Annotated in this window: 65 protein-coding genes, 5 tRNA genes and 1 pseudogene (1 of these 71 only partly in view); 51 read left to right on the forward strand and 20 right to left on the reverse strand. The window is 57.6% G+C overall.

Annotated features, from left to right (window positions below; genetic code table 11):
- From tig to LG294_RS09945, 3 genes are all read right to left on the reverse strand, one after another.
- Window positions 1-710 carry the 5' portion of a trigger factor gene (tig, locus tag LG294_RS09935; protein WP_404285385.1) on the reverse strand. 625 nt of this gene lie to the left of the window's left edge, so only the first 710 of its 1,335 coding nucleotides appear in the window; it begins with the start codon at window positions 708-710; its stop codon lies beyond the left edge, outside the window.
- A gap of 87 nt (window positions 711-797) precedes the next feature.
- Window positions 798-872 (reverse strand) — tRNA-Pro (locus tag LG294_RS09940).
- Between the two features lie 156 nt (window positions 873-1,028).
- Window positions 1,029-1,103 (reverse strand) — tRNA-Pro (locus tag LG294_RS09945).
- Window positions 1,104-1,476: 373 nt separating this feature from the next.
- On the opposite strand from LG294_RS09945, the gene LG294_RS09950 reads away from it, so the two are divergent.
- The gene (locus LG294_RS09950; protein ID WP_404285386.1) at window positions 1,477-1,914 is read left to right on the forward strand and encodes a VOC family protein; all 438 of its coding nucleotides are present in this window, start codon (window positions 1,477-1,479) and stop codon (window positions 1,912-1,914) included.
- Window positions 1,915-1,970: 56 nt separating this feature from the next.
- On the opposite strand, the gene LG294_RS09955 is transcribed toward LG294_RS09950, so the two are convergent.
- The 3 genes from LG294_RS09955 to LG294_RS09965 all read right to left on the reverse strand — a co-directional run bounded on the left by LG294_RS09955 (window position 1,971) and on the right by LG294_RS09965 (window position 3,674).
- Window positions 1,971-2,044: transfer RNA gene (locus LG294_RS09955), tRNA-Gly, on the reverse strand.
- Window positions 2,045-2,229: 185 nt separating this feature from the next.
- Entirely contained in the window at window positions 2,230-3,198 is a 969-nt protein-coding gene (locus LG294_RS09960; RefSeq protein ID WP_404285387.1) for an Fpg/Nei family DNA glycosylase, read from the reverse strand.
- Between the two features lie 2 nt (window positions 3,199-3,200).
- On the reverse strand, window positions 3,201-3,674 hold the full coding sequence (locus LG294_RS09965; RefSeq protein WP_404285388.1) for a ribose-5-phosphate isomerase: 474 nt from the start codon (window positions 3,672-3,674) through the stop codon (window positions 3,201-3,203).
- A gap of 264 nt (window positions 3,675-3,938) precedes the next feature.
- On the opposite strand from LG294_RS09965, the gene pepN reads away from it, so the two are divergent.
- The 3 genes from pepN (at window position 3,939) to LG294_RS09980 (ending at window position 7,593) form a co-directional block, all read left to right on the forward strand.
- Window positions 3,939-6,482, forward strand: coding sequence for an aminopeptidase N (pepN, locus tag LG294_RS09970; protein WP_404285389.1), 2,544 nt, complete (start codon window positions 3,939-3,941; stop codon window positions 6,480-6,482).
- Window positions 6,483-6,608: 126 nt separating this feature from the next.
- Window positions 6,609-7,076: an OsmC family protein gene (locus tag LG294_RS09975; RefSeq protein ID WP_404285390.1), complete on the forward strand. Its 468-nt coding sequence runs from the start codon at window positions 6,609-6,611 to the stop codon at window positions 7,074-7,076.
- Between the two features lie 16 nt (window positions 7,077-7,092).
- Window positions 7,093-7,593 (forward strand): globin, encoded by a 501-nt coding sequence (locus LG294_RS09980; RefSeq protein WP_404285391.1) that lies wholly within the window; start codon window positions 7,093-7,095, stop codon window positions 7,591-7,593.
- A 49-nt stretch (window positions 7,594-7,642) separates the two neighbouring features.
- Here the strand turns inward: LG294_RS09980 and LG294_RS09985 are convergent, their stop codons facing one another.
- Entirely contained in the window at window positions 7,643-8,263 is a 621-nt protein-coding gene (locus tag LG294_RS09985) for a hypothetical protein (RefSeq protein WP_404285392.1), read from the reverse strand.
- A gap of 194 nt (window positions 8,264-8,457) precedes the next feature.
- Here LG294_RS09985 and LG294_RS09990 point away from each other — a divergent pair, with 194 nt between their 5' ends.
- Window positions 8,458-9,354, forward strand: a complete 897-nt coding sequence (locus tag LG294_RS09990) for an acyl-CoA thioesterase (RefSeq protein ID WP_404285393.1) — start codon at window positions 8,458-8,460, stop codon at window positions 9,352-9,354.
- Between the two features lie 177 nt (window positions 9,355-9,531).
- On the opposite strand, the gene soxR is transcribed toward LG294_RS09990, so the two are convergent.
- Entirely contained in the window at window positions 9,532-10,014 is a 483-nt protein-coding gene (soxR, locus tag LG294_RS09995; protein WP_404285394.1) for a redox-sensitive transcriptional activator SoxR, read from the reverse strand.
- A 148-nt stretch (window positions 10,015-10,162) separates the two neighbouring features.
- Here soxR and LG294_RS10000 point away from each other — a divergent pair, with 148 nt between their 5' ends.
- Window positions 10,163-10,669: a flavin reductase family protein gene (locus LG294_RS10000; RefSeq protein ID WP_404285395.1), complete on the forward strand. Its 507-nt coding sequence runs from the start codon at window positions 10,163-10,165 to the stop codon at window positions 10,667-10,669.
- A gap of 86 nt (window positions 10,670-10,755) precedes the next feature.
- Here the strand turns inward: LG294_RS10000 and ettA are convergent, their stop codons facing one another.
- From ettA to LG294_RS10015, 3 genes are all read right to left on the reverse strand, one after another.
- On the reverse strand, window positions 10,756-12,438 hold the full coding sequence (gene ettA, locus LG294_RS10005) for an energy-dependent translational throttle protein EttA (RefSeq protein WP_404285396.1): 1,683 nt from the start codon (window positions 12,436-12,438) through the stop codon (window positions 10,756-10,758).
- A gap of 113 nt (window positions 12,439-12,551) precedes the next feature.
- Complete coding sequence (locus LG294_RS10010) at window positions 12,552-13,025, reverse strand: single-stranded DNA-binding protein (RefSeq protein WP_404285397.1); 474 nt, start codon at window positions 13,023-13,025, stop codon at window positions 12,552-12,554.
- A gap of 44 nt (window positions 13,026-13,069) precedes the next feature.
- Window positions 13,070-13,870, reverse strand: a complete 801-nt coding sequence (locus tag LG294_RS10015; RefSeq protein WP_404285398.1) for a CPBP family intramembrane glutamic endopeptidase — start codon at window positions 13,868-13,870, stop codon at window positions 13,070-13,072.
- Between the two features lie 245 nt (window positions 13,871-14,115).
- Between LG294_RS10015 and LG294_RS10020 the strand changes: the two genes are divergently transcribed.
- Window positions 14,116-14,192: transfer RNA gene (locus tag LG294_RS10020), tRNA-Arg, on the forward strand.
- A 153-nt stretch (window positions 14,193-14,345) separates the two neighbouring features.
- Here LG294_RS10020 and LG294_RS10025 read toward each other — a convergent pair.
- From LG294_RS10025 to LG294_RS10035, 3 genes are all read right to left on the reverse strand, one after another.
- Window positions 14,346-15,707: a tyrosine-type recombinase/integrase gene (locus LG294_RS10025; RefSeq protein WP_404285399.1), complete on the reverse strand. Its 1,362-nt coding sequence runs from the start codon at window positions 15,705-15,707 to the stop codon at window positions 14,346-14,348.
- 154 nt (window positions 15,708-15,861) lie between these two features.
- Window positions 15,862-16,284 carry an ImmA/IrrE family metallo-endopeptidase gene (locus LG294_RS10030; protein WP_404285400.1) on the reverse strand — a complete coding sequence of 141 codons (423 nt, stop codon included), beginning with the start codon at window positions 16,282-16,284 and terminating at the stop codon, window positions 15,862-15,864.
- On the reverse strand, window positions 16,253-16,699 hold the full coding sequence (locus tag LG294_RS10035) for a hypothetical protein (RefSeq protein ID WP_404291832.1): 447 nt from the start codon (window positions 16,697-16,699) through the stop codon (window positions 16,253-16,255). Before LG294_RS10035 ends, LG294_RS10030 begins: the two co-directional genes overlap by 32 nt.
- A gap of 188 nt (window positions 16,700-16,887) precedes the next feature.
- On the opposite strand from LG294_RS10035, the gene LG294_RS10040 reads away from it, so the two are divergent.
- From LG294_RS10040 to LG294_RS10100, 13 genes are all read left to right on the forward strand, one after another.
- On the forward strand, window positions 16,888-17,154 hold the full coding sequence (locus LG294_RS10040; protein WP_404285401.1) for a helix-turn-helix domain-containing protein: 267 nt from the start codon (window positions 16,888-16,890) through the stop codon (window positions 17,152-17,154).
- A gap of 70 nt (window positions 17,155-17,224) precedes the next feature.
- The gene (locus tag LG294_RS10045) at window positions 17,225-17,458 is read left to right on the forward strand and encodes a helix-turn-helix domain-containing protein (protein WP_404285402.1); all 234 of its coding nucleotides are present in this window, start codon (window positions 17,225-17,227) and stop codon (window positions 17,456-17,458) included.
- Window positions 17,459-17,845 carry a hypothetical protein gene (locus LG294_RS10050; RefSeq protein WP_404285403.1) on the forward strand — a complete coding sequence of 129 codons (387 nt, stop codon included), beginning with the start codon at window positions 17,459-17,461 and terminating at the stop codon, window positions 17,843-17,845.
- A 2-nt stretch (window positions 17,846-17,847) separates the two neighbouring features.
- The gene (locus tag LG294_RS10055; protein WP_404285404.1) at window positions 17,848-17,985 is read left to right on the forward strand and encodes a hypothetical protein; all 138 of its coding nucleotides are present in this window, start codon (window positions 17,848-17,850) and stop codon (window positions 17,983-17,985) included.
- Between the two features lie 94 nt (window positions 17,986-18,079).
- Window positions 18,080-18,514: a hypothetical protein gene (locus LG294_RS10060; protein ID WP_404285405.1), complete on the forward strand. Its 435-nt coding sequence runs from the start codon at window positions 18,080-18,082 to the stop codon at window positions 18,512-18,514.
- A gap of 9 nt (window positions 18,515-18,523) precedes the next feature.
- Entirely contained in the window at window positions 18,524-19,273 is a 750-nt protein-coding gene (locus LG294_RS10065; protein WP_404285406.1) for a hypothetical protein, read from the forward strand.
- 23 nt (window positions 19,274-19,296) lie between these two features.
- Window positions 19,297-20,214, forward strand: coding sequence for a hypothetical protein (locus LG294_RS10070; RefSeq protein WP_404285407.1), 918 nt, complete (start codon window positions 19,297-19,299; stop codon window positions 20,212-20,214).
- Window positions 20,215-20,303: 89 nt separating this feature from the next.
- Window positions 20,304-20,669: a hypothetical protein gene (locus LG294_RS10075; RefSeq protein ID WP_404285408.1), complete on the forward strand. Its 366-nt coding sequence runs from the start codon at window positions 20,304-20,306 to the stop codon at window positions 20,667-20,669.
- A 3-nt stretch (window positions 20,670-20,672) separates the two neighbouring features.
- Window positions 20,673-21,479, forward strand: coding sequence for a DUF2303 family protein (locus LG294_RS10080; RefSeq protein WP_404285409.1), 807 nt, complete (start codon window positions 20,673-20,675; stop codon window positions 21,477-21,479).
- A 79-nt stretch (window positions 21,480-21,558) separates the two neighbouring features.
- The gene (locus tag LG294_RS10085) at window positions 21,559-22,368 is read left to right on the forward strand and encodes a hypothetical protein (protein ID WP_404285410.1); all 810 of its coding nucleotides are present in this window, start codon (window positions 21,559-21,561) and stop codon (window positions 22,366-22,368) included.
- A gap of 47 nt (window positions 22,369-22,415) precedes the next feature.
- Window positions 22,416-22,490: transfer RNA gene (locus LG294_RS10090), tRNA-Val, on the forward strand.
- Between the two features lie 42 nt (window positions 22,491-22,532).
- The gene (locus LG294_RS10095; RefSeq protein WP_404285411.1) at window positions 22,533-25,061 is read left to right on the forward strand and encodes a phage/plasmid primase, P4 family; all 2,529 of its coding nucleotides are present in this window, start codon (window positions 22,533-22,535) and stop codon (window positions 25,059-25,061) included.
- Between the two features lie 29 nt (window positions 25,062-25,090).
- Window positions 25,091-25,603, forward strand: a complete 513-nt coding sequence (locus LG294_RS10100; protein ID WP_404285412.1) for a hypothetical protein — start codon at window positions 25,091-25,093, stop codon at window positions 25,601-25,603.
- A gap of 264 nt (window positions 25,604-25,867) precedes the next feature.
- On the opposite strand, the gene LG294_RS10105 is transcribed toward LG294_RS10100, so the two are convergent.
- The 3 genes from LG294_RS10105 to LG294_RS10115 form a co-directional block, all read right to left on the reverse strand.
- Window positions 25,868-26,194 carry a helix-turn-helix domain-containing protein gene (locus LG294_RS10105; protein ID WP_404285413.1) on the reverse strand — a complete coding sequence of 109 codons (327 nt, stop codon included), beginning with the start codon at window positions 26,192-26,194 and terminating at the stop codon, window positions 25,868-25,870.
- Window positions 26,195-26,249: 55 nt separating this feature from the next.
- Window positions 26,250-26,579 (reverse strand): hypothetical protein, encoded by a 330-nt coding sequence (locus LG294_RS10110; protein ID WP_404285414.1) that lies wholly within the window; start codon window positions 26,577-26,579, stop codon window positions 26,250-26,252.
- Window positions 26,580-27,172: 593 nt separating this feature from the next.
- A complete protein-coding gene (locus LG294_RS10115) occupies window positions 27,173-27,478 on the reverse strand; it encodes a hypothetical protein (RefSeq protein WP_404285415.1) in 306 nt (101 codons plus the stop codon).
- A gap of 206 nt (window positions 27,479-27,684) precedes the next feature.
- Here LG294_RS10115 and LG294_RS10120 point away from each other — a divergent pair, with 206 nt between their 5' ends.
- From LG294_RS10120 to LG294_RS10225, 22 genes are all read left to right on the forward strand, one after another.
- Complete coding sequence (locus LG294_RS10120) at window positions 27,685-28,143, forward strand: hypothetical protein (RefSeq protein WP_404285416.1); 459 nt, start codon at window positions 27,685-27,687, stop codon at window positions 28,141-28,143.
- 10 nt (window positions 28,144-28,153) lie between these two features.
- Window positions 28,154-28,708 (forward strand): hypothetical protein, encoded by a 555-nt coding sequence (locus tag LG294_RS10125; protein WP_404285417.1) that lies wholly within the window; start codon window positions 28,154-28,156, stop codon window positions 28,706-28,708.
- Window positions 28,705-29,307, forward strand: coding sequence for a hypothetical protein (locus LG294_RS10130; RefSeq protein WP_404285418.1), 603 nt, complete (start codon window positions 28,705-28,707; stop codon window positions 29,305-29,307). The genes LG294_RS10125 and LG294_RS10130 overlap by 4 nt, the downstream gene beginning before the upstream one ends.
- A 342-nt stretch (window positions 29,308-29,649) precedes the next feature.
- Window positions 29,650-30,195, forward strand: coding sequence for a hypothetical protein (locus tag LG294_RS10135; RefSeq protein WP_404285419.1), 546 nt, complete (start codon window positions 29,650-29,652; stop codon window positions 30,193-30,195).
- Entirely contained in the window at window positions 30,158-31,405 is a 1,248-nt protein-coding gene (locus tag LG294_RS10140) for a PBSX family phage terminase large subunit (RefSeq protein ID WP_404285420.1), read from the forward strand. The genes LG294_RS10135 and LG294_RS10140 overlap by 38 nt, the downstream gene beginning before the upstream one ends.
- Window positions 31,406-31,414: 9 nt before the next feature.
- Window positions 31,415-31,675: a hypothetical protein gene (locus tag LG294_RS10145; protein ID WP_404285421.1), complete on the forward strand. Its 261-nt coding sequence runs from the start codon at window positions 31,415-31,417 to the stop codon at window positions 31,673-31,675.
- A gap of 24 nt (window positions 31,676-31,699) precedes the next feature.
- Entirely contained in the window at window positions 31,700-33,307 is a 1,608-nt protein-coding gene (locus tag LG294_RS10150; protein WP_404285422.1) for a hypothetical protein, read from the forward strand.
- A 3-nt stretch (window positions 33,308-33,310) separates the two neighbouring features.
- Window positions 33,311-34,393, forward strand: a complete 1,083-nt coding sequence (locus tag LG294_RS10155) for a phage minor capsid protein (RefSeq protein WP_404285423.1) — start codon at window positions 33,311-33,313, stop codon at window positions 34,391-34,393.
- Between the two features lie 436 nt (window positions 34,394-34,829).
- Complete coding sequence (locus LG294_RS10160) at window positions 34,830-35,570, forward strand: hypothetical protein (protein ID WP_404285424.1); 741 nt, start codon at window positions 34,830-34,832, stop codon at window positions 35,568-35,570.
- A 13-nt stretch (window positions 35,571-35,583) separates the two neighbouring features.
- On the forward strand, window positions 35,584-36,531 hold the full coding sequence (locus LG294_RS10165; protein WP_404285425.1) for a major capsid protein: 948 nt from the start codon (window positions 35,584-35,586) through the stop codon (window positions 36,529-36,531).
- Between the two features lie 2 nt (window positions 36,532-36,533).
- Complete coding sequence (locus LG294_RS10170; protein ID WP_404285426.1) at window positions 36,534-36,833, forward strand: hypothetical protein; 300 nt, start codon at window positions 36,534-36,536, stop codon at window positions 36,831-36,833.
- A gap of 2 nt (window positions 36,834-36,835) precedes the next feature.
- Entirely contained in the window at window positions 36,836-37,180 is a 345-nt protein-coding gene (locus LG294_RS10175) for a hypothetical protein (protein ID WP_404285427.1), read from the forward strand.
- Window positions 37,181-37,197: 17 nt separating this feature from the next.
- Entirely contained in the window at window positions 37,198-37,623 is a 426-nt protein-coding gene (locus tag LG294_RS10180; protein ID WP_404285428.1) for a hypothetical protein, read from the forward strand.
- Complete coding sequence (locus LG294_RS10185; protein ID WP_404285429.1) at window positions 37,620-37,946, forward strand: hypothetical protein; 327 nt, start codon at window positions 37,620-37,622, stop codon at window positions 37,944-37,946. The genes LG294_RS10180 and LG294_RS10185 overlap by 4 nt, the downstream gene beginning before the upstream one ends.
- A 23-nt stretch (window positions 37,947-37,969) precedes the next feature.
- Window positions 37,970-38,296 (forward strand): hypothetical protein, encoded by a 327-nt coding sequence (locus LG294_RS10190; RefSeq protein ID WP_404285430.1) that lies wholly within the window; start codon window positions 37,970-37,972, stop codon window positions 38,294-38,296.
- Window positions 38,296-38,751: a minor capsid protein gene (locus LG294_RS10195; RefSeq protein WP_404285431.1), complete on the forward strand. Its 456-nt coding sequence runs from the start codon at window positions 38,296-38,298 to the stop codon at window positions 38,749-38,751. The genes LG294_RS10190 and LG294_RS10195 overlap by 1 nt, the downstream gene beginning before the upstream one ends.
- Window positions 38,752-38,768: 17 nt before the next feature.
- Window positions 38,769-39,227, forward strand: coding sequence for a phage tail tube protein (locus tag LG294_RS10200; protein WP_404285432.1), 459 nt, complete (start codon window positions 38,769-38,771; stop codon window positions 39,225-39,227).
- An 87-nt stretch (window positions 39,228-39,314) separates the two neighbouring features.
- Complete coding sequence (locus tag LG294_RS10205; RefSeq protein ID WP_404285433.1) at window positions 39,315-39,872, forward strand: hypothetical protein; 558 nt, start codon at window positions 39,315-39,317, stop codon at window positions 39,870-39,872.
- Window positions 39,873-40,054: 182 nt separating this feature from the next.
- A complete protein-coding gene (locus LG294_RS10210; RefSeq protein ID WP_404285434.1) occupies window positions 40,055-42,532 on the forward strand; it encodes a phage tail tape measure protein in 2,478 nt (825 codons plus the stop codon).
- A 9-nt stretch (window positions 42,533-42,541) separates the two neighbouring features.
- On the forward strand, window positions 42,542-43,288 hold the full coding sequence (locus LG294_RS10215; RefSeq protein WP_404285435.1) for a hypothetical protein: 747 nt from the start codon (window positions 42,542-42,544) through the stop codon (window positions 43,286-43,288).
- 11 nt (window positions 43,289-43,299) lie between these two features.
- The gene (locus LG294_RS10220; RefSeq protein ID WP_404285436.1) at window positions 43,300-44,364 is read left to right on the forward strand and encodes a hypothetical protein; all 1,065 of its coding nucleotides are present in this window, start codon (window positions 43,300-43,302) and stop codon (window positions 44,362-44,364) included.
- Window positions 44,365-44,376: 12 nt separating this feature from the next.
- Window positions 44,377-45,288: a hypothetical protein gene (locus LG294_RS10225; RefSeq protein ID WP_404285437.1), complete on the forward strand. Its 912-nt coding sequence runs from the start codon at window positions 44,377-44,379 to the stop codon at window positions 45,286-45,288.
- On the opposite strand, the gene LG294_RS10230 is transcribed toward LG294_RS10225, so the two are convergent.
- Window positions 45,285-45,716 (reverse strand): hypothetical protein, encoded by a 432-nt coding sequence (locus LG294_RS10230; protein WP_404285438.1) that lies wholly within the window; start codon window positions 45,714-45,716, stop codon window positions 45,285-45,287. The two genes, LG294_RS10225 and LG294_RS10230, sit on opposite strands and share 4 nt — an antisense overlap.
- Window positions 45,717-45,746: 30 nt before the next feature.
- Between LG294_RS10230 and LG294_RS10235 the strand changes: the two genes are divergently transcribed.
- The 7 genes from LG294_RS10235 to LG294_RS10265 all read left to right on the forward strand — a co-directional run bounded on the left by LG294_RS10235 (window position 45,747) and on the right by LG294_RS10265 (window position 52,126).
- Window positions 45,747-45,947, forward strand: a complete 201-nt coding sequence (locus LG294_RS10235) for a hypothetical protein (protein WP_404285439.1) — start codon at window positions 45,747-45,749, stop codon at window positions 45,945-45,947.
- 292 nt (window positions 45,948-46,239) lie between these two features.
- Complete coding sequence (locus LG294_RS10240) at window positions 46,240-46,746, forward strand: hypothetical protein (RefSeq protein WP_404285440.1); 507 nt, start codon at window positions 46,240-46,242, stop codon at window positions 46,744-46,746.
- Window positions 46,747-48,099, forward strand: coding sequence for a pyocin knob domain-containing protein (locus LG294_RS10245; RefSeq protein WP_404285441.1), 1,353 nt, complete (start codon window positions 46,747-46,749; stop codon window positions 48,097-48,099). It begins immediately after the preceding gene.
- Between the two features lie 96 nt (window positions 48,100-48,195).
- A complete protein-coding gene (locus LG294_RS10250; protein ID WP_404285442.1) occupies window positions 48,196-48,624 on the forward strand; it encodes a hypothetical protein in 429 nt (142 codons plus the stop codon).
- A gap of 307 nt (window positions 48,625-48,931) precedes the next feature.
- Entirely contained in the window at window positions 48,932-50,695 is a 1,764-nt protein-coding gene (locus LG294_RS10255; protein WP_404285443.1) for an SGNH/GDSL hydrolase family protein, read from the forward strand.
- A 125-nt stretch (window positions 50,696-50,820) separates the two neighbouring features.
- On the forward strand, window positions 50,821-51,864 hold the full coding sequence (locus LG294_RS10260; protein ID WP_404285444.1) for an N-acetylmuramoyl-L-alanine amidase: 1,044 nt from the start codon (window positions 50,821-50,823) through the stop codon (window positions 51,862-51,864).
- 19 nt (window positions 51,865-51,883) lie between these two features.
- Entirely contained in the window at window positions 51,884-52,126 is a 243-nt protein-coding gene (locus LG294_RS10265; RefSeq protein ID WP_404285445.1) for a hypothetical protein, read from the forward strand.
- Between the two features lie 77 nt (window positions 52,127-52,203).
- Here LG294_RS10265 and LG294_RS10270 read toward each other — a convergent pair whose 3' ends face one another.
- On the reverse strand, window positions 52,204-52,737 hold the full coding sequence (locus LG294_RS10270) for a hypothetical protein (protein WP_404285446.1): 534 nt from the start codon (window positions 52,735-52,737) through the stop codon (window positions 52,204-52,206).
- A gap of 226 nt (window positions 52,738-52,963) precedes the next feature.
- On the opposite strand from LG294_RS10270, the pseudogene LG294_RS10275 reads away from it, so the two are divergent.
- Window positions 52,964-53,078, forward strand: a pseudogene (locus LG294_RS10275).
- A 690-nt stretch (window positions 53,079-53,768) separates the two neighbouring features.
- Window positions 53,769-54,983: an MFS transporter gene (locus LG294_RS10280; RefSeq protein ID WP_404285447.1), complete on the forward strand. Its 1,215-nt coding sequence runs from the start codon at window positions 53,769-53,771 to the stop codon at window positions 54,981-54,983.
- Here LG294_RS10280 and LG294_RS10285 read toward each other — a convergent pair.
- Window positions 54,980-55,426 (reverse strand): Lrp/AsnC family transcriptional regulator, encoded by a 447-nt coding sequence (locus tag LG294_RS10285; protein ID WP_404285448.1) that lies wholly within the window; start codon window positions 55,424-55,426, stop codon window positions 54,980-54,982. The genes LG294_RS10280 and LG294_RS10285 overlap by 4 nt on opposite strands.
- Window positions 55,427-55,515: the final 89 nt, after the last annotated feature.

Genomic DNA, 55,515 nt, shown 5'->3' on the forward strand with positions numbered 1-55,515 from the left:
ACGACAACCTTGACGGTTGCGGTCTTGCCAGCGTGCTCGCCACCGGCAAGGGTGGTCTCGAAAGTTGCGTCTTCGCCAGCAGACAGGCCGGTAACAGCCTCGTCCATGCCCTCAAGCATGTTGCCCGAGCCAACCTGGTAGGACAGTCCCTGAGCTGCGTCAACCTCTTCGTCCCCAACCGATGCGGTCAGGTCGAGGGTGACGAAGGAGTCTGCAGCTGCTGGAGCTTCAACGTCCTTCAGGGTGCCGAAGCGACCGCGCAGGTCATCTAGGGCCTTTTCGATGTCTTCGTCGGCAACTTCCTTAGCCTCGACGGAGACCTCAATGCCCTTGTAGTCAGGCAATTCAACCTTCGGACGAATATCAACTTCGAAGGTGAAGACCAGCTGGCCTTCGCCTTCCTTCTCGATCGAAGGAAGCTCAGTGATGTCAACTTCTGGGCGCGATAGCGGGGTTAGCTCGCTCTCGACCATTGCCTTCTGGTAGAAGTCGTTTAGACCCTCGTTCACAGCGGTTTCAATGACGTAACCGCGACCAACGCGCTGATCGATCATGCGAGTTGGAACCTTGCCCTTACGGAAGCCTGGAACCTGAATCTGCTGAGCGATGGTCTTGTACGCCTCATCGACGCGGGGCTTCAGTTCCTCGTAAGGAACCTCAACGGTTAGCTTCACCCGAGTCGGGTTGACGTTTTCGACGGCGCTCTTCACAGCGTTGTACTCCTGAGTGTCTAAGAATTAGGTCTGATCTGCAAAAAACCCCGCAACATGGTGGCGTTGCGGGGTTATTCGACAGAGTCGGGGTGACAGGATTCGAACCTGCGACCTCACGCTCCCAAAGCGCGCGCTCTAGCCAAGCTGAGCTACACCCCGATTAGCAGTGATTAGTCTAACCTGAGTTATCCTTTATCCACTAATCGTTTGTGATGCATACCGGTAACTTTTTACAGTTTCCGGTGATCACCAGAGCTAAATTATATTTAGTTCTCGATTTCATGAGATATTAACCGAAGTTTTCATCGTCATGAGTCGGGGTAACAGGATTCGAACCTGCGACCTCACGCTCCCAAAGCGCGCGCTCTAGCCAAGCTGAGCTATACCCCGTTGAACACTAAGCGAAAATCCCTTTTCACCTGAGCCAACATCTTGTGAATCGTTGCTGGGTTTTTGTTATCCCTGCGTGATCACAAGAAATAAATTTACACGGGTTCGCGCTAAATGCAAAATCGGCATCCTGCTGGCCATTTTCGACAACTTCAGCGAATTTACGCGGAATTTCCGGCCTTGACGTCCCTTTTTGGAGTAAATAACTGAAAAAGGTGAGGTGAGTAACAGGAAATTTGAACGTTTTTCATCCTTTCTACATTCAGACCATCCAGCAAGTTCCACGTCGACTGCTAGCCGCCTAACTAAATGGGGCCAGGCAGGGTCTATGCAGAACCCGCCGCCGGCTAGGCATCAGGACTACGATCACCCTATGGCGATAACTTGGGCATTGACCTTTGACTGCAACGCACCGGTGGAGCAAGCAAACTTCTGGAAGGTGGCACTTGACTATGTGGACGCTCCCCCGCCTCCAGGGTTCTCCTCCTGGGGCGATTGGCTGATCAAATGCGACGTACCCGAGGACGAATGGAATGACGGAGCGGTGATTTGCGATCCGACAGGAGACGGCCCGCAAATTTCAATGCTGAGGGTCCCAGAGGGGAAAACAGCTAAGAATCGGATTCATCTCGATCTGAAAGTTGGCCTGGGTCGGGATCAGCCGACGCACTTGCGCCAACAGAGGATCGAAGAGAAGGCCGGACAGCTTATGAACCTGGGCGCAAGTGAACTCGAGCGGCACTTCATCAACGGCGAACTGGATCACGTCGTGCTTGCGGATCCTGAAGGAAACGAATTCTGTGTGGTGTAAGTAGCATTCGAACACCTACGCAAAAAAGGTCCCGCCTAAGCGGGACCTTTTTTATATGGAGGGGATGACGAGAATCGAACTCGCATCATTAGTTTGGAAGACTAAGGCTTTACCACTAAGCTACATCCCCACATTTCCCGACTTCATTGCCGCGAACAGAATTTAGTCTAGACCATAAATATAGGTCCATGCAAATCGGGTGATTTGCCGTCCGACTTGGACACATCCCCTATAGCACCACGTGGACCTCGGTAATGCGCTAAACACGCCGTGGGTCTAGATCTCCTAAGTTGATCTGCCCCACGCATCCAGTGGCTAGCGTGAATCGCCTTTTCTTCGCGGCAGCTTCTGGCACCGCGGACACCAGTACAATTTCCGACCAGATACTTCTTCGAGTCGAATACTCCCGGTACATTTACGACACCCCATCCCCTGACGCTGATAAACGTAGTAAGCGTTGTCCGGCCAGAGCACGCCTTCAGGATCGCGGTCCTCTTCACGCGTAGTAATGATCTTTCCATCGCGGACCCCATCCTCCATGATCGCGACAATATCCCACCATAATTTGTTGGCGGTTCGCCCGGACAGTTGGTTTGCCGGAAGGGCTGGGCAAACACGATTCCGAAACAGTGCCTCGGCGCGATATATATTCCCAACGCCACTGATCAGGTTTTGATTCATCAAGGCTACGCCGATAGGCGTGCTGGTGCGCGCGAGATTAGCCCGGAATTCCTTGAGCCCCTCATCCAGGTACATCTGATCAAGACCCGGTTCGATCTGCCCTTTGGCAGATTGAAAGCGTGCCGATGCCCCCGCTAAAGGATCAGGCCCAAGCTTTGCTAGTTGCCACTGCACCTGGTCCGCTTCTAAGACTTCACAAGCCGTTGGGCCGCGCAGATCCGCCCAGCCATGTTTGGACACAATGCGAGCACGAACCGCACCGACCGGATCAGGCGGTCCGGAATACAACTCGGTCCCCTGCATGCTGGCTTCGCGCTCTCCAATGCGTCGTGGCGCACCGATCGACGAAGCTCCCGCGAAGAGGCTGTCACCACCAAAATCAAACGCCCCATAAAGGCCTAGATGCACTCGAAGGTACAGGTCGTTGGAGAAGCGGCAAAACAGCTGTTTCCCTTTGGCGAAGGCGCGTTCAAGTTCGTGACCGTCGATACGTGAGGCATCCGAGGCAAAGCGACCTTGGGGCGAAGATACTTGAACCGTCTGTCCCCCAAAGACATCGTCAAATTGGCGGGACAGACGATGCAGGGAATGTCCTTCGGGCACGGTTAGTCGATGACCTCGCCGGTAGTTTCGAAGGTGGCGATTTTACCGATGCGGCGTATATGACGCTCGGCATCGCTAAAAGGCTCCGCTAGGAATGCCTCAATGAGCTCAGCTGCTTCTTCTACCGAGTGCTGTCGTCCGCCGACTGCGATGACATTTGCGTTGTTGTGCTCGCGAGCAAGTTTCGCGGTATCAAGGTTCCATGCAAGCGCTGCGCGTACGCCCTCAACCTTGTTCGCCGCGATCTGCTCGCCATTGCCCGATCCGCCGAGGACAATACCCAAGGCGTCTACGCCAGCACGCTGATCACTAATCACCGCTTGAGCCGCGTTAATGCAGAAGGCCGGGTAATCATCTTCCGGGTCATAGGACTTCGGACCATGGTTGATCATTTCGTACCCCTTGGCCGTGAGGTGCTTGACCAAGAAGTCGCTCAGTTCCAGACCTGCGTGGTCAGTGGCGATATGCACGCGCATGTTTTAATGCCTCATTCGTTGGGAAAAGTCGAATTATTGCTCCCTCCAGCTTAGCGACCCAGCTGGCCCAGAATCGAACTCTGCGGTGTTTCGAGGTTTCTGTGACAACTCATGCGAGCACGTAGCATTTGCCTGTTATAGAAGTTTTTACAGTCAAAGACTTGCGTGCGCCCCCGTTGCCAGTGACACAATGGAGGAAGTTATTCAATATTCGTTTCAGAAACTGAGGCGATATCCTTTCATCGCTTCAAGACGGAGAGCCCAATGCCCGGAATGAACCTCACGCGCGCCGAAGCTAGTGAACGCGCGAAACTGATCAATGTCGACAGCTACGAGGTGAGCCTAGATCTGACTAAGGGCGACCGCGTATTCACTTCCCGCACCACGGTACGCTTCACCGCGACCCCAGGAGCCAGCACTTTTATCGACGCGATCACCGACACTGTCCGTTCGGTGATTCTAAACGGCACCGAACTGGATCCGGCGGTCGTCGCCGACGGGGTGCGGATCCAACTCCCTGAACTCGCGGCTCAGAACACTCTGGTCATCGACGCCGATGCCCGCTACATGAACACCGGCGAAGGCCTGCACCGATTCGTCGACCCTGTTGATCAGGAGGTCTACCTCTACTCACAGTTTGAAGTCGCCGACTGCCGCCGCATGTTCGCAGTATTTGAGCAGCCGGATCTCAAAGCAACCTTCCAGTTCTCGGTGAAGGCCCCCTCGAAGTGGAATGTCGTTTCCAACGCCCCAACTCCCCAGCCAGTGGTTGACGGCGAAGCCTCACGGTGGGACTTCCCAGCCACCCAGCGCATTTCCTGCTACATCACAGCGCTAATCACCGGACCCTACGAGGTCGCACGGGATTCATTGGTCTCGGCCGATGGCCGAACCATCGAGCTTGGAGTTTTTGCCCGCGCCTCGATGATGCAATACCTGGACACCGAAGATATTGTCACCATCACTCGTCAGGGATTCGAATTCTACGAAAAGAACTTCGGAGTTGCGTACCCGTTTGAAAAGTACGACCAGCTTTTCGTACCGGAATTTAATGCCGGAGCCATGGAGAACGCTGGAGCCGTTACCTTCCTCGAAGAATACATCTTCCGTTCCCGCCCGACCCACGCCATGGTGGAGCGCCGGGCGATCACCATCCTGCACGAACTGGCACATATGTGGTTCGGCGACTTGGTCACCATGAAGTGGTGGAATGACCTGTGGCTCAACGAATCCTTCGCGGAATTCATGTCGACCCTTGCCGCAGCACAGAATACCGAGTTCACCAGTTCGTGGACGACCTTTAATATTATGGAAAAGAACTGGGCCTACCGCCAGGATCAGCTTCCGAGCACCCACCCGATTGTTGCCGAGATAAACGATTTGGAAGATGTAGAAGTCAACTTTGACGGCATCACCTACGCTAAGGGCGCCTCGGTGCTACGCCAACTGGTGGCCTTCGTAGGCCAAGAGGAGTTCATGGCGGGCGTGCGCGAGTATTTCAAAAAGCATGCATGGTCCAACACCGAGCTACCTGATCTGCTTACCGAACTTGAGTCAGCTAGCGGGCGCGACCTGAGCGATTGGGGCGCTTCCTGGCTGGAAACCTCCGGCGTGAATACGTTGAAGGCAGATATTTCGGCCGACGAGTCCGGACGCATCTCGGGATTCACCATAAACCAGTCCGCCATCGACCAGTTCCCAACACTGCGCAAGCACCGGCTGGCAGTAGGTTTCTACACCCTCAATGAAGGCAAGCTCGTGCGAGTCCACCGTGAGGAACTTGATGTTGCTGGTCCATCCACCGAAGTGCCGGCACTTGTGGGAATGCAACGCCCCGATTTGGTCCTGCTCAACGACGACGACCTGACTTACACCAAGATTCGTCTCGATGAGCTCTCACTGGCAACCGCCACCGAACATTTGAAGGACTTCACCGAGTCGCTGCCGCGCACGCTGGTGTGGAGCGCCGCGTGGGATGCGGTCCGCGATGCCGAGACTCCGGCTAGCGCCTACGTGCAGCTGCTGCTCAACAACATCGGACACGAAGTTGATTCCTCGGTCATCATGGTGCTGTTGCGCCAGTTGAATACGGCGTTAGATTTCTACGTGGCTAGCGAGAATGCCAAGGAGCTTTCTGTGCAGGCTGCCGACCGCCTGTGGGAATTGGCCCAGCAAGCTGAGGCAAGCTCTGATAGCCAGCTTCAGTTCGCCAAGGCCTTTGCGCATCGTTCCCGCACCGCCGCGCAGCTGGACCAAGTAGCCGGCTTGCTCGATGGCACAGTTCTGTTGCCTGGTCTAACCCTGGACACCGATCTGCGCTGGTCCCTAGCGATCGCATTGTCCGCCGGGTCTCGCATGGATGAGAAAGCCCTCGACAAGATGCTGGCAAACGATGACACCGCCAAGGGCAAGGCAAGCTGGTTCACCGCTCGGGCAGCTCGTCCAACAGCTGATGCGAAGGCCGAAGCCTTTGCCGCGGCTACCTCCGCGACGCTGTCCAATGTTCAGCAAGGTGCGGTAATACTCGGTTTCAATATTGCGCACGATAGCTCGTTGCTCGAAAGCTACACCGAGGATTACTTCAACCTGTTGGTCAGTGCTTGGGAGAGCTATTCGCATGAAATGGCGAAGCAGATCGTACTCGGCTTCTACCCCACTTCGGCAGTCTCACAGCAGACCATCGAGCGTACCGATGCCTTTTTGTCGCGGTTAGGTGAAAAGCACCCGGCAATGCGCAGACTGTTGGTTGAAAGCAGGGCAGATGTGGTTCGGGCGTTGGCCGCACAGGCCGCCGACGCCAATGCCTAACTTTTAGTTTGCACCAGTGGTGTGCGGTGTGGCGCGATGGGGTTATCGTTCTTAGATAAGTACGGAAACTACTCCTTGTGCCGCAACGCACACCACAAGCGTTTTAAAGGGTGGGAGAATAGCAGTATGGACCTCTCGCAGCACAGCTACCAAGTCGCCATCGAATGGACGGGTAATCGCGGAGCTGGCACCAACAGCTATCGTGGCTATGGCCGTGAACACATCATCCGCGCGGACGGGTTACCGGACATCGCAGGCACGGCTGATCCTACTTTTCATGGCAGCCCAGATCGCTGGAACCCCGAACAGCTCTTATTAGCCGCCTTGAGCCAATGCCACATGCTTTCGTACCTCCATGTCGCGGTAACCCACGGGGTCGTTGTCACCAGCTATCAGGACCAGGCCTCCGGTACGTTGCGGTTAAACCGAGATAACAGTGGTGAGTTCACCGAAGTAACTCTCCGTCCGCAGATTCAGTTGGCCGATGAATCCCAGCGAGAACTCGCAGATTCTCTTCACCAGCAAGCCAATAAGGTATGTTTCATCGCTAGATCCGTGAATTTTCCGGTTCTCCATGAACCAGTTGCCGAATAATTTCAGGAAAGTACACATGAGCGATTTGAACCCACTGCCCCACACCGTGAAGCGCGATCCGATGAACAACCCGGTGGTTACCGGCCCATCAAGCGAAGAATTCCTGCAATTAGCGCAGGCTCCCGCGGATGTATCCGACTACGCCGGAACATTCTACGAGCAAGTGGGCGGTCGTGCAGTCTTCGCGCAGTTGAGCAAGAACTTCTACGCATCCGTTGCAGATGATGCGGAATTCCGGGAAATGTATCCGGAAAAGGATCTATTTCCTGCGCAAATTCGTTTACAGCTATTTCTGGAACAGTACTGGGGTGGCCCGACATCCTACTCGGAGCACCGCGGACATCCACGACTGCGCATGCGCCACATGCCTTACCTCGTCAACCCGCACAATCGAGATGTTTGGCTCGGGCATATGAACAAAGCTATCGATCAGCTAGAGCTACCAATGCTCCATGCCGAGACGCTGCGTGATTATTTTGATCGAGCCGCGCATTCCTTGCTCAACGCGTCAAGCTAAATTTGAGTGTGATATTCCGCGCCAGTATCGATGGCGCGGAATTCATTTTTTAACCAAGCATTGCGGAGCGGCGCAGCAACACATGTCCTAAACCGTTGCTGACTCTGATCCAGTTCCCTTGGCGCAGTACACGGCTTTCGCCCTCGGGAGTCAAGAATCCCAAAGCATGCATCGCAAAGGCGGCGCCAAGCGGCAAACGAGGATTAGAATTTTCTAGCTCAGAAGACCAAATCCGTTGACGGATTTGCGCTACGACCGGTTTTCCCGGATTAGCCGGTAAAGCTTGGGCGACCGCGTCGATGCCTGTCTGCGTGGCCGCGGAGAGTACGTCATCAGGAACGCTCCCAGCATCTTCCCACCCGGACATTGGAACGGTAATTCCAGCCCAGCTAGGATTTTCTTCCACTGGCGGCAACGTGAATTCAGTGGACGTTTCGCCCATTCGTGCCAAGCGATCCTGAATTGCGGAGAAGGAATAGCAGGCGTTCACCTCTCCGGGCACGGCTAGCCGATGCACGCGCATGCCAAGTATGGTGTAGTCTCCCTGGCCTAGCTGAGCTGGGACCAAAACCGGAACATAAACCGCAAGGGCCGTGCCTCGGGCGGTCAGCAAGACTCCATCGTCTTCAATAGCTTTAGCTCTGCTCAGCAGATTGGCTAAATCGCTCACTGAATTGGAGTCTTCAAAAACAAGTGCATCACTGGCCATAGGGTAATCGTCTCATGACTTGAACAGATTCATTGGGCACCCTTAAGCGTTTTCGTCATATGCCTGCACTGTCATGCGGTGCTTTCGCAAGATTCTTGACACTTGTCACGATAGAGTTCTCAAAGTCATCGAAAGCACGTCAAGGAGTCATTATCGTGACAGAGGAACTAGGCACTACTCAAATCCTGTTAGATCTATTGGATCTAGACGGAGACGACCGGGCGCGTACTGATGAGGATATCTTCATAGGAAAAACGCCTAAACAGTCTCGGACGCGAGTATTTGGCGGCCAAGTCCTGGCCCAATCGGTCGTTGCTGGATCGCGCACCGTTCCCGAAGAACGGGCAATTCATTCAATGCATGGTTACTTCCTGCGTCCAGGTGATGCTTCGCAGAACATCACCTTCGGTGTTCAGCGGCTGCGCGACGGCCGATCATTCTCTGCCCGACGCGTGCATGCCTACCAAAACGGCGTTCCCATCCTTTCCATGATTGCGTCTTTCCAGGAACCAGCTTCCGGCCTGGATCATCACGATCCGGTGCCATTTGAAGTACCTCCCCCGGAAACCTTGCGTACGACGGCGGAGATCATCGGCCAGTTCGACCACCCGGTCGCTCGCGAGTGGGCTTATGAACGGCCGTTCGATATGCGCCACATTACCGAGCCGGTTTACCTTCCCGGCTACGACCAGCATGAGGCGATGGCTGCGGTATGGATGCGCACTACTGCCCCGATGCCAGATGACCCAATGCTGCACCGCGCCGCTTTGGCCTACGCCAGTGACTACATGCTGCTTGAACCAGTGATCCGACGCCATGGTGTCAGTTGGATTCATCGTGGCTTGAGTATCGCCAGCTTAGACCATGCCATGTGGTGGCATCGTGAGTTCCGTGCCGACGAATGGCTTCTCTACGTGCTGCGCTCACCGAGTGCTTCCTCGGCTCGCGGGCTCGGCACAGGGCAGGTCTTCAACGCAGCCGGTGAACTAGTTGCAACCGTAGCCCAAGAGGGTATGGTGCGACTACCAGAATTTTTAGCAGAAGACGATTAATTGCAAGCTCGCAATTCGATTACTGCCTGCACTTCATCGAGAAATATGCATCCCTGGACAGGGGTTTAGACGCTTGTTCTTTGGCAATAAGAACCAGACGCGCGGCAATATTGGCCTTCAGATTGGCAAATATCGTCGCGCGTCTGTTTGTTTCGGTAGAACCCTGAAACTCGCAGTCTAAATTTGGCTTTCAGCTTCGCCGGTTTCTAACCTTCGAGCACCAGCGCCTTCCTGGGCAAGCTCATCTTCCGGATTCAGTAGCGAGCACGCTTGCATCGAGAGGCACCCGCAACCGATGCACCCCATCAGCCGATCCTCTAATTCTTCGATTGCGCGCCGACGGCGCTCGAGCACACGTTTCCATTCATTAGAAGCGTGTTGCCAGTCCTTTTCTGAGGGTATTTTGTTCATTGGCACGGGTTCAAGAGCCCGACGGATGTCCGCTAAAGGAATGCCGAGTTTGCTTCCTACCGTAATCAGCGAAATGCGTCGAAGCATATGGCGTGGATATCGCCGTTGATTACCGGAAGTTCTTGTCGAACAGATCAATCCAATTTCTTCATAATAATGCAGCGCTGATTTCGCCACTCCGGTGCGGTCACTCACATGGCCAATCCCGAGAAGCTCGTGTCCGGGTTCTACATTTTCGATCGCGTCCACTCCCCTGTGCCAATCATCACTGACTATAAAGTTGACCTCAAGTTTACTTGAGGTTCTATTCTAGGGGTAGTTGGTGTCTGTCCACACAGAAACTATTCGACTAGAAATCATGGATCGCAATGATTCATAAGCGAAGGACGATTCACATATGCAGAACTTGTCGGCTGATTTCCGCGATGCATTTCGGGCACACCCTGCAGGCGTAGCCTTGATCACCGCGTCGGTTGCTGGCATTCCCTATGGACTGACAATCTCCAGCCTGGCGTCGTTGTCCATCGAGCCCGTGGCCGTTTCTTTTTCGCTCACTAAAGAATCCGGCGCCGCAGGTGCGGTACTTTCCGCAAGTTCGTTCATGATTCACATGCTGGGCGAAGACCATTCGGAACTTGCCAACAATTTCGCACGCCCCGGTGCACCTCGCTTCACGCCCGAACAGGGTTGGTCCTATCTGCCTAGCGGCGAACCGCATTTCGACAAGGCTCCAGTGTCCATGCGTGCACGGATCCACTCGTCGATTAGCGTCGGTGGTTCGCGACTCATTGCGGCAGAGATCCTTCAAGTCATTCAGGGGCAGTCAACTCAGCACCTGATGTACCAGAATCGCGAGTATCTGAAGCTGCCCTCGCTGCTCGATGCGTCGGCGCAGTGTAAATAGCCAAGGCAATCGGCGTCAGCCTTACCTGGGTAGCCCAAAGGCCACCACGAAATTAATTCGTGGTGGCCTTTGGCTTCGACTCAGACTTAGTCGCGAGTCAGGCGACGGTGGGTCACACGGTGCGGCTTAGCTGCATCGGCTCCCAAACGTTCAACCTTATTGTCTTCGTAAGACTGGAAGTTTCCTTCGAACCAGTACCAGCTCGATGGGTTCTCTTCCGTGCCCTCGTAAGACAGGATGTGGGTGGCGACTCGGTCCAGGAACCAACGGTCGTGCGAGACGACCACTGCGCAACCCGGGAACTCGAGTAGAGCATTTTCCAACGACGAAAGAGTCTCTACGTCAAGGTCGTTAGTAGGCTCATCGAGCAGCAACAGGTTGCCACCCTGCTTCAGGGTCAACGCAAGGTTCAGACGGTTACGCTCACCACCGGAGAGGACACCGGCCTTCTTCTGCTGGTCTGGGCCCTTGAAGCCGAACGCCGAAACATAAGCACGCGATGGCATTTCGACCTGACCGACCTGGATGTAGTCAAGGCCCTCCGAAACAACTTCCCATAGGGACTTTGTCGGATCAATATTTTCGCGGTTCTGGTCAACGTAGGAAATCTTGACGGTTTCGCCGATCTTCAGCGATCCCCCGTCAAGTTCTTCCATGCCGACAATGGTCTTGAACAGAGTCGATTTACCGACACCGTTTGGACCGATCACGCCGACGATGCCATTTCGAGGAAGCGAGAAGGACAGTCCGTCGATTAGCACACGTTCGCCGAAGCCCTTTTTCAAATCCTGGGCTTCGATGACGATCTGGCCCAGGCGTGGACCAGGTGGAATCTGGATCTCTTCGAAATCAAGCTTGCGGGTGCGTTCAGCTTCCGCAGCCATCTCTTCGTAGCGGGCCAGACGAGCCTTCGACTTTGTCTGGCGACCCTTGGCGTTGGAGCGAACCCAGTCGAGTTCTTCTGCCAGACGCTTAGCGAGCTTCTGGTCTTTTTTGCCCTGTACTTCCATACGCTCGCGCTTCTTCTCCAGGTAAGTGGAGTAGTTGCCCTCGTATGGGTGCAGACGACCGCGGTCAACTTCACAAATCCACTCTGCAACGTGATCCAGGAAGTAACGGTCGTGAGTTACGGCCAAGACTGCGCCTGGGTATGCAGCCAAGTGCTGTTCGAGCCATAGTACGGACTCGGCATCCAAGTGGTTAGTAGGCTCATCGAGGAGCAACAGGTCTGGCTTCTGCAGCAACAACTTACACAGGGCGACGCGTCGACGCTCACCACCGGAGAGGTGAGTGACCATTTCATCGCCCGGTGGGCAGCGCAGGGCATCCATAGCCTGCTCAAGCTGATTGTCGATGTCCCAAGCGTCGGCGGCGTCAATGGCCTCCTGGAGCTTGCCCATCTCTTCCAGCAAGGTGTCGAAGTCGGCACCTTCCTGAGCCATCTCTTCAGAGATTTCGTTGAATCGGGTGATCTTTTCATAGATCTCGCCGACACCTTCCTGGACGTTGCCCAGGACGGTCTTTTCTTCGTTGAGGGGTGGTTCCTGTAGCAAGATGCCCACAGAGTAACCCGGTGAAAGACGTGCCTCACCGTTGGACGGGGTATCGATTCCCGCCATAATCTTCAGGATCGTTGACTTACCAGCACCGTTAGGGCCCACGACACCAATTTTGGCACCCGGGTAGAACGACATGCTTACATCGTCAAGGATGACTTTGTCACCAACGGCTTTGCGAGCCTTGGTCATCGTGTAAATGAATTCCGCCATGGTCTTAAGGCTAGTGCCTTAGTGGGTGCAAATCCGAATCCATGCACCACTAATTTGCTCCAGTGGTGCCCGGTTTCACACGTTTTCTCGTGGCACCACTGAAAGTGGAAGATTTATGCTGCGTCGGTATCTCTTTCAGGCCACGTAGCATCGGTGTTTTCGTTCATGGATCGGTTGGAAGATTCTGAATGAGAGGGATGTGAGGAACGTTCAATGTCTCCTGAGGCATTTCGCACTTTTGTGAATTGCGATGTCCCAAACTTCAAGTCATGGCCGAATGAGAAAGCCTCTATATCAGCGCTTGTTCCGCGCGAGCCATCCGAGCGTTCGAACTGTCGTATTTGAAGCTTGCCGACCACAACAATGTGGTCCCCCTGCTCCAACGATTCCAACCCGTTCTCGGCAAGCCCCCGAAAAGCACTGACAGAGAACCAATTGGTTCCTGCATCAACCCACTGTCCGGTTTCTGGGTCCTTTTTGCGTTCATGTGTCACCGCACGAAACTTGAGCACGGCAAGCCCCTGCGGGGTAATACTCAATTGCGGTTCTGTTCCAATAACTGCACGGATGGTCAAAAGATCACTCATGACGATCTTCTCCTCTAGTCCTGCCCCGGACTGGTCCCGGGGTTTCAGTCCATGCTGAGGCCGTGCCCGTCAGCTTCAGTACTCTTCAATTCATTCTGTGGATAACTTGGACCCATTTTTGTCCGAAAGGCTCCAGCTAGAACCATCAAAACGATCACGACCGCCGGCAAGATCCAACCCGACCAGCCCAAGATTGAGGCCTTGGTTGAGTCAAGCATTGATCCCATCACCATGAACAGTGATACCAAGCCCACACTGGCATTGAAGACGCCATGAGCCAACGCGGCTGGCCAGACGGATCCACTGAACGTGCGCAGCCACGCAAAAATTGCTCCTACAACGATGCACATTCCGCACATCGCGGCAAGGCCCCACGCACCTTTTGCGAAGGGATAGTTGTACCCCAACAAGATCAATGGAGCGTGCCAGATTCCCCAGATGACACCTGAACTCAAAATTGCGGGCAGCTGACCCAGTGGCTGCAGCTTGGGCCATAACCACCCACGCCAACCGATCTCTTCACCCAGTGCAGGGATAAGGTTCATGAGTCCGGCAACGAGAATAATCCCTGCTTGGCCAAGCAAATACTTGGCTGGACCGTCGGTCCCCGCCACCAAGTTCAAGATCATGAACTGGTCCAAGTCTCCGGGGAAGACCCCGAGCCACGTTCCGATAATTGGCGCCTGGATTATTAGGGCAATAGGCAGTAGGTAGGCAAGCAGCACTGCGGTCAGAAATCGTGCGGGCTTGCCGATTGGAACCAGTCCGACTTCCTTGAGGAACTGTTTTCCGCGACGTTGAAGCAAGCTCATGCTCAAGGCAGCGATGGTGGGCGTCATCATCATGCCCATGGCGATCCACATAAATTGGGGGTGGTGGAGACCCGCACCTTGCCATAGAGGCAAAGCTACGAGCCAAGCGAGCCCCAAACTTATGGCTGTATAACAGGCGATACTTTTCAGTCCGCCAATTCTCCATCGCTGCATACAAAGGTTCCCTACTCAACGGCTAACAAAGCGGTCCTCCTACAACACTATCTGTTCCAGTTAGAGATCTTGCTGGCCTATGGGCTAAACTAATTTTCGGTTATGCCTCCGTAGCTCAGCTGGATAGAGCAAGAGCCTTCTAATCTCTAGGTCGCCGGTTCGAGTCCGGCTGGGGGCACCACCTGAAAAGCGGTTCTGATTTGGCTAAAGCCGAGTCGGGGCCGCTTTTCTTTTTGCCTAAAACCGGATCCAGTGTGGCAGTTTTGTGGCAGTTTTGTGGCAGTTTCTAAAAAGACAAGCACAGACAGTCACAGATCTAAGCCGAAAAAAGAACTCACTTATTTGCGCGACGACGACGCAAATCATCCAGAGACACCACATTGGACTGAACCGGATCATCCGCCCACATATTAGAAATCTTGTCCGCTGCATCCTGCTTCATCTCATCAAGCACATGCTGATACCTGGTCAGCATGGCCGTCTGCGACCAGCCCAAAATATCCATCACCACACGAGGCTCAATCCCCAGAAGGAGCAACGTCGTCGCCGCCGTATGCCGGCCATCGTGCAGACGAACTTCAGGAACACCTGCAGATCGACAGAACTCCTTCCACGCACCCCAGTCCGCTCGATAGTCCGTCGGCCGGCCATCTGGGCGCGCGAACACCAGATCATACGAATTCCCATCCTGATCCACGTAAGGCGACCACGAGTCTGACCGGTTGGCCAGCTGTACCTTTCGATGATGCCGCAAGGAATCCTTGAGCTGCTTGGGCATGATCGGCGCCCTCGTCCCAGCGTCCGACTTCGGGTCTCCCATGAAGAACCCTCCCCCTTGACGCTCCGGGCACCCGTCGCCACGCTTTCGACCACAGCTAGGATCATCTTCGCCTCCCGCGCACCCGTGCTTCCAGGACAGCGTGTAGAGCTCACGCTCGATGCTGAGCTTTCCGGTCTCAAAATCAATATCAGTCCACGCGAGCCCCAACGCCTCGCCCTGCCTCGGCCCAAGGGTGAGCGAGAAAACCCACCGGGCACCGTCATCGAGCTTCAGCGCAGCAGTAATCAGAGCCTTCACCTCGGCGGTCTTGAGAACTGTCGGGTTGAACTTGGCCGGCTGTGGCGCGTCCAGCAAGTTGGCAGGATTGACGCCCAGGTGTTTGCGCTGCACGGCAACGTTCAGCCCCCTGGTGAGAACGCGATGCACACCTGCAATCGTCGATTCCGACAGCGCGCCACTACGCGCTTTGACCTTGGACCCCTTCGGCGGATCCCACGGCTCACGCATTGCCTGGTAGATCTGCTCAAGGTCCTCCGGCTGCAGCTTATCCAGGCGCTTCATGCCAGCGCGGTGAGGGCGGACATAGCGGTTTATTTTCCCGCGGTAGTCCACCATGGTTCGCGGTTTGATGCGCGTCGTTGGCACATTATCGAGCCAGTGGTCCAGCCAGTCTATGAATCGCATGGAGCTGGTGCTGACGAGGATCCCGTTGTCCAGGTTCTTTTTGGCGGCGCGGAGGTTGCGTGTGCATTCGGCGCTGGTGGCGCCGTAGATGGCTTTGCGGATCATGGACCCGTCTGGCCGTTGCCCGATGGTGAGTTCGGTCCGCCAGACGCCGTCTTTTCGTTGGTACGGCTTGGTGCCTTCGCCGTTGCCGCGGCGCGTTCTTTTGGGCTTTTCGGTCTCAAGCGTCATTTCATCCTTCCTTTCTTGTTTTGGGTATGGCAATTAATGACACAAGTGACACGTTGTTGTGTTGACTTCCTTGTGCGCGTGTGTAACGCGCGCGCACGCAAGGACGTATAACCGGAAGTGGTGTCGTTGTGTCATTAACTGACGTTTGGGGTTGCTAGGCTGCTTGCCTTTGCAGGTAGCAGAGCCTTCGCTCGGCGGACTTGATGTCCAGCGTTTCAACGAAGGTTTGGAGGACCGTGGGCAGTACTCCGAGCAGTGCGGCGAGCTCTTGCGCATGAAGCTCGGTCTTGGCGTGCTCCATGACGTCATCCAGGCTGAGCAGCTGGTGAGCCGCCCAGCGGTTAGCTTGAGCTTCTTGCTTCCCGGTGACACCTTGGTGCCCATAGTGCGCGTGGCCAAGTTCGTGCATGAGTGTGCATCGGTATTGCACCGGGGATAGATCCGGGTGAAGAGTGATTAGTTTTTTCGTGTGGTCGTAGACGCCCCACCAACCTAGTGGCGGAGATGCCGAACGAACTTTGATTCCTAGCTTGGTGGCTAGATGATCAGGGCTCGTGCGGTAGATCGTCGAATGCAATATTGCTGTCCCCCTTATGCGCAGCCAAACCGTAGTCCTCGGCTTCCTTTTCCGTCATGGATGAATAGTCCGGGTCCGCCCCCAGGGCACCGTCAATGTCGTCCGAGGTGATCGGCCGGCGCAGTTCAGTAGCTGGCCCGTTATTCACGCGGCGCAGCATTTCGTGGAGTAGCTCTTTTTCGGTGACGTCACTAAGGCTGACGGTAGCCGCCACTTGTGCCGCTTCCGACTGCGTGATGATCCCTGCTGCAATAAGCCCCTCTACGGGGTTGATCTTGTATGCACGGCAGACCGCGACGATAACTTCCGCGCTTTCGATATTTCTATTGAAAGTACTCGGGGATTGGCCAACTTGTAGCGCCATCTGCCGACGGGTTGCTCCTGTGCGCGCTTCTAACCATGTCTCAATGCTCATTGCCATAAGTTCAGTATGTTTCATTTATGACACAAAAGCAAACACTTTGACCCATAACTACGGATCACTTCGTTTCAACATTGAAACAATAGTGTTTCATTAGTGAATCACAGTGTTGTGATTACGGAACATATGTGCCACGATTGAAACACAACGAACCACAAACGAAACAAAGGGAGGTTGACGAGATGGCTAAGCGACTCCAAGTTCGAGAAGGTCTAATCACTCGACTCCGTGAGCTGTACCGGACTCCCAGTGAGGACGCCCAGGCACGCCTCATGGGTGTTAGCCGGTCAAGCATTCGTCGCATCGAAGCTGGCGAGCAACCATCAGCTGATTTCATCGTCGCACTTTGCGAGACATACGGGATGGGCCCTGGCGAAGCATTCGTCATCGCAGACCCCGAAGCGAACACCGCTCAGCAGAACGTCCACGGACTAAAGCTCAGCGCTTAAAGCAAAACGGCCCTCAGCTGCTGTAACAGCTGAGGGCAACCAATCAACGAATTGAAAGGCGTTATTTGTCATGCCCAATTTACCACCAAACCTGCTCCCGGTGCAGCAGGAGATCCCAGCTCGGCTGGTCTACAACGTCCGCGAAGCCGCCAACCTTTTGGACGTCGGCAAGGACTACCTCTACGAGCGGATCAACGCTGGCGAGATTCCAACTATCCAGCTCGGCTCCCCGCTCCGGTCCATGCGCCGCATCGCGGCATCCGACCTGCAAGCTTTCATCGATTCCCGTAAGGAAGTGGCCTAAGTGAGCGTAGTCAGCATCGCAGAGGGCATGACCTGCCACATCGGCAAAGGCAAGACCGTCTGGGAAATCATCAAGATCAACGGCGCCACGCACACGGTCGAACTGTCCGCGCTGGGCAAAGGCGGCTATTCGAACCGCTCAGCCTCGGTAGACGACCTGACGCACTTGGAGAAGCAGACGATCACCACTCCTCTCGGCCGAGTCATCACTGCACGCATCTCGGCACGGAACTCAGCTCATAACCTCCACGACCGGCTCAGGTTCTCCAACCCGACGTCACTGCGACTCGCAGCCGTGAAGGCATTCGAATCCGCCAACGCCTACATCCAGCTGGTCGAAGCCCACAACGCAGACCTTGCCGACCTGGGCATCAAGGCCGAGGACTAACCATGGACACGTTCCTGGAGGGGCTATTCAGCCCCACGTTCAACGGGGCAGACCTCTGGGCCCTGGCGATCTCCGTCGGGCTGATCCTACGCATGGCTATCCCGCTCGACCAAGCCGACGAGCGGTCGACCGATGAGTAACGGCCGGATTCCCGCACGGATCAACCTCAACGATTTCCCCGCCCACCTACAGGGCATCTACCACCGCACTAATGAAGAGAAGGAAACCAGCACCATGACTCAGCAGAACATCAACCCAGCAAGCAATCTCCTCAACGAGATTGACCAGGAACTAGCCGCCAACGCCTCCAACGTTATGGCCGCCGCCGCAGTGGCATCGCACCAGTCCAAGGACGAGCAGATCCACCTCCTCGCCGTCCTCGTAGTCGACCACGACGAACAGGCCAAGCAGCACGCCAAGGCAGCGAAGGAAGCCAAGGAAAAGCTCGCCCAGCTCGTCGGCCACGGTAAGCACGAATCCGGGAACCTCACCATCAGCGTCGCCAACGCAGCTTCCCGCTTCAACAAGACCGCCTTCGAGGAGCAGTACCCCTCCGAGGTAAACCCCGGCCTGTACGCCATCACCTTGGACACCAGCGCAATCCCGCCAAAGCTCAAGAACCAGTTCATGGTCCCCGGTGAGGGCTTCGGCACCATCACGGTCAAATAGGCGACCACCATGCTCGGAAAAGTACATCAGCCCAAAGGTGGTGAACACCTACAGGACTGGGCCAACGCATTGGCCGCGGAGTACATGGACGTCGTCACCAAGGGCATGGCATCCCACGAACGATCACACCAGAAACTCATCGGGCCGTCAGAAATCGGCGTCCCATGCGACCGCGCGCTACTGAACAAGCTCGCCCAAACCGAGGAGCCAGACCGAGGGCCAGCATGGCGGCCACAGGTCGGCACCGCACTCCACACCCAGATGGAGGAATGGTTCGGGAAGCTCGCCGAAACATGGTTCGTCGAAGACCGCGTCGAAGTCGGACGTATCGGCTCAGCCGTCATCACCGGCAGCACGGACTTGTTCTACCGTTCCGGCGCGGTGCTCGACCACAAGTTCGTCGGACCTACCCGGCTCCGCGGATACAAGGGCAAGGGTCCCGGCCAGCAGTACCGCGCCCAAGCTCACCTGTACGGGCGGGGCTGGGCACTGGACGGGTTCCCCGTAAAGATCGTCATGATCTGCTTCCTTCCCCGCGACGGGGAGCTAGACGACTCCTTCTTCTGGTGGGAACCATACGACGAGCAGGTAGCGCTCGATGCCCTCGACAGGGCGAACAAGTACTGGAACCTCATCGAACTATTCGGCCTCGAGGAAGCCATCAAAATGTTCGCCCCATGCGAGGACCAATGGTGCCCATGGTGCGCACCAGCCAACAAAGTCACCGCGGCTAAAGCCCGGAACCCATTTGCAGTCTAAAACCGTCCAGAAAGGACAAGACCATGAGCGTTTTCTCAACCACCAGTTCTAGCAGTGCCAAGTTCGAAACTCCCGGGCAGGTCGTCGCCGGGCAGATCACCGAAATTGGTGAACCATTCCACGCAACCAAATTCGGAAGCTCCGAAAAGGATTCGTGGCCATCGGGCGATCCGAAGATGAAAGTCTCGGTCACTCTCAAGACTCAGGAGCGCGATCAGGCAGACCCGAACGATGAAGGCCTGCGCAGCATCTACATGACTGTGTCCGGCACCGAGGGCGGTCAGCTATGGGCGATCAAGCAGGCGCTCCGGGCCGCGAACGTGAAGGACCTCGCTGTTGGTGGTCACTTGGCTGTGCGGTTCGCAGGGTTCGATCCAGAGTCCAAGAACCCGCAGAACCCGAAGAAGATGTACCAAGCTCAGTACACTCCGCCGGCCGGTGGTGGCGCGTTCTCCACGGAGCCAGCACAGCAGGCACCTGCCCCGCAGCAGCAGTACCAGCAGGCTTCCCCGGTGCCGGTGGCTGGTGTCCCCGGTCAGGCTCCGGCTTGGGCTACCGGCGGTCAGGCACCTCAGCAGCAGTACCAGCAGCCAATGCAACAGCAGCAGGCACCGCAGGGTGACGGCAACCCGTGGGCGAACCAGCCACCAGCGCAGCAGGCTCCCGCCCCGCAGCAGCAGTACCAGGCACCGGTTCAGGTGAACACCCAGACCGGAGAGATCCTCACTCCACAGCCAGCACAGCAGGCACCACAGCAGGGTTACCAGCCGACCCCGGCACCACAGTTCCCATCCCCTACCCCGCAGCAGCAGGCTCACCAAGCCAGCGTTGACGTAGCCCAGATTCAGGCGATGATCGGCGCCGGTGCAAGCGAACAGCAGATCAACGCTGCAACCGGTGCCAGCTTCGAACAGATCGCCGCGATCCGCAACCTCGGCTAACAGCCCCACCAATCCCCTGGGCGGGGTAACCCACCAGTTGCCCCGCCCAGGTACCACCCCGCACGACCATCCCGACAAGGAGAAGCACCATGAGCACCACCGAACACAACGAGAAGTTCGCCAAGCCGTTCGCCGCGTTCCTCACCGAACAGGGACGCACCCACGACGAACTCACCGAAACACTGCACGAACTCATCGAGCAGGTCACCGAAACCGGTAAGGCCGGCAGCGTCACCCTGACCATCAAAGTGGAGCCGGACAAGAAAGCCGAGGGAGTCTACCGGATCAGTGACAACGTCACCACGAAGATCCCACAGCACGACCGCCCATCGCGCATCTACTACAAGGACAAGGCCGGCAACCTGTCCCGCAACGACCCTAACCAGGAAGCGCTCGCCGGACTCCAAGTCCTCGAATCCCCTGCAGCCCCAACCGTACTCAAGAAAGCGAACTAACTCATGAGCACTCTCACCGAAGCCGAAGTAATCGGCGATTTCGCCCAGATCGCAGCAGAACCAACTCCCCTCGAAAAGGGAACGATCTACAGCGTCAAGAACGGCGACACTGTCAAAGTCATCGACACCGACAGCTACCTCGACCGTCCACGTCGCAAGACCGGCCTCGGCACCGTCCGTGACTCCGATTCATTCATCGCCTACCTCGACAAGCACGGACTCTCCGGTGAAACCGAAATCTACGCCTACCAGCGCGACAACAAGATCACCGCGAGCATCGACGCAGGAACCGACGAGGAAGCAGGTTGGGCCGGACACAAGCTCACCCTCCTGCTAGAGAAGTCCCCCGAGTTCACCAAGTGGATCAGCTACTCCGGAAAGCTCCTCACCCAGACCGAGTTCTCAGAATTCGTCGAAGAGAACGCCGCGGACATCATGCACCCGGCAGCAGCCGAAATGCTCGAAATCGTGTCCAGCCTTCAGGTCGCACGATCAGCTGACTTCGAGTCCGCGGTCCGACTCTCTGACGGCAACGTGCAGTTCGGATACCGGGAAACCACGAACGCCAAGGCTGGCACCACTGGCCAGCTGACCATCCCCACCGAATTCAGCCTCGGCATCCGCCCATACCTCGGCGGGAAGCCGTACCAGGTGCAGGCAAAGTTCCGGTACCGTCTCCGCGGCTCAGAGCTGCTCCTCGGCTACAAGCTCGAACGGGTCGATGACATCCTCGTCAACGCGTTCGACGGCGTCGCAGAGAGCATCCGTGAGCACGCTCTGGGTAACGACTTCCTGTACCTGAACTCCTAGCAGTACTTCTCCACCCTTGGGTGCCCCTGCCCCGGTAGGGGCACCCAAACCAAACACTCACTGAAAGTAGACCCACATCATGACTATCATCCAGGATCGCCTAGACCAGCTCACCCGCGGCGAAATCACCCTCGACAAGGGAGCGCACATCGACTTCGAAACCGGGCACTGCGCCATGGAAGTCGTCGCCTACCTAGCAGGCCTCGGACACACCGACGCACCAGAGTGCTCCTCGCCCGTCCTACGCACCTACACGATCAACATCAACGACGCATGGGACGAAGTGCAGCGTCAGAAGCTGATCCCATTCCTGCCCCGCATGGTTGGCACCAACGGCGACGGCAAGGATGAACAGCGCTCATATTTGGCATTGGACTGGCTGATCCGCACCTACACCCCGGCATGGCTAGAGCTTGCAGGGTTGAAGGAGACCGCTCAGGAGCTCCGAGACTTGCGCCGCATCGTGGACATGGTTGCTGCAGAGAACGCGGGAGTCGTGGTCCTCAAGGCAGAAAAGGAAGCTTCCGCCGCCTGGTCCGCCGCTCGGTCCGCCGCCTGGTCCGCCGCTCGGTCCGCCGCTCGGTCCGCCGCCTGGTCCGCCGCCTGGTCCGCCGCTCGGTCCGCCGCTGAGTCCGCCGCTGAGTCCGCCGCCTGGTCCGCCGCTGAGTCCGCCGCTGAGTCCGCCGCTCGGTCCGCCGCTGAGTCCGCCGCTCGGTCCGCCGCTGAGTCCGCCGCCTGGTCCGCCGCTCGGTCCGCCGCTGAGTCCGCCGCTCGGTCCGCCGCTGAGTCCGCCGCCTGGTCCGCCGCTGAGATGGTACTAGCGCCAACAGTCGAAACTCTCCAAGCATCAGCCTTGGAACTCCTCGAATCCATGATCAACCCCGCATAAATCGAGTTTGTCCCAGCCTGACTACTCCCGGGCTGGGACAACACCAAGGGGCCGCGCAATGGCGTGCACCCGGGCACCGCACACCCCGGGACCTACCCGTTCGAATCGGGTCGGCTCCACCAAACAAAAACACGCACCACAACAAGCAAGGACCACGAACACACATGACAAGCATCCTCGAAGCAGCAACCGAGCTCCACCACGCAGGATGCTCCGTAGTACCCGTCATGGCAGACGGATCCAAACGCCCCGCCGGCCAATGGAAACGCTTCACCCAAGGCCACGCCACCACCACCGAACTCACCGAATGGTTCAACCCACAATCACCACTAGGCCTCGGAATCGTCACCGGCCCCATCAGCGGCAACCTCGAAATGACCGAAGTCGAAGCAGCAGCAGCCCCACGACTCCAAGAACTCGCCGATCTCGCCCACAACTCCGGCCTCGGCGACCTCTGGACCCAACTCTGCACCGGCTGGTTGGAGCAATCCCCCTCCGGCGGATACCACTGGTTCTACACCATCAAAGACGACACCGTCCCCGGCAACACCAAAATCGCCAAAGACCACACCAACCAAGTCCTCGCCGAAACCCGCGGCGCCGGCGGCTTCGTCATCACCGCACCATCAACAGGCGGCGTCCACCCCACAGGGCTCCCCTACGTCCGACTCTCCGGCGGCCCCCGCACTATTCCCTCCATCACCATGGACGAACGCGAAGCCTTCCACGGCATCCTCTCCACCCTCGGCGCCACACCTCCAGAACCACACGACACCCTAGACCCCAGCGTCTTCTCACCCCACCACCACACCAACAACCACAACGCCCACGGCGGACTCACCCCGGGCGACGACTACGAAAACAAAACCGACTGGGCCCAAATCCTCGAACCACACGGCTGGACTCTCGTCTTCGCACGAGGACGCACCCGCTACTGGTGCCGACCAGGAAAGAAAAACCAAATCTCAGCCACCACCGGCCACGCGGATGACCGCGACAGGCTCTACGTCTTCTCATCCAACGGCGCACCCTTCGAAACCGACACCCCTTACACCAAATTCGGTGCCCACTCCCTCCTCAAACACGGAGGTGACTACTCCAAAACTGCCTCCGAACTCAACAAAGCCGGTTACGGGCAAGAGCGCCGTGTCCAAGTCACCCCACCCCCAGCGCCAGCACTCGTGGTCGCAGCAGTGTCCGACACCCAAACCGCCACCGACTGGGCACCCGCACCAGCCACGGCGAGCGCCGCACCCATCACCAGCAACGCGCCCGCGCCCGTCGTGAAACTCGACGACCACCGCACCAACGGCGGCACCTCCCTCGCGCACTCAGACGACGGCAACGCCCTCAACCTCGTCAAAGACTTCGGACACCTCATCCGCTACGCACCAGAACGAGGACGCTGGATCGTCTGGGACGGCATCAAATGGGTCTGGCAAGAACGAGGCGGCAACCTCGTCCGCGAATACGCCAAACAAGTGGCCCGACGCATGCCCGAAGACGACAAAGGCACCCGCAGCCACAAAAAAAGCGCCCTCTCAGCCGTCGGCATCACCAACATGCTCACCCAAGCAAGCACCGACCCAGCCATCACCGTCCGCATCGACGACCTCGACGCCCGCCCCTGGGAACTCAACACCCCCGGTGGCATCATCAACCTCCGCACCGGCCAACTCGAACCCAACAACCCCGAACACCTCCACACCAAAGTCACCGCCTGCGCACCCAACCCCAACGCCGACACCACCATCTGGGACACATTCCTCGCCACCACCTTCCCCAACAACAACGAACTCACCGGCTACATGCAACGCCTCGCCGGATACTCAGTCGTCGGAGAAGTCCGCGAACACGTCCTCCCCTTCGCCCACGGCAACGGCGGCAACGGCAAAGGCGTCTTCATGGAAACCATCGCCAGCATCCTCGGCGACTACGCCACCAGCACCCCCAGCGGATTCCTCATGGCCGGCCCCTACCAAAACCACTCCACCGAAATCGCCCGACTCACAGGCATGCGCTGGGTCATCTGCTCCGAAGTCAACGAAGGCGACCGTTGGGACGAAGCCAAGGTCAAGCAGCTCACCGGCGGCGACAGGCTCACAGCCCGGTTCATGCGCCAAGACGACTTCACCTTCAAACCCACCCACCACCTCTGGATCATGGGCAACCACCAACCAGCCGTCGAATCCGGCGGCGACAGCTTCTGGCGCCGACTCCGACTCATCCCCTTCACCCACACCGTCGCAGAAGAAGCCCGGGTCGAAGATCTGCAAAGCATCCTCGCCAACGAACACGGCCCCGCAGTACTCGCCTGGATAGCCCGAGGCGCAGCACAATACGCCGCCGGCGGACTCAGCGAACCAGACCAGGTGAAAGCAGCCACCCGCGAATACGCGCAATCCGTGGACACCGTCGCCCGATTCCTCGATGAAGAATGCATCACCGGCGACGCAGCCACTCACATGTCCACCCCCACCACCGTCCTACTGCGCGCATACCAAGAATGGTGCAAAAACAACGGCGAGCACCCCATGGAAGGGCGCGCGTTCACCACCAAACTCACCCACCAAGGCATCCTCACCGGACGCAAAGCACCCCGCGCCGGAAACATGCGCATGTACGGCCGCGTCGGCATCATCGCCACCCAAGAACAATCCGACCCACACGAAGGCGACCGAGGCGGCTACTAACCACCCCGCCACAACCAAAGGAGATAACGATGAGCACCACCACTTTCAAGACAGCAACTGGTTCCAATCGGGAGCTAACGGTCAAGCGCTCTGATGGGGGTTCAGTCCAAATCCGTCATTACGACGCTGAACACGAATCGAGCAAGTCAAAGACGTTCTTCCTCAACCCCACGGACGCACCAGCGCTTGCCCTCGCAACCCTCGAAACGGCGGGAGTCACGGAGCATGACGAGCACGAAACGTTACTCACGAATACCCACTTCGCCAAGGCCATGTATCACCTACGCTGTGGCATCGAAGAGGAAGAGCGCGCCACCGCCGAAGCCAATGAGCAGGCCAAGTTAGAAGCCGAAGCGCTGGAACTCTACAACGCTTGCAAGTTCCCCGGCGAGATCACTCGCATCGCAAAGAACTGGGACGAAATCGAAACCGGCGAGGACGTCAGAACAATGTGGGCCAACGTTGCCCGTCGCGCACGAGAAATGAGCGGCAACGTCGCAACATCCACGGTAGACCCGCGTGAAATGAGCGCAGAGAAGTGACTTCCCTGAGCATCTACCCAATGCGGTCCAGCATGCGCTCCGGCAAAACCCGGTACGCAGTCCGCGACCCCAAATGCCCCGACGGCCCACACCCCACCCGCTGGTGCAAATGCCAAACCTTCACAAACCGCACCGAAGCCGAAACCTACATCCAAGAACAAGAGACCAAACCATGACCACCGACCAGCTCATCAACAAAGCCAAGCACGCGCTACGCACCGGAAGCAGAGAAGTGAGCGGGGGTCCTGCTCTCCCTGGGGCGAGTTATTCGGCCCAGTCGAATCGCGCCTCTGGGTTCGATGACAGCACCCTGGAAGCGGCAGCGAGCCACCAGCCACGCGGACGTTCGTTGTCACCTGTTGGAATCTTCACAAACTCACCCTGGGGCGCGTCTTGGAGGCGTTGGGTGGCGAGGTCATGTTCGGCCTTCAACGCTCGCATTTCTGATTCAACGCCCTCATTGATTGGACGCTCGCCTCGCTCCCAACGCTGGGCAGACCTCAGCTGGACGCCAATGTGTTCTGCTACATCTTGGGCTGACAATCCGATCAAGCGACGGATCACAGTGAATTCAGCGGCGGTCATGCTCATTGCGTTGCTCCTGCATAAAGAGTGGCGGGGCCGAAGCCCCGCCGGTGTATGGGTTCTACTTTACGAGAATTCGAGCCGTGCGGCCTTCCCCGAATGGGTAGGCGATGATGGTCTGCCCGGAATTCCCGATTACCTCGATGGCATCTTCGGTGCGAATGAAGGTGCTACGGCCGAAGCATTCGGTGCCCTTTACGTAGCCGAAGGATTCGAAGATAACGACTGCGCCACCGACTGGGATGATTTCTGCGATCTGCTCAGCGGTCCAGGTTGCTGCGTAGAATCCAGCAGCCTTGGCCTTTGGACCCAGGGTGCGGGTGGTTTTGATTCCAGCTGGGTTGTGCATTGCGTAGGTGGCGATCCGGCGTTCCATGGCTGCTGCGTTCATTGTCTTTGTCCTATTCGGGATCGGCGTTCGACCTGTTGTCGTTTGCCTTATATCCATAGTCTAGGTCATAAATTATGACCACGCAAGTTATGAACAAAACTATTTCGAAAGAAGCAATCATGAGCCACCCAACCAACTGCCGATGGAGCTCCGCGCGCAAACCAGGCTTCACCATCAGCCACCCAATCCTCGCCACCGCACCAGGATGCACCGACGAACGCCACCCCTTCAGATGGTGCAAATGCAAAATGTTCCGCACCCTCGCAGACGCAAACAAATACATCACCGAACAAGCAAAGGAACCGCAAATGTTGGGCGACCCGAGAGACACAGAACACGTCGAATGCGACTGCGTCCCAACCCTCGGACCGCCACACTGCCACCTCTGCTCGGATGAGACACGAGTAGCAATCTGGCCCTGTTCGGATCATCAAAAAGTTGTGTCACAACGATGACACCACCCCGGCGGACAAACCCCGACAACCGGCGACAATCACAGTCATTCAAGACAGGGCGCGATGCATCAAATGACACACCCCCGTTCGACAGACCCCGACCGTAGCCGAAACCAAGGAGGCGAAAGCATGAAAAATCTAGAAAGTGGCAGCGTCCTCAGCCTCAAAAACCGAGGTGTTCAAACCAGACACCGAGTACACGTTGGAGTCACTGGAGCGCTTACGCTGACCGCCCAGCTCAACCAGGGCACGACCGATACTCCGATCAGAGATTGTCGCATAGCGATACTTCGCCTCAGCGCCACGCTTCCACTCACGGTACCTCTCGAAAACTTGAGGAGATGGCAGACCTCCTTCCCAGCGTCCACCATCAGCAAACCAAGCCCTGACAAGCATGCGAGCGCTTACGGCGAGTGGAGAAGTGGAAATCTTACTGGTGTCCACGGGTGTGATGTTCTGTTCGGAATTGAACGAGGTTTTGCAGCTGGGGCAGGTGACTCTTTCCATAAACAAAGTTTATCACTGATGCATGATTGTGTATCAGTGACACGGTTCGACACGTTTCCAGTTATACGTCCTAGCGTGCGCGCGCGTTACACACGCGCACAAAGGCTGTCAATACGGAGCTGTGTCAAAGGTGTCGCAGATACATGAAAATGTATCAAGGCGAAAATCAACCCACACTCTTCGGACCCCCGGCGAAAGCCGTCAACAAAAAACCCGAACAATGGCTCATCGAAGCACTCAAAACCAAAACCGGCGGATTCCGAAACACCCGATGGCAACGCTGCCCAACCTGCAAACAAATCACCCTCACCGGAATCAACAGCGACAACTGCGCCTGGACAATCACCGTCGACCCCACACCACTCACCCCACACGACGAACTCCTCTGCACCCTCACCGGACGAGACACAGCCTCCGCCATCCCCAAAGGCACCAACTACGAACTACACCACCGAGCAAAAGACATGATCCAAGGCCACCCACCAGGCAAAGGCCTCTACGGACTCGTCTTCCCAAACCACCAATGCGGCGCCAGATTCCCCGGATTCCACAAACCACACAGCACCGCCAAATGGGACCCCACCAAAAAACCCGAATTCTAAGGACCACACCTTGAACCAAACCATCATCGGACTCGACCTCTCACTCACCAGTACCGGACTCGCCATCCACCAATCCGGAACCATCACAACCCACCGAATCCAAACCAAAGGCAAACGCGACGACACCTGGCAACAGCGCCACGACCGAATGAACCACATCGTCACCACCATCACCAGCCACGTACCCGAAAACACCCACGCCTTCATCGAAGCGCCGGCCTACTCCCGGTCCGACTCCGGAACATGGGACCGCGCAGGCCTCTGGTGGATGACCTACACCGCCCTCCAACAAAAAAACTGCGCCATCACCCCCATAGCACCCAACCTCCGCACAAAATACGCACTCGGCAAAGGAGGCGGCAAAGACACCGGAAAAGACAACGTCCTCGCCGCAGCCATCAAGCGATACACCGACATCGACATCACCGGCAACGACATCGCAGACGCAACCATCATCCTCGCCATGGGCCTACGACTCCTCGGCCAACCCATAGACCAAGACCTACCCCAAACACACCTCGCCGCCCTGGCAACAATCCAACTACCCGAAGGGCACGCCAAATGAGCCACTGCACCGGCACAGACTGCGAAAACGAAACCAGCACCTACCTCTGCACCCCATGCACCACCGAGCTACATGGCTTCATCAGCCTGATCCCCGACCTCGTCCCCATACTCAAACTCATCACCACACGAGAAGAGCAACCCTTCACCAACCGCACACCACCGACCAGCATCATCACCGGCGGACCCTCAACCCCGCTCAACCTCTCCGCCGACGCACTCGCTCAAACGCTCACCGAAGCACTCACGCTCACCGCCAACGAGTACGCGCAGCAAAGCGACGCAGGCAACCACAAGACCTACATCGAACACCAAGTCACCCAAGCCGACATCATGGTCAACGGTGAACCCGAAATCCAGCACACCCCCGCCTACCTCGCATACAGGATGAAACAAGTACTCCCTATGCCCTCCAAGCACCTCATCCCCTGGTTCGCCGAAACATTCAAAATCAGACTCACCGACACCAAAATTCGAAAATGGGCCGAACGGGGAATCATCATTCGAGCCAACGCGCCAGGACAACACCCCACCTACCATCCAGCAGAGATTCTCAAGGCTCACAGCCTCAAGAACAGGCCTGAAAGTGTTCAAAACTGATAGAATCGTGACAAGAGCGGTGTTTCGCGTACCCAAAACACGAACACCACACCAAAGAACCCGGTAATGACCCAAGTCAGCCGGGTTTTTTCATGCCCAAAAGTGGAGAGCAACCACTCAGAAGAACCACCAAGGCATGCACAACTGAACAAACTCGGCGCCAACCCCAAAGCCGCCGAGCACCCCAAAGATTTGCGTCAACACCGTCCCGCCATCACGGATAACTTGCGGTGAAGGTCGAACAGGCTGGACTCATGGCGGGTTTTCTACCGGCTGCCAATGCACGACCTGCGCAAAACCACTTACCGGCACGACCCTGCCGCACGACGGGAGGAGACAAATGTGGCCCGGAACAACTACACCGCGAAGCAGAAAGCCGAAGCGCTCGTCCTCTATCGAGAGCACGGACCTACAGCGGTGCAAAAGCAACTGGGCATACCGAAAAACACGGTAGCTTCCTGGGCGAAGGCCTCCGGCGTACGTACGGTACGAACCTCGCGTACGCGCGCGGCAACCGAGGCTCGTTCGGTAGACCTCAAGGCGCGCCGGCAAGAACTCACCGGGCTGCTCCTCGAGGACGCTCACCGGTTGCGCGCTCAGCTCTGGCTACCAGCGAAGGTCATCAACTTCGGCGGCAAAGACAACACCCTCGCCGAGACCACACTTGACGAGCCCTTGTTCGTGGACAAGAAAAACATCATGTCCAGCGTCAACATGGCCCTCGGCTCAGTCATCAAACTTGAGGCCGTCGACAACGACAACGGATCCGCCAACGCGAAGTCCATGCTGGAACGCCTCGCCGAACAACTCCAAGGGGTGACACTTGCCGACGACGGTTTCAGCGGAAGCAGTGAGCCCGAAGCAACTCCACTTCCTCGCGAAGAGTAGCTACCGAGTCAACATCCTCGAAGGGGCCATCCGCTCAGGGAAGACGATCATCGCGATCCTCCGCTGGTTCCTGTTCGTCGCAACAGCACCCCGCGGTGGCGAGCTCCTCATGATTGGCCGCACCCGCGACAGCGTGTGGCGCAACATGGTCGCACCCATGCAGAACCCAGACCTGTTCGGCCGGCAGGCAGCCCAGGTGATCGGTAACTATGGTGCGCCAACGGTGAAGATCCTCGGTCGGACCGTGCACATCATGGGCGCCAGTGATGCTAAAGCCGAGATGGTGTTGCGTGGCATGACCGTCGCCGGCGCACTCGTCGACGAAGTCACCACCCTGCCCGAGCAGTTCTTCACACAGCTCCTCGGCCGTATGAGCGTCAAGGGTGCCAAACTATTCGGTACAACAAACCCCGACAGCCCAGCACACTGGCTGAAGCGAAAATTCCTTGACCGCATCGGCAAAGGCCTCAACGGGTGGGCGCGCTGGAAATTCAACATCGACGACAACCCATCGCTCGAACCCGAGTACGTCGACTCGATCAAGAACGAATTCACCGGCCTCTGGTACCGGCGCTTCATCCTCGGCGAATGGGTAGCCGCCGAAGGTGCCGTCTACGACATGTGGGACCCAAAGAAACACATCGTCCCCTGGGAACGACTCCCACCAATGACCCGCATGCTCGGCGTAGGCATCGACTACGGCACCACCAACGCCACCTCCGCCATGATGCTCGGCCTCGGCATAGACCACAAGCTCTACTTCGTAGACGAATGGCGATACGACGCCAAACAATCCCAGCTACGCCTCACCGACTCCGACATCAGCGGCCGGCTCCGCACCTGGATGCAAGAAGATCACCTGCCAGGTGGCCAGCTCATTCAGCCAGAGTGGACCATCGTCGACCCGGCCGCCGCCAGCTTCAAGGTGCAGCTAGCCACCGACGGGATCACCAACGTCATGAACGGCGACAACAACGTCCTCTACGGAATCCGAACCACCGCATCACTGCTATCAGCTAACAAGCTCGCGGTGGCCGACAGATGCACGGGGTTCACCGAAGAAGCTCCCGGCTACTCGTGGGATCCGAAGTCCACTGAGAAGGGCGAGGACAAGCCCCTCAAGGTCGCCGACCACAGCTTGGACGCTGGCCGGTACGCGACCACCACCACCGAATCGAACTGGCGATCCCTTGTGGACCTTGCCGCCTAAGGAGAAGTCATGGACCCGATCGAAGTGAGCGGACGAGTAACGCTATCGAGCAGCCGACCGGACTACTTAGTGCCCACCGTCGGCAGGATAGTCCACTACCTGCCACCGACCAGGACAAAGCCACTCGCCGCAATCATCACCGACGTAGAAGAAGACGACTTCGTGAACCTCACAGTCTTCCTCGCCGACGGAACCACCAAGCCAGCCAAGAACGTCTGCTACACCGAGCAGCTCACCGAGTTCTGCTGGACCTGGCCAAAACGCACCTAGCCCGAAACCCCGAGGAGGACGCTCATGCCACTACCGGCAAACGGCACAGCATGGCCGCCCAAACAACTCGCGCCAATGCGAACCAAATGGGACGAATGGGCCGCCTGGTACTCCAACGACCTCGACCAGCTCACCAGCGTCTACACAGGCAAAACCCGACCAACCAACATCGGCATCGTCCGCACCGCAGTCCGCGCCGTCACCCGCTTCTTCTGGGGACAATCCAGCGCAGACCTCACCGCGACACCAGAGCGGAAGCTGCACGTCCCTGTCGCGTCAGACCTCTGCCAGGCTTCCTCCGACCTCCTCTTCGCCGAAGCACCCGTAATCGCCGTCGAGCACGAGGACGCTGTGGACGAGGACGGCAACGCAATCGCGCCACCGGCCAACGTGAAAACCACCATGGAACGCCTAGAGCTGATCACCGGCCCAGACTTCCACAAAGCACTAGCTGACGGCGCAGAAACCGCTGCTGCGCTCGGCGGCGTGTACCTCCGCGCCACCTGGGACACCAGCATCAGCCAGCACCCGTTCGTGACAACCGTGGACTACGACGCCGCATACCCGGAATTCCGGTGGGGTCGACTCGTCGCGGTGACCTTCTGGAACGTTGTCAAGACCGAAGGGCAGATAGTCTGGCGGCATCTCGAACGCCACGAGACGGACGCGCAAGGCATCGGAGTGATCTTCCACGGCCTCTACCAAGGCACCACGGACAACCTCGGCCACGTCGTCCCCCTTGCTGAGCACCCCTCAACCGCGGATCTACCTGTCGACGCTGATTCCAAGATCAGCACGCTCACCGAAGGGCTCGATGTCTTCCACTGGGAGAACATCGGCCCCAACCGGCTGTGGCGCAATGACCCGCTCGGCAAATCGTTCGGACGGTCCGACCTTGACGGCATCGAACCGCTCCTCGACGGACTAGACGAGGCGTACACCTCGCTCATGCGTGACATCCGATTGGGCAAGGCCATGCTGGTTGTTCCCCAGTCGATGCTCACCAATAACGGTCCAGGCGGCGGGGCATCGTTCGAACAGAACGAAATCTACGCCGGTGTCAACGCGGCACCGGGCTCCGTGGCTGATGCGAAGCTGGCCATCGAAAAGGTCCAATTCGACATCCGGGTCGCTGATCACGAACAAACGATCTCGTTGCTCTGGAATCAGATCATCCAGTCGGCCGGCTACTCCGCTCAGACCTTCGGCGAAGGTGGAGATGTCGCAGTCACCGCTACTGAAGTGTTCGCCAAGGAACGCCGCTCCGGGCTATCGCAAGGTAGGAAGGGACGCACGGTCCGCCCAACGCTCATAGCTCTCGTGCGGAAGATGCTGGCTATCGACAAGGCCGTGTTCGGCAGCGGTGTCGACGACACACTACCGATCACTCTTGAGCTGGCCGACGGCATCAAAGACGACCCCGAAGCACTGGCGCGCACCGCACAGATGCTTTGGACCGCGCAGACAGCATCCATCGACACTCGTGTTCGCCTGGTCAACCCGGGCAAGGACGAATCGTGGATCACGGCCGAGGTCGAACGCATCAAGCAGGAGAACGGTATTGGTAAAGTCGCCGACCCTGAAACGGTTGGGGTCGACGGCAACAACCTGTCTGGAATGTTCGGAGGCTAACCAATGCCATTCAGGCCTGACGATGCTACAGACCTCGCCGAAGCGATCCGAGACATGTACGTCCGCTCTGAGTCGCTGATCTTGCAGGAGCTGGCCCGGGCAGTAGCTAAATCTGCTAATGCCCCGGACTGGCTCACTGAACGGCTCATGTCGCAGCGTCGCATGATCAGCGCCTTGGACAAGATCCTCAACGATCTTGACAATGAGATTCCCGGCGCCGTCGAAGAAGTCACCAAGCTCGCGTTCAATCGTGGGCAAGGCTTCGCCGACGCTGACCTCAAAGGGGTCGGGATCAGCATGGATCTGAACGGTGCCGTCCGTGACACCAGCACTGATGTCGTTCTCGCGAGGGCGGCGGTGCAACCGTTGTCGGCTATGCGGTTGCAGGTGCGGCGCTGGACCATGGACGTTTACGCCAAGGTCGGCCTGCTCGCAGCTGAACAGGTCGCGTCCGGTGCGTTTACTCGCCGTGACGCTTCCCTACGGTTCCTGCAACAGCTCGCTGGGCAGGGCGTGGTCGGGTTCGTTGACCGTGCGAAGCGTTCCTGGGAGATGGGTGCCTACGCCGAAATGGTGGGTCGCACGACCGTCGCCCAGGCAGCGCTTGAAGGGCATGCAGAACGGCTGGAATCGTATGGCGTCGACACAGTAATCGTGTCTAACGCTCCTGAGGAATGCAAAATCTGTCGCCCCTTCGAAGGACAAGTGCTGTCCCTGCGAGGCAAGACCGAGGGCACCCTGTCAGACGGGCGAACGGTGATGATGACGCTGGCCGAGGCTAAGGGCCGCGGATTGTTTCACCCGAACTGCCGGCACTCGCATTCGATTTACCTCCCGGGCATCACTAAGGGGCCGGGTAGGGATACGGCGGATCCGCAAGGTGATGCTTTACGGCAACGGCAGCGCGCCTTTGAGCGTCGCATCCGTGAGTTGAAGCGGGAGAAGCTCATCGCGGAAGAGTTCGACCCCGCCGCGGGTAAGGCAGCAGGGTCGAAGCTCCGGGCCAAGCAGGCCGAGTTCAAGGTGTTCCGTGATGAGAATGACCGGAAGGTTCAAACTCACCGCACCAACATCAAGAACCGTTAGGCAGGTCCGCTAAGCGTCCATAGGAAACGATGGCCTTTAGGGCAATACGCCTTACCAACCGGTAACCAATCCTTCTCGCCCGATAGCGTACCCGCGTCACGATATGACCATCGCTCTTTGAGCGTTGTATCGCATGTAGGGCAGTTGAACTGCGAATCTCGAATCTCAGTGTTAGCCATTTTGCACTAGCCGCCCGGCTGGCTTCGCTGTACCGGCAAGGAGCGCGTAGGCCTCTGCGCAATCCCGGTAAGCCGCGGATGTTGTGTTAGTAGACGAAATCTTTTTCAGTAGAGCCAGCTTGGCGGCTGCAAGTTCGTCATTTAGTTCTTTTTGCGTTGCCACGATATTTCCTTCTGTCCATGCTGTCCACCCCATGTGGCCAGCCATCTCGAACCATATCGAATACCACCGACACTTAACTCGAAAGGCTGTTGTCATGCCAAATATTAAGCTCATCCACGGAATTGACCTCACTGCCCCGGGCGGTCTTGATGCCCTCTTCGCATACCGCCGCGCGCAGTTCGGTGATGCTCAGATGAACGCCAACGCAGGTGGCGACGGTGACCCAGCCGGAACTCCTGCCGGCACCCCAGCAGGCGAACCAGCAGGAACCCCCGCGCCCCCTGCAACACCAGCCACCCCTCCCCCAGGTCTCCCCGCGCCAAAGGGTGACGAGGCTAAGCCGTGGGACGGCAAGATCGAATCACTTGACCCAGCCGTGCAGAAGGTCATCAGCGATCTTCGCAAGGAATCCGGCGATGAACGCGTGGCAAAGAAAACTCTCGACGCCATCACCAAGGCCCTCAACCCAGACGCCACGGACGGCGAAAAGCCCACCGCTGAACAGCTGACCGCCCAACTCACCGAGCAGGCCACAGACGCCAAGCAGGCCCGAACCGAACTGGCCGTTTACAAGCTCGCAGGCAAAGCAGGCGCCGACGCTGACGCACTCCTAGACTCCCGCGCCTTCCTGGCGAAGCTCGCGGCACTCGATCACAACGACACGAAAGCCGTAACTAAGGCAATCACCGATGCGATCACCGAAAACCCCAAGCTCAAAGCAGTCCTGGCGGCTGGGAAGAGCGGCGCAGATTTCTCCGGCGGGTCCGGCGAACAGCGCACCAAGAAAAGCGTGAGCCTCGCCGAGGCTGCCGCTAACCATTACGGCACCAAGTAAGGACTGAACCCCCATGCCCGTAACACTTGCCCAGGCGTCTCAGAACGCTCAGACCGAGTTCGACACTTCCGTCATCGACGAATTCCGCACCAATGACCTCATGGAACTCGTCACCTTCGACGACGTTGTCAATCCCGCCGGTGGTGGCGCCACCCTGACCTATGGCTACCGCCGCCTGGTCACCCCGGGTGAAGCCGACTTCCGTGCGATCAACTCCGAGTACGTACCGAAGGAAGCAACCACCCAGCAGTTCACCACTGAACTGAAGGTCCTTGGCGGTTCCTTCCAGATCGACCGCGTGCTCGCGAAGATTGGCCCTGCAGCTTCTAACGAGGTTGCATTGCAGACCTCGCAGAAGATCAAGGCGGTTCAGGCCAAGTTCGGCGAGGCTGTAATCCTCGGCGACTCTGCCGTGGACGCAGACTCGTTCGATGGCCTGTCCAAGGCGCTGGCTGGGTCTTCCACCGAGGACTCGACCGCGCGCGACTGGTCCGGCCCGATGACTCAGGCTCTCGCTTTCAAGATCCTCACCGACGTAGATGATCTGCTGGCCAGCCTCGACGGTGCAGCGGGTGCTCTCGTTGGCAACAAGCGCACCATCCAGCTGATCAAGGCGGCAGCCCGGTACGCCAACCAGGCTACTCAGACTGTGGGTCCTCGTGACACCACGATTATCAGCTACTACGACGCACGTCTGGTTGACGCTGGCTTGAAGTCGGGTTCGGCAGCACCGGTCATCCCGATCACCGCTGGAATTACCGACCTGTACGCTATCCGATTCGGTCTGGACGGCTTCCACGGACTGTCCACCCTCGGCGGTCAGGTCATCAATTACTACGCCCCAGACTTCGACACTCCCGGTGCTGTGAAGACCGGCGAAGTAGAAATGGGCCCAGTCGGTGTGGCGTTGAAGAAGACCAAGGCCGCCGGCGTGTTCCGCGGCATCAGCCTAGGAGCCTAACCATGGGTGCTGATCCGCGTAACTACGTGGAGCCAACTCTGATCGGGTCGCCGTTGCGTGATGCAGCGGTGACCCCTTCAGCGTCGGACTTCCTCGCACCAACGAACGCTGGTGCCCCGGGTGAGCTTGGCAACCCGCACGGCCCCAACGTCATCTCTCCCGGCCTGCACGGCGACGAGAGCGTACGCACCATCGCCACCGGGCCTGTTGGTGCTGCACCAGATCCGCAAGAAGCAGACGAGCTGGCAAGCCTGATCGCTTCTCAGCCAACTGCTGACACACCTGTAGAGCCGGAGGTATAACCATGGCGAGCATCAAGGCCCCCGTGGCTGAATTCAATGGCATTGTCGGTGGCGTTCAGTTCGCTAACGGCACTGCCGAAACCGACAACCAGGCAGTGATCAACTACTGCAAGGGCGCCGGGTACACCGTCGAAGTTGAGCCTTCGGGCCCGTTCGATCCGTCGAAGCACAATGTCGGAGAAGTCCGCGCTTACGTGGAAGGGCTGGATGATTCCGACCCTGAAGCGCGAGACGCAGAGTTCACCCGTGTTGTGGAGGCGGAGAAGGCTGGGAAGAACCGTTCCAGCTTGATCGAGTCTTGGGAAGGCGTACCAGCCAAGACCGAAGAGCAGACACCAGCCGAATAACCCAAAGGAGGGGCATCATGCGAATCTATGCAACAGCTGCTGACGTTCAGGAATGGACGGGCCAAGCACCGCCGGATAACGTGGTGCCCCTTCTCCGCTCGGCTTCAGCACTTGTGGAGGAAGCGACCATGATGGCCGTGTATCCGGTCGACAACGACGGATTGCCACGGCGTACTGCTGACGGCGATGCGTTTCGGGATGCTACTTGCGCGCAGGTAGCTTACTGGGTGGCTAACAGTCTCGATCCGTCCGCTGGCGGTTTGGATGAACTGTCTGTGAAGGTCGCTTCATCCAAAAGCATCAAGGGCGCGTCGGTGTCTTACGATGCTGCCGACGCTGCCCGGAGCAAGCAGGCGCGCGTGGATGCTCTGACCACCTTGTCTCATGCAGCGTTCGCTATCCTCCGCAACGCTGGACTGATCAGCCCGGTGGTGACCAGGTGAGCGCCGCCGACGAGTTAGAAGACTTCTACGACAGCCTCGTTACCGTCCGAACGTTCCTCGGCTCCGGTGCCTGGGGCGACGAGTGGGCAACACACGAGAACGTCCGTTGCTTCCTGGACGAAACTCGCACGCTCGTTCGTGATGGGCAAGGTGCCGAGGTCATCTCGGAGACCACACTGACAGGGCCGCCCGAGTACTCCAGCATCTTCACTCCCGGATCCGAGGTCGTCTTGCCTTCCCGTACAGCGAACGTCATCAAAGCCGGGGTTGCCAACAAAGGATTCCTCGGCTTCCCCGCACACGTGGAAGTGAACCTCACCTGATGGCGCGGGGCAAGAAATGGCAAGTGGACATCAACCCACGAATCAAAGACATCATCGGTGGCGCCGCCGCGCGCGGCCTCGGCTTGGCGGCCGAACATGTGCTCGGCGAATCAAACAAGGATGTCCCTCACGAGGAAGCGACACTGGAACGCTCCGGCGCAACCAGCCTGGACGAACGCAACCTGCAAGCCGTGGTCAGTTACGACACCCCGTACGCCGTGGTCCAGCACGAGGACATGACGCTGAACCACGACAACGGGCGCACGGCCAAATACCTTGAGAACGCGATGAACGCTGAAACGGACGCGGTCCGCGAGATCATCGCGAAAGCAATCAAGAAGGAGCTGTGATGGGTTTCCAAATTGATCTGCTCACCGGCATCGCAGCGCACCTCCATGCTGGCAACGTGGGCATGTGGTCTCCCACGAATGTGTACGGGGTCGACGATGTGGCAATCACTATCGACCAGCTTCCAATCGGTTCCGAAGGCACACCGAAAGGTCCCGATAAAGCGATCGCCATGACCCTGTACCCCGTCACCGATTCCGGCAGCACAGACAGCGTCATCGGAATGCAGTTGCGCATCCGCGGGGCACGCAACAATCGCGCCACCGTCAAAGACATTGCCGACAGAGCCTTCGACGCACTCCACGACCTCCAAGCCGTCGACCTTGGAGGCATCCCGCTGGTCCGGGCATGGCGACAATCCGGGGCAAACCTGCCACCGGATGACAACAACCGTCAGCACGCATCCGAAAACTACTACCTGCAAGTAACACGCACCGGCACCAACCGCCGGGACTAACCAAAAGGAGAACCAACATGACGATCACCCCTGGCGTCCTCGGCGACTGGCTGCTCGAAGTAGCCGAATACACCGACGGCCTAACCCCAACCACATGGACCCCCGTCAACGGGATCATGGAACTCACCCCGCCACAGCCCGAGAAAAACTACGAGGACGACGGCGAATTCGACGGAACTCACTGGGGTTCGCAGGTCGCAACCGGCATCAGCTGGACCGCCGAAGCCACCGTGAAAACCCCGCGAGCAACACTCCCAGCTGACCCGGGGCAAGCGATCCTCAAAGCCGCTTCCCGCGAAGTCCTCGAAGGCGGTTTCGTTCACGTCCGATTCTCCCAGCGCGGATCGACCCCGAAGACCGGCGACGAAGGCATTGCAGACGTGCAGCTCGTGGACGCTGGCGGCCCGAAGACCGACCTCACCACCGCTGAACTGACCCTCACCGGCCGCGGCGCACTGATCCCAATCACCGCGTAACCCACCAAAAACCCTCGTGTGTGCCGTCCTGTCGAGGTGGCGGCGCACACGAGCATAACCTCGACCAACCCGACGTAGGAGAACACCATGGCCACCAAGCCAACACTCACCGAACTGGGCGACTTCCTCGACCCGATCCTGCAAGTCCCATACCGGGGAAAGAAATACCAGATCCAACCAGTAAGTGCACGAACTGGGCTACGCTTCCAAAAGCTACTCGCCGTCGGGGTGAAGGCCGCAGAGTCCGGAAAACTTGACCCCGCAAGCATTGAGCTCGTATCCGACGAGGAAGAACTCGACTTCTACCAGGAAATCCTTGGCGACACATATCAGGAACTCTTGGACGACGGAGCCACCGCCACCGCGCTGAAAGCCATCGGATCCACCGCGTTCATCTGGACCACTCAAGGCTTTGAAATGGCAAAGGGATTCTTCGATGCTGGGGGAAAATCCCCGGCTCCCAACAGGGAGCAGCGCCGAACGGCGACCCGGACCCGTACGGCCGCGGCCAATACGACGAAGCCACAGGTCTCAGCGAATGGTACGACTACCCCCAAGGCAAAGCCCCGGGCAAAGGCCACAAATGGTCAGACATCCTCAAACACTGGAACCGCATCGAAGCAGACTTCCAAGACCAAGGAATAGACCTCGGCTCAGGAATCCTCAATGAGCGCTCCTGGCACTGGCTCACAGTCCGCATCCAAGGCTTGATAACGCGCCCGCACGGCTACACACCGGACGGGCGCGTAGTGCATTCCACGCGCCTCGGCATGGCTCTGAACCCGATAGCTGCACCCCGCAAGAAATAACTTCATAGGAGGCTATCTGTGGCATTGAATCTTGGTGAGCTATTCGGCACCATCGGCTTGGATTCCTCCAACTTCGACAAGGGTCTCGCCAACGCCCAGGGCAACCTCAAGGGCTTCGGGGTTGCCGGTGCAGCAATCGCCCTTGCCGCCGCAGCGACTATCGGTGCTGCACTCGGCAAGGGCATTGCCGACAACATGGACATCGAAGTTGCTAACAAGAAGTTCAAAGCCTCACTAGGCTTGAACGAACAACAAGCCGGGGTCTTCGGCAAAGCTACCGGCGCGCTCTACGCGAAGAACTTCGGCGAGTCCATGGACGACGTACGCACCGGCGTATCCGCTGTCATGTCCTCCATCAAGGGCATGAAGGACGCGTCTCAAGCCGACGTTGAAGACATGACCGCGCGCATGATGACTCTTGCATCGACCATGGATGTAGACGTTGCCCGTGCCGCGCAGGTTGCTGGGCAGATGATCACCACTGGCATGGCCAAGGATGGTACTCAGGCGGCAGACCTGCTCACCAAGGCCATGCAGTCGGTACCTGAGAATGTCCGCGAAGATATTCTCGATGCTACCGACGAGTACGGACCGTTCTTCTCGAACCTTGGCATCAGCGGTGAGAAAGCCATGGGGATGCTCGTCAAGTCCTCCGAGCAGGGCATGTACGGCATCGACAAGACCGGTGACGCGCTCAAGGAATTCGGCATCCGTGCTACGGACATGTCCAAAGCTTCCGGCGGAGCATACGAAGCTATCGGCCTGTCTCAAAAGGATATGACCAACGATCTACTTGCTGGTGGAGATCAGGCTGGCGAAGCTTTCCAGAAGATCATCAAGGGTGTCCAGGGAATCAAGGATCCAGCAGATCAGTCGGCCGCAGCCATTGCTCTGTTCGGAACACCGCTCGAAGATCTGAGTGTTACCGAGATTCCTAAGTTCCTCGGCACCTTGGCTGATGCCGGCGGAGGGCTGGAAGGTGTCGCAGGTTCTTCGGACAAGGCAATGAAGGACTTGTCCGGCAGCGCAAAAGCCGGGTTCAGTTCCTTCAAGCGACAGGCTGAAACCGCGCTGATCGACGTGGTCAACGTCGGCATCATGCCTGCCGTCTCCAACATGGCGAACTACCTCACGAACACAGTGGGGCCTGCAATCACCGATATTGGCGCGTGGATCACTGACACAGCTCTGCCGGCCCTGAGTGACTTCGGCGATTGGTTCGTTGAGAATCAAGAAACCATTGGCACGTGGGCAGGCGTGATCACACTCCTGCTACTCCCAGTGTTCGTGCGCCTTGCTATCCAGGCAGGCCTTACGGCCACCGCTCACGTCGTAGCTTTCGCCACGATGTCGGGCGCTGCAATCAAGCACGCCGCTGTTTGGGTTGCCCAGTCATACGTCATGGTCGGCCGTTTCATCGCGGTGTCCGCTCAAATGGTCGCAATGGCCGTGAAGTACGTTGCACAGTGGGTTGTCATGTCCGTGGGGGCAGCTGTCAACGGGGTGAAGATCGCCGCAGTGTGGACTGCACAGATGATCGCTGCAGCTGCTCGCGGTGTAGCGTCCATGGTCGTCACGGCCGCGCGCTACGTCGCCCAATGGGTGATTATGGCAGTGCAGTCCGGCGTTCAAGCATTACGTATGGCCGCTGCATGGGTTGTCGGTGTGGGTATCCCCGCAGTAGCGGGAGCCATCACCATGGGCATCCAAGCAGCGCTCGTCGTCGGGGCATGGATACTCATGGGCGCTCAAGCGATGGCGCAAGCCGTCCGTATGGCCGCCGCATGGTTCATTGCCCTCGGGCCTATCGGCTGGATCATCGGCGCCATCATCGGTTTGGTTGCGCTGGTCATTCTCAACTGGGAAAAGGTCAGCACCTTCACCTCGCAGGCCTGGGCGAACATCGTCAGCTTCATCACTGGCGCGTGGGAGAACATCAAGACCGGCGTATCCGATGGAATCAACGCGGTCATCGAGTGGTTCACGGGCCTTCCAGATCGTATCCTCGGTGCGCTTGGCAACCTCGGAAACCTGCTGCTCGATGCTGGCAAGCAGATCCTAGATGGCTTCTTGAATGGCTTGACCGAGGGATTCAACGCGGTCAAGGACTTTGTCGGAGGCATCGGCTCATGGATCGCAGACCACAAGGGACCGAAGAGGTACGACCTCGGCCTGCTGGTTCCGGCTGGCGGGTGGATTATGGACGGCCTGAACACTGGCCTGAAGGATTCCATGCCGGCCCTCGGCTCGCAACTGTCTGATGTGTCCTGGATGATCCAGAACGGCATCGACCCAGAGCTGCAGGGAGGTGGCAACTATGCCTTCAGCGGGTCCACGGCTCGTGACGCTGGATCATCCTCCAATGCAACATCGGGTGGAATCCACATCGGTAACTTGACGATCGAGGGGCAAGAAGATCCAGAAGCAACATGGCAGATCTTCAAATCCCGCGCCAACGAATCCTTACGCGCACAGGGCGCCGATGTTCTGCTCTAAGGAGGGCGCATGAGTAAATCAGTCACCCTTGGCGGGCAGACACTCCACGGGCTGGATCGCTTCGGGTCGTGGCGCGTCCTTGGGATGGAGGGGTGGGGCTCGTCTCCGGCAGAGAAAACCACGTCGGAGCCGCGCCCGCTGGCGGACGGGGACTACGACGCAGAAGTGTTCTATGGTCCCCGCCTCGTCACCCTGAATGGCAGACTGGCGGCAAAGTCCGCGGAGTATGCATTCGACGCGAGAGAGAAACTTTCTGCGCTACTCCGCACGCCGGCACGGATGCAGGTAGAACAATTCGGGATGACTCGCTGGGCGGAAGCGCGACGTGGGCGGATCGTCCCCGGGGAACTCAAGGGTCGGCACCTCCCATTCCAAATGGAACTCAGATTCATTGACCCTTTCAAGTACGGGAAGGTGCATGCGGTAGGCGGTTCGGACACGTCTCCGGCTTCTTTGTTCCAGCGGGGCACGGTTCCTGCGTGGCCTGTGGTCACGGTGACGGGTTCCGCGGCCGGTTACACACTAACGCTGAATGGGCGTTCGGTGACAGTGACCCGGTACATCAATGCGAACAACCATACTCATGAGATTGACTTCCGTACCGGCATTCTCCGGATCAATGGTGCGGTGGTTGCTGGTGGTTTCGGCGCGGTGAATTTCGCGCAGATCAATCCGGGCTTGGCGCAGAACATGAGCGTCACACCGGTTAGCGGGTCAGCGGCGATCAGCGTCGCCTACCACGACACGTATATCTAAAGGAGGCATCCGTGAGCTACAAGGTCTACACAGTCTCCACAACCACTTGGCAAGACAAAACAGTCGTAGACCCTAAGTCGTGCAGCTGGACGCGCGCCATGAATGAAGGCGGCAGCGGGTCAGCCTCATTCAACCTTGCAGATACGAAAGTCGCATCGACAATCACCAAGCTCGCCCCAGCTGAACGGTGCCTCGTCGTAGAGTCTGACGACGTAGTGATCTACGCGGGAATCATTTGGGAATCAACTTACAACCGAGACACAAAGACACTCACGCTCAACTACGACGACATATGGTCCCTAATCGAACTACGTCTGATCGCGCCTATCCGCACCGAGGTCATGCCCTCGTGGAAGACCACATACTCCGGCATGGAGTACGACACCATCGTCAAGCGTCTTGTCCAGCTCGGGACAACCGGAGCCGGACGGACCATCCCGATGGTGTATGAGGACGACTACGCTGGCGGACGCTCACGCACCTACTACGGATATAACGCAGACACCGTAGTCGGTGCGATCAAAGAGATCATGGATCTTGCTGACGGACCAGACGTTGACTTCCGGCCACGCTGGAACGCTGCACGCGACGGTCTAGAGTTCACCCTCCGAACCGGGTTCATGAATCCCGACAACAATCAGATCGAAGTGAACTTCTCGGCCGCCAAATCGTACGGGCGTAACCTCACCGTGAAAACGACGGCACGCGAGCTTGCAACGCAAGTCGTTGGTGTCGGCGAAGGTTCAGGAGTGGACATGATCATCCGATCAGCCGGCGGGTCAGGCGCATTCGCGATAGAGCGCGCCGAACAAGCCAAAAACTTGAAGGACGGCACACAGTTATCTGCGTTCGCCCAGGGTGAGGTCGCAGCACGGGCAGGACTGCTGGCACAGTACGGATTCGATATTTCCCAACGCGGCCCAGTCATTAAGACGCTCTGGGATCTGCAACCAGGCACAAGTGTCCGATGGTACGTGAGCGATGACCCCTACATCAGTTCCGGGTGGAAGGACAACATGATCCTGAAATTCTCCGGCGAGATCACATCCGATTGGATTCACTTTGAGGTCATCTAAGGGGGCGGCATTGTGAAGCGGATCGACCAGACGCGAGCCAAGACGAAGGACAACAAGCGTCAAGTGTCTTCATATGGCACGCAAACCCCTTTATCGAGTGCAGCGGTGGAGCGTGGGACGACGCGTTGGCTGAACGGTTCGCACGTGTCGATCGCTGGCACGCTGGCTGTGACTGGAACGGCGACGGTCGGCGGAACGCTCTCGGTGACGGGAATTTTGAATGCGTCGGGGCAGATCAACCTGTCCGGTTCGACGGGTATCACTGGCCCGTTGAACATCACTGGCACGACGACTATTGGTGGCAACACCAATATCACTGGCGAGCTGAACGTTACCGGGCCAACCACGTTGGACGGCATCCTGGACATCGGCGGAGACACCACAATCACGGGTTTGCTCGCCGTTGACGGGCCAACGACTATCTCCGGGACGCTAGACATCCAAGGCATAACGACAGTAGCAGCCGACTTCGAGATCATAGAAGGCGGGTTGTTCAAGTCCGGTGTTACGAAGATTGAACCGACCGGCAAAGCAACGTTCGGCAGCTTCATCATCGACCCAGAATCACCAAGACTCATTCAAGCGCCGGGCGGTTGGCTTTTCTCCAACGGCGCAGACGATATCGGCCTTTCGGGATCAGCCACTTCCTCGGTCAACCTGAATAGCTCTCGTGCGGAACTCGTGTATGGGAACAGCTCACGCGTAGTTGCCAGTACGGGTGCAATCGATCTAACCGCCACTAAAACTTGGGTGCGAGGCGAACTGGAAGTGATCAACGCGGCACGTGTGCCACAGCTTTTCATTGGAACGGCCAGCGAGATAACCAATCAGCGACTACGTATCAGTGGGCTGCCGAGCATACAGGGCGTGCAGTCGAACGTTTATTTCAACCCGGCAAACGGCTTGTTCTTCCACATCACTTAACCGATAGCTTGGCATGTCGATTGATCGGCGCCAATTTCAAGATTGTCGTTTAGTACTTTTGAAGTTGAGATCTTGAACGGCTTTCCGTCATCGCAAAACGCATGCAACGCGTCAATAGCTTTCTTCCGGTCTGGCTTCTTGACTCCATGCGCGTCAGCTCGGTCCTCGGCAAAGTCTGCGAACCGCTCCTCCACGATACCGGCCTCGTCAACTTCCGGAGTTTGCGCCGGGAGTGCAGCATATTCGTCCATGCTCATAGTCTGTTTCGTCACCGGGTCGTAAACGGTTCCGGGTTCGGCACCTTCGAGAGCCTCTTTTGCCGTATCGACGGCAACTGTCGCGGTGGGATCGACGCTCGGTTCAGCGGACGCGCACCCAACAAGGGCGATAGCGGATGCAGCAAGTAGGGCAATAAGTTTTGGGCGCATACCCACCACATTAATCTAAGGAGCCGACAAATGGCAGAGACAAGTGATCAAGACCCCGTAACAGACGGTCTTACAGAGGTCGAAAAGCTCGAAGCGGAAAACGTGGAGCTTCGACGGCAAGTATTCATTGCTGATTCAATGATTGACGAACTAAGCCGGGCGTTATCGTCCGCGCAAGTCACGCAGGCCCAACTAAACGGACAAATCAAATACGCAAACTTGGGAGACTGACATGGAAACCTTCGGCGTTCAAATAATCATGAACAGTTGCACACCCACCCTAGGCGGATTGAACGGACTGAGGCACCTCGCTCGTGTCCAAGCAGAAGGATATGAGGACGCTTGTAAGAAGTATGCCAATACCCAATATCCGGAGGACCTCAAAAAATGGGAAGCGGAAGACTCTTGCCAATATCAACCAGTAGACATTGCCGCGTGGAAGATACCTCCGACTGCTCAACCAAAATATTATGACTCAACAACCCACCGCATAGCCGGTGGGTTTTCCAGTTAAGGAGGCGGAATGCCAATAGTTACCGGGAACGTTTTCGACCTGCGAAGCCTACCCATGCCAAATGCCGTTCCGAACGTCATCTTCCATCTGGAACCGGTAACGAACGTCACCGCCGCTGGCAGCGGCAAAGGCAACGTGTACCCGACAACCGAATATCCGGTGGTCCCGGAGTCTTCGGGCGCATTCCAGGTGAACCTCACCGCAACCTCCGGATTCCACTTCGATTCTTGGTACGACGTGGAACTGGTCTGGAACACCCCGGCTGGCACGCTCCGTGACCGCACACTACGAATCAAGGTGCCCAGTGGTGGTCCGCACAACCTTGGAGACCTTATCGATCGGACTTCAGGCGGGGGCGGTAGTGCTAACCCAATGGTCTGGTGGTTCGGCTTGGACCCGCCACCATCAGGCGCAACGATCTGGAACTACTTAGATCCGGACGACCCAGACCGAGAAACAGGGCCGCACCCCAATTTCATTATCGGGGACATTATTACAGATTGGTGGGAAGCCTAAATGCTTCACGGAATTGTAGGTGGAAACAATAGAGGTCCCCGAGGCCTACCGGGGCCACAGGGTCCGGACTGGTTCAAAGGTACTCTGACGACCACGAGCAACCTTGACACGATCGCTAACGGCATGTGGCTGGTCCCGTCCACAGCTGTTGCTGATGCCCTGAATTTACCAGTCAGTAGTGTTGGCTTCCTTGAAACAGCAAAGTCTGGCGCTCTCGGTATTCGCGAGTTCACCACGTGGGGTGCTGTTGGCACGACACAGGTCAGCCGGCGCACCTCGTCCGGCTGGCAGGAATGGGCCCCGAAATCACTCGGCCCGATCCGGTTGCGCACGGCCACGCACGGCACGATGGTGTGGGATGACCTGCCTGACGGCTGGTACTTCAACGATCAGTCGCAGTTGCAGTCAGTGTGGAATTTGCCAGTAGTAACCGGTGACTTCCGCAAGGGCACGCACCCCGCCGGTTACGGTTTGGCTGAGTTCACCGAGTGGGCACAACCAAACCGCGAGTGGATCAATCGACGCACCACGAACGGTTGGCAGGGCTGGGAGCCTAAAACGGGTGGTGGCGGGGGCGACGGTGTCACCATTGGTGTCCTGATCGCGCAGCAGAACATGGACGTACTCGAGGACGGCTGGTGGGAAGCACCAAACAACGGTGTCGCCCAGTCCCTCGGCTTCCCGGGAAACCTGCAAGGTTTCCTGCTCCAGTCGGGCAATAACCGCCAGTACACGAACAGCAAGGGCGTCTTCACTCAAACGAAGAACACTTCAGGCGTGTGGGGTGTTTGGAGCCAAGCCGGTGTAGTGGACGGATATACCCCGTTACAGCCACCTACAGGTTTGCCGTGGTTGCAGGAGGACACACCTGGTTCGTCCGTGACGTTCATCGACCAGGATCACCACGGTCAAGGGTATGCGATCAACACCCAGAACTGGCCGGGAGCAACCACCGCATGGGTGCTGCACCAATACTCCAACGCACGTTCGGCGATGATCATCGACAACTGCAGATCCCAGCCGTCGATACAGATCAACAACACCCAGAACAGTTCAATTACTCCGGATTTCAAGGGTGACGGCGATTTCTTCATGCTCGGCCCTTGGGACGACGCAGGGAACTACTCGCGCTGGTTCCGGCTCACGAACGAGCTTGAATTCATGAACGACACCCGCAAAACCCCATCGTTCAATCAGGTGTGGGGAACCGGGGACATCCTGGAATTCAAACTCAACGGTGTTGTAGTCGCCAAGATCAAGCGCAACGGCCACTTCGTGACCGCGTCGCCAAACGGTGCGCTCTGGGAAATTCTAGTGTCAGACACCGGCGTGCTGTCCACTGTGGCCGCCTGACCTCGTCAACGAATAACTAGCGCCTGTGCGGAGGGCGCATTTTTTATGCCCTCCGCAAGGGTGTCCAATCATCACTCAACTTTTATAGGAGCTGCCATGCCCGGATGGCTAACTGAAGCTGTCATCGTCCAAACCATAACCACCCTCGGTATCGTCCTGGCAGCACTTATTACAGTCGGGCTCCCGCTTCGAAAGAAGCTGATCGTGATCGGCAAGGACGCGAAGGAAGCACGTGAGCAGGTGAAGAACAGCCATGACACCAACCTCCGCGAAGAAGGGGACGAACGGCACAAGGCGACGATGGGCCTGCTGAAAGAGCTCGGTCGTGACGTGCGTGGTCTACGCGAGGACCACTACGAGACTCGCAAGGACATCGGCATGCTCCACGCGGAAGACCGTGCGGGGCGGCGTGAGACTCAAGCACTTCGGCAGGAGTTCTCCGAGCACACGAAACAGACCGAGAACTGGACTCCGATGCTGACGGACTTGCATTCTCAGTACTCCACGAAGCCACCTGCCGAGTAACCCAATCTAAATATCAAGCCCTTGACCAACCCGGTGAGGGCTTTTCTTATGCCCTCGAAAGGACTGCGCTGTGACTCAAATTAGATTTTTCCGGACGCGCCCCACAGCGGATGGTACTCGTGTTCCTGCTAGTGGGACTCTCCGGTTTACTCCGACGCGAGAGCGTGTGGTGGTGGGTGATCCGGATGAGGTCATTTTGCCGATTGGTTTTTCGGTTCAGGTGCCGAAAGGTTTGGGGCGGGCTGATGTTGATCTTGCCCCGACTGGTACGGGTTGGGTGTGGGAGGTTTATTCGCATAGTTTCGGGGTGACTGCCGAGTACGCGTATGTCATCGTTCCTGAGCCGGTGCCTGACCCTGATAATCCGGGCGAGTTCTTGCCTGTTGATGAACCAGAATTAGTGCGCGTCGATAAGGAGACCCTTGACCCTGTGGCTGAGCCTGATCCTGTGTGGTGGGCTGAGCTTGAAGCCGCTAAGGCTACTGCTGCTGATGCGGAGGCGTCGCGGGTTGGTGCTGCACAGTCCGCGACAGCCTCTGGCGAAGCCCGTACTGCCGCGGAGGCTGCACGCGACATTTCAGTCGAAGCATCCGAAACTGCTAAGACGATCACTGGCGAAGCAGTAGAGCAGGCGATCCTCCCCGGCGGCGCTGCCGAAAGTGCACTATCCGCCGCGATTGATGACAAAATCGCGGAATCAGGGGGAGGGGCTGCCGGCTCACTGTCCGACACTATGGCAATACTCTTCCGGTCAGGTGGCGGCCTGACTCGGCTCTACGATGCGCTGGCCAACCGCAACACAGCAACGGCACGACTCGTATTCCTTGGGTCATCGACCACCGCAGGATACAACGCCGTGGATGCCAAGGGGTACGTCCATATGCTCGCGACCAAGCTCCAAAAGGTGTACCCGTCCTCGGCAGGCTCGGAGATTCCCGTTGGGACTACAGCGGGAGGGTTCGCGCCGTCCAGCGCGCCGGGTGTGCAGGTCGTAAACCTCGCGGGTGGAGGTGCCAACAGTGGCGATTACCTTTCCCCAGGATTCATCAACATCATCGGCAACCTCAAGCCACACATGGTCATGCACATGGTTGGCTCCAACGACTGGAACAGCGATATTGCCGTAACAACCTACCGAGCCAACCTCGTGTCGTGGATGGATCAGATCGACGCGAGACTCACTACCCCCTGCGTGCATGTTCTAGTGCATCAGCACTCGCGGCGCACATGGGTGGAGAAGCTTCACCCATTCACGGATTACCGCGACGTACTGCGAGAACTGGCCTTCACCTTTCCCGGTCGAGTAGTACATATCGACGTAGCACCGGAATTTGAACGGCTAGGCGTACCGCTGCCTGACCCGTTCGACGTGATGGACACCGACGAGATTCACCTGACAGACAGGGGGCACTTATTCCTCACCGAACTATTGTGGGATCGACTTGGGCTTCCGACCGCGACAGCCCCCGCCGTCGCGGTCGTACCAGATGAGCCCGAGCCGCCAGCCGAGCCGACACTCGCCATGATCACATCCGACAGCTTCACTGGGGATGCCTCCAACGCTGGCACCCGAGCATCGGACGTGGCCTTTGGCGGCTCGCCAATAACTCCCACTGCATCCCACGCGACCGCCTACGAAACATCAGGGGGAACCCTGCTGGTCAAATCGTTCGGCATGCTCGACTACGCGACCACAAAGCAGAACATCCAGGCATCAGTCAAGGTCACCACCAAGACCACAAGCGCAGCGTGGTACCTATACTCGCGCCGCGCATCGTCCTCAATGAACACCCGAGTCAAGATCAAGGTTGATGGAACTGCTGTCCTCCTGACGAATACCGGGGCGGGAGAAGTGCAGCACGGCTTGAGTCAAGCTGTGGCCAACGGAGACGTCCTAGCCGTCCGATCTAACGGAAGCGTCCACGAGTTAAGGATCAATGACGTCGTCAAGGTTTCCGCGACAGTACCGGACGTTGTTGGGTCAATTATGACGCGCATCGAATCCGAAGGGGCGACCACTGGGCTGACGCTGGATGATCTTAAGATCGCGGAAGTCGTTCCGGCTGCCTAACCCACCTATCTGCCGGGATAGTTGACTCTCATAACCAAGGACTAGCAACTGCTGGTCCTTTTTCTTTTACCCAGGCACATCCGGTGTCTGGGTTTTTCTATGCCCGAAACCGAAAGGAACGCATCATGCCTTCAATCATTTCCCGCGAGACCTGGGGAGCCGAGCACGCCGACGGCTTCTACAACCGCAAGGTCGGCCGCCTCGACAAGTGGCTGCACCACTCCGTGACCGCGCACCTGGCGAAGGCCGCGGCCCTCGCCCAGGAGTACGCCGAAATGCGCAAGCTGGACGACATTGGGCAGTCCCGATTCAAGGGCGGCATCAGCTACACGTTCGTGATCTTCCCGTCCGGCCGCATCTACGAGGGCCACAGCGTCGGCCGCGTCGGCGCGCACACCGCCGGCCGCAACTCGATCAGCGCCGGCATCTGCCTAGCCGGCAACTACGAGGCCAACCAGATCACCGCCGAGCAGATCGCCTCGCTCGCATGGCTGCTGAACGAGGGCATCGACGAGGGCTGGTGGACTGAGCCGAAGCTCGACGGCGGGCACCGCGACACCAAGTCGACCGCCTGCCCGGGCAAGAACGCCTACGCGCAGATCCCCGCCATCAACAAGCTCGCGAAGTCGGGCGACGTGGTGCCGGTGGCGAAGCCGAAACCTGAGAAGGTCGAAGAGCAGAAGTCCTCGGCCGGCAAGAGCATCCAGCAGCTCGCATCCGAGGTGCGGGCTGGGAAGCACGGCAACGGGCATGCGAACCGTCAGCGCTCCCTCGGCGTAGACGACGCGACCTACGCGAAGATCCGCGCCGAGGTCAACAAGCGCGCGGGCGTCAAGGCCCCAGCCGCCCCGAAGCCGCCAGCGCCGAAGGGCAAGAGTGTGGCGACCATGGCCAACGAGGTCATCGCTGGCAAGCACGGCAACGGGCACGCGAAGCGCCAGCGCAGCCTCGGCGTTGATTCGGACACGTACGCGAAGGTGCGGGCCGAGATCAACCGCCGGGCCGGCGTGAAGGCCCCGGCGAAGCCGAAGGGAAAGAGCATCTCGCAGATGGCCACAGAGGTCATCGCGGGCAAACACGGCAACGGCCACGCGAACCGGCAGCGCTCCCTCGGGATCAGCGCGGCGAAGTACGCGGAGGTCCGCGCCGAAGTCAACCGACGAGCATAAGGAGAACAGGAGAAACATCATGGGAAAGTACGAAGCACAAGGCACCGGGCTCAGTGACCCGGCAACCCGAAAGAAGCTCTACACCGTGGCCATCGTGGTCGCGGCCCTCATCGTGGCCACGTTAGTTACTCTGCGGATCATCACTCTCGATGATGTGCAGAGCTTCATCACACTCACGGTCAGCATCGTGGGTATTCTCGGTGGCGTGGTCGGCTTGGTCGCAGCCGCGCTGGCACGAGCAAACGTAGACCCACCGAAGTAGAAACAGAATCGCCCCATCCTCCTACGAGGGTGGGGCGATTTTCTGCGTTGTGGTGCTACAAGTAGGGCGACAGGCGACTATTTCAATTTCCCCTGGATGGTCTTTGGAGGACGTGTCATATCATCCAAGCTCGTTCCTGAAGTTACCTTCTTCTCAATAAGAGAATCAACTTTTTCGAGACGGCTAGTGAAGCGCTCCGAAGGAACACCAAAGCTGAGCCATCGTTCCAATGCCCTTTTTTCGTCTACTAGGTATCCCAATTTGCGACATATTATTGCTGCATGGTTCGTGTACGCAGGCGCAGGTTCACGACCTTCTCTAGCTCGTTCGGCCGCTTTACAGCATTCAAGCGTTAGATCCAGTGCCTCTTCAAGGTCACCATTCCTCTTAAGCTCCTCAATTTTCGGAACCCAAAAGATATAGCTCTTCCCCCTGACCGTGGCCGCCTTGGCCTTCTGTGGGTACTGCTTTTTATCACGCTCATGAAAAGATTCAACCTGCGCCTGGCGCTCCGCTATACGACTTGCTCGTCGTTCTTCGGGAGTGCTGTACTCAGCAGGCGTTGTTTTTTCTTTGACCTTTGAACCAAAGAATTTGCTGAATAACGACATGCCGCATCCTCTCTTCCAAAGCCTCGTCGGCGATTGACGCTCCGCTAGCAAGCTCGACTTCTAGGAGATGACTATATAGATCGATTGTGCCCCAAATGGATTTGTGACCAACGTGAGGGCCGAGTGCTTTCCTCATTTCGGCAACACACCCTTCCCATCTTGTGGCATTTCTTGTGGCACTTTTGCCAGACTCCCCCAGACGAACGCCGAAAACGAAAATGAGAAAACCCCGGAATCATGCGGTAAGACGACAGTTACCGACGCTCGCAGATTTCGGAATTTCCTACAGCTGATTACTTCTAATCTCTAGGTCGCCGGTTCGAATCCGGCCGGGGGTACCAATTAGAAACCGTCGTTCACTTGGTCAAACAGGTAAACGGCGGTTTTTATTTTTGAACCGAGATCGAGTCTTTAATGGGTTTTGACCATAGTTTGACCATAGTTTTTGTTTTTGCGCCTTTCCAATGCGCCCTCGCCGGATCTGCGCAAACGAAATGAAGCATTCCTCTGGCAAAGGTTCCGGCCTGAAATAGCCCGCCAGGAAAGTGAGCACTTCATGACGCCTCCAATGGAGCATGTGCAGGTAACTCGTCAACATTGAGGTTTGCTACCACCAAGAATATTTACAACAGCCCACTCTCAATGAGTCGACGCGGAACAGTCGTCCATATGACCAATGCGCTGGCCCGCCGTGATTGTTCTCGTGGTCGAAAGTCATCACGCGCCGACGCGCCGCAATTTGGTTCGAAATCTCCTCGCTCCGTCTGCCAGAAATCCCAAACTGTCTTGTTCGCAGACACTTTCATGGCCGCTCCCTTCACATTCCAGCGCGGAAGAAATCCTCAGGCTTAGCAACCTTGTGAGCACTTCAAATGTCTGAATACCATACCGAAAAGTAACCGATACTTGGAGTTTCATTAGTGCCGCCTAAAAGTGCGCTAGCAGTACTCGGGATCGGATAGATTTTAGTTTCAACTTTTTTAAAACTGGGATAAACTCAAGGTGCTGTACAAATCAGGAGGAACCGGTAAATGGCGCTCATCGCCCCCGCTCAAGCAACGCCGAAATTCGGTGAACGCTTCAGCGTTAACCTGATCTTCTTGATTGCAGGCTTATCCTTCGCTTCTTGGGCGGGCCGACTTTCGATCATTGACATGATCTTTGATTTTTCTGGCTCTCGGCTAGGCGCATTCCTCTTCTGCATGACTGCCGGGACACTGGTCGGGATCACGCTTGCACCGATGCTGAGCCGTAGAGTCTCGGCCAAGAACTTGCTTTTGGTGCTACCGATATTTCTTGCGCTAATACTGGTCGGTCTTGGAATGTCTGTGTCAATCCTGCACAGCGAATCCTTGGCATTCGTCGTACTTTTCATCAATGGGCTCATTTTCGGATGTCTTGACATCACCATGAACGTCAATGGAGCCAAGGTGGAACGAAAGCTCGGCAAGAGCCTCATGCCTTCCCTGCACGGTTTCTTCAGCCTTGGTTCCTTGCTTGGCGCCGGAATTGCAACAGCCACCCTCAGCTTGGGTATTTCCACGGCATGGCATTTTATTTTTGTTGCCGTCCTGATTATTGTTTTGGCACTGATAGCTCAGTCTGGAATCAGGGATTGGAATTACAACTACTCCCTTCCTCGAGAAAAGAACCAGCTGAAGGCCTCGGGAGCACGGTCGCACCGGGGATTGCTGCTCTTACTCGGGCTCATGGTTGCTGGACTGAGCTTCGCCGAGGGCGCTGCCAACGACTGGCTGGCAGTGGCTTCGGTTGACGGCCATAGCTTGGACCACGCAAGCGGGGCTCTGATGTTCACCTTATTCACCGGTGCCATGACTATTGGCCGGTTCGCCGGTGGACCAATTGTGGACCGCATTGGCACCAAGTGCTCGTTGATGTTCATGGGAATGATCGGTCTTATCGGGATCGTGCTATTTATTCTGGGCGATAATATTGCAACTCTTGGAGCTGGCGCGGCTCTTTGGGGCCTCGGGAGCGCTCTTGGCTTCCCCGTGGGCATGTCGATCGCCGCCTCGCGTAGCGATCATCTTGGCCCAAGAGCCGTGAGCGTCATCAGCGCCTTCGGTTACGGTGCGATGCTCAGCGGTCCTCCAGTTATCGGTTTCGTAGCGGATATCACCGGATTGCCACAGGCACTATGGCTCATCGCGGGCGTCCTGGTGATCTCGCTACTCATCACGCCTCGCGCCGCCCAAGCGGGCAACGCAGTTGAAGTCAATGGCTAGACCGGCAGGATCGCCCGCTCTTTAATATTTCGCATCACAATCGTGCTGGTTAGCTTTTCTACGCCAGGCAGCTCAACCAATACGTCATCGTACAAGTGCTGATAATGCGTCAGGTCTTTGGCGTACACACGAAGCAGGAAATCCGGTTCGCCAAATAACCGCTGCGCTTCGACGATTAGTTCATCTTTTTCTACAGCAGCTTCGAAGTCCTTGAGTTGAGCTCGGTCTTTCAGCGTCACGAACACCAATGCTTCGAAGGCTAATCCTACGAGTTTAGGCGCAACAACAGCCTGATATCCGGCGATCACCCCCGTGCGTTCGAGTTCGCGAATTCGACGGTGGCATGGGGCAACGGAGAGGCCCACCTTATTCGCCAAAGCAGTTGCACTCATGCGGCCGTCCAGCTGCAGTTCGGCAATAATTGCGCGATCCAATTTATCCATATCTTCAGCATACAACGCAAATTATTTGCGTTGCACGGCGACAAATCGGATAAATCATGCTCAAATTCAGCGAAACAACGCAAAATCGG

It is taken from the genome of Glutamicibacter arilaitensis, from assembly GCF_044793945.1.
Taxonomy (GTDB): Bacteria; Actinomycetota; Actinomycetes; order Actinomycetales; family Micrococcaceae; genus Glutamicibacter; species Glutamicibacter arilaitensis_B.

Bases quoted from the DNA above. Each gene is read 5' to 3' on its own strand.
- LG294_RS09950 (WP_404285386.1), top strand. From the start codon at position 1,477: ATGGCGATAACTTGGGCATTGACCTTTGACTGCAACGCACCGGTGGAG.
- LG294_RS09965 (WP_404285388.1), bottom strand. From the start codon at position 3,674: ATGCGCGTGCATATCGCCACTGACCACGCAGGTCTGGAACTGAGCGAC.
- pepN (WP_404285389.1), top strand. From the start codon at position 3,939: ATGCCCGGAATGAACCTCACGCGCGCCGAAGCTAGTGAACGCGCGAAA.
- LG294_RS09975 (WP_404285390.1), top strand. From the start codon at position 6,609: ATGGACCTCTCGCAGCACAGCTACCAAGTCGCCATCGAATGGACGGGT.
- LG294_RS09980 (WP_404285391.1), top strand. From the start codon at position 7,093: ATGAGCGATTTGAACCCACTGCCCCACACCGTGAAGCGCGATCCGATG.
- LG294_RS10000 (WP_404285395.1), top strand. From the start codon at position 10,163: ATGCAGAACTTGTCGGCTGATTTCCGCGATGCATTTCGGGCACACCCT.
- ettA (WP_404285396.1), bottom strand. From the start codon at position 12,438: ATGGCGGAATTCATTTACACGATGACCAAGGCTCGCAAAGCCGTTGGT.
- LG294_RS10010 (WP_404285397.1), bottom strand. From the start codon at position 13,025: ATGAGTGATCTTTTGACCATCCGTGCAGTTATTGGAACAGAACCGCAA.
- LG294_RS10015 (WP_404285398.1), bottom strand. From the start codon at position 13,870: ATGATGATGACGCCCACCATCGCTGCCTTGAGCATGAGCTTGCTTCAA.
- LG294_RS10025 (WP_404285399.1), bottom strand. From the start codon at position 15,707: ATGACGCTTGAGACCGAAAAGCCCAAAAGAACGCGCCGCGGCAACGGC.
- LG294_RS10035 (WP_404291832.1), bottom strand. From the start codon at position 16,699: ATGAGCATTGAGACATGGTTAGAAGCGCGCACAGGAGCAACCCGTCGG.
- LG294_RS10040 (WP_404285401.1), top strand. From the start codon at position 16,888: ATGGCTAAGCGACTCCAAGTTCGAGAAGGTCTAATCACTCGACTCCGT.
- LG294_RS10045 (WP_404285402.1), top strand. From the start codon at position 17,225: ATGCCCAATTTACCACCAAACCTGCTCCCGGTGCAGCAGGAGATCCCA.
- LG294_RS10055 (WP_404285404.1), top strand. From the start codon at position 17,848: ATGGACACGTTCCTGGAGGGGCTATTCAGCCCCACGTTCAACGGGGCA.
- LG294_RS10060 (WP_404285405.1), top strand. From the start codon at position 18,080: ATGACTCAGCAGAACATCAACCCAGCAAGCAATCTCCTCAACGAGATT.
- LG294_RS10065 (WP_404285406.1), top strand. From the start codon at position 18,524: ATGCTCGGAAAAGTACATCAGCCCAAAGGTGGTGAACACCTACAGGAC.
- LG294_RS10070 (WP_404285407.1), top strand. From the start codon at position 19,297: ATGAGCGTTTTCTCAACCACCAGTTCTAGCAGTGCCAAGTTCGAAACT.
- LG294_RS10075 (WP_404285408.1), top strand. From the start codon at position 20,304: ATGAGCACCACCGAACACAACGAGAAGTTCGCCAAGCCGTTCGCCGCG.
- LG294_RS10080 (WP_404285409.1), top strand. From the start codon at position 20,673: ATGAGCACTCTCACCGAAGCCGAAGTAATCGGCGATTTCGCCCAGATC.
- LG294_RS10085 (WP_404285410.1), top strand. From the start codon at position 21,559: ATGACTATCATCCAGGATCGCCTAGACCAGCTCACCCGCGGCGAAATC.
- LG294_RS10095 (WP_404285411.1), top strand. From the start codon at position 22,533: ATGACAAGCATCCTCGAAGCAGCAACCGAGCTCCACCACGCAGGATGC.
- LG294_RS10100 (WP_404285412.1), top strand. From the start codon at position 25,091: ATGAGCACCACCACTTTCAAGACAGCAACTGGTTCCAATCGGGAGCTA.
- LG294_RS10105 (WP_404285413.1), bottom strand. From the start codon at position 26,194: ATGAGCATGACCGCCGCTGAATTCACTGTGATCCGTCGCTTGATCGGA.
- LG294_RS10110 (WP_404285414.1), bottom strand. From the start codon at position 26,579: ATGAACGCAGCAGCCATGGAACGCCGGATCGCCACCTACGCAATGCAC.
- LG294_RS10120 (WP_404285416.1), top strand. From the start codon at position 27,685: ATGAAAATGTATCAAGGCGAAAATCAACCCACACTCTTCGGACCCCCG.
- LG294_RS10130 (WP_404285418.1), top strand. From the start codon at position 28,705: ATGAGCCACTGCACCGGCACAGACTGCGAAAACGAAACCAGCACCTAC.
- LG294_RS10145 (WP_404285421.1), top strand. From the start codon at position 31,415: ATGGACCCGATCGAAGTGAGCGGACGAGTAACGCTATCGAGCAGCCGA.
- LG294_RS10150 (WP_404285422.1), top strand. From the start codon at position 31,700: ATGCCACTACCGGCAAACGGCACAGCATGGCCGCCCAAACAACTCGCG.
- LG294_RS10155 (WP_404285423.1), top strand. From the start codon at position 33,311: ATGCCATTCAGGCCTGACGATGCTACAGACCTCGCCGAAGCGATCCGA.
- LG294_RS10160 (WP_404285424.1), top strand. From the start codon at position 34,830: ATGCCAAATATTAAGCTCATCCACGGAATTGACCTCACTGCCCCGGGC.
- LG294_RS10165 (WP_404285425.1), top strand. From the start codon at position 35,584: ATGCCCGTAACACTTGCCCAGGCGTCTCAGAACGCTCAGACCGAGTTC.
- LG294_RS10170 (WP_404285426.1), top strand. From the start codon at position 36,534: ATGGGTGCTGATCCGCGTAACTACGTGGAGCCAACTCTGATCGGGTCG.
- LG294_RS10175 (WP_404285427.1), top strand. From the start codon at position 36,836: ATGGCGAGCATCAAGGCCCCCGTGGCTGAATTCAATGGCATTGTCGGT.
- LG294_RS10180 (WP_404285428.1), top strand. From the start codon at position 37,198: ATGCGAATCTATGCAACAGCTGCTGACGTTCAGGAATGGACGGGCCAA.
- LG294_RS10195 (WP_404285431.1), top strand. From the start codon at position 38,296: ATGGGTTTCCAAATTGATCTGCTCACCGGCATCGCAGCGCACCTCCAT.
- LG294_RS10200 (WP_404285432.1), top strand. From the start codon at position 38,769: ATGACGATCACCCCTGGCGTCCTCGGCGACTGGCTGCTCGAAGTAGCC.
- LG294_RS10205 (WP_404285433.1), top strand. From the start codon at position 39,315: ATGGCCACCAAGCCAACACTCACCGAACTGGGCGACTTCCTCGACCCG.
- LG294_RS10215 (WP_404285435.1), top strand. From the start codon at position 42,542: ATGAGTAAATCAGTCACCCTTGGCGGGCAGACACTCCACGGGCTGGAT.
- LG294_RS10230 (WP_404285438.1), bottom strand. From the start codon at position 45,716: ATGCGCCCAAAACTTATTGCCCTACTTGCTGCATCCGCTATCGCCCTT.
- LG294_RS10235 (WP_404285439.1), top strand. From the start codon at position 45,747: ATGGCAGAGACAAGTGATCAAGACCCCGTAACAGACGGTCTTACAGAG.
- LG294_RS10240 (WP_404285440.1), top strand. From the start codon at position 46,240: ATGCCAATAGTTACCGGGAACGTTTTCGACCTGCGAAGCCTACCCATG.
- LG294_RS10245 (WP_404285441.1), top strand. From the start codon at position 46,747: ATGCTTCACGGAATTGTAGGTGGAAACAATAGAGGTCCCCGAGGCCTA.
- LG294_RS10250 (WP_404285442.1), top strand. From the start codon at position 48,196: ATGCCCGGATGGCTAACTGAAGCTGTCATCGTCCAAACCATAACCACC.
- LG294_RS10260 (WP_404285444.1), top strand. From the start codon at position 50,821: ATGCCTTCAATCATTTCCCGCGAGACCTGGGGAGCCGAGCACGCCGAC.
- LG294_RS10265 (WP_404285445.1), top strand. From the start codon at position 51,884: ATGGGAAAGTACGAAGCACAAGGCACCGGGCTCAGTGACCCGGCAACC.
- LG294_RS10270 (WP_404285446.1), bottom strand. From the start codon at position 52,737: ATGTCGTTATTCAGCAAATTCTTTGGTTCAAAGGTCAAAGAAAAAACA.
- LG294_RS10280 (WP_404285447.1), top strand. From the start codon at position 53,769: ATGGCGCTCATCGCCCCCGCTCAAGCAACGCCGAAATTCGGTGAACGC.
- LG294_RS10285 (WP_404285448.1), bottom strand. From the start codon at position 55,426: ATGGATAAATTGGATCGCGCAATTATTGCCGAACTGCAGCTGGACGGC.